Source organism: Bradyrhizobium sp. HKCCYLRH2060, from assembly GCF_051168135.1.
Taxonomy (GTDB): Bacteria; Pseudomonadota; Alphaproteobacteria; order Rhizobiales; family Xanthobacteraceae; genus Bradyrhizobium.
In genome coordinates this window covers 55,711-109,307 of the sequence record NZ_JBNPUK010000003.1, presented here as the reverse complement: position 1 = coordinate 109,307, position 53,597 = coordinate 55,711, and the positions used below count along the sequence as shown (strand labels likewise).

The 53,597-nt window shown below is 64.7% G+C and carries 61 protein-coding genes (2 of these 61 only partly in view); 31 read left to right on the top strand and 30 right to left on the bottom strand.

The features are described from left to right. Positions 1-216 carry the 5' portion of a NifU family protein gene (locus ACQR10_RS08140; RefSeq protein WP_315713137.1) on the bottom strand. 75 nt of this gene lie to the left of the window's left edge, so the window shows 216 of its 291 coding nt (coding positions 1-216); it begins with the start codon at positions 214-216; the stop codon falls past the left edge of the window. A 38-nt stretch (positions 217-254) separates the two neighbouring features. Next, positions 255-575: a HesB/IscA family protein gene (locus ACQR10_RS08135; RefSeq protein ID WP_257170758.1), complete on the bottom strand. Its 321-nt coding sequence runs from the start codon at positions 573-575 to the stop codon at positions 255-257. Positions 576-900: 325 nt separating this feature from the next. Between ACQR10_RS08135 and ACQR10_RS08130 the strand changes: the two genes are divergently transcribed. Beyond that, complete coding sequence (locus ACQR10_RS08130; protein WP_316218894.1) at positions 901-1,509, top strand: hypothetical protein; 609 nt, start codon at positions 901-903, stop codon at positions 1,507-1,509. Between the two features lie 62 nt (positions 1,510-1,571). Here ACQR10_RS08130 and ACQR10_RS08125 read toward each other — a convergent pair whose 3' ends face one another. Continuing rightward, positions 1,572-1,991, bottom strand: a complete 420-nt coding sequence (locus ACQR10_RS08125) for a Rieske (2Fe-2S) protein (protein WP_315803687.1) — start codon at positions 1,989-1,991, stop codon at positions 1,572-1,574. A 198-nt stretch (positions 1,992-2,189) separates the two neighbouring features. On the opposite strand from ACQR10_RS08125, the gene ACQR10_RS08120 reads away from it, so the two are divergent. From ACQR10_RS08120 to ACQR10_RS08110, 3 genes are all read left to right on the top strand, one after another. Further along, complete coding sequence (locus tag ACQR10_RS08120; RefSeq protein ID WP_315803688.1) at positions 2,190-2,648, top strand: hypothetical protein; 459 nt, start codon at positions 2,190-2,192, stop codon at positions 2,646-2,648. Between the two features lie 62 nt (positions 2,649-2,710). Further along, positions 2,711-3,565 carry a sulfurtransferase gene (locus ACQR10_RS08115; RefSeq protein ID WP_316218896.1) on the top strand — a complete coding sequence of 285 codons (855 nt, stop codon included), beginning with the start codon at positions 2,711-2,713 and terminating at the stop codon, positions 3,563-3,565. 31 nt (positions 3,566-3,596) lie between these two features. Beyond that, on the top strand, positions 3,597-3,914 hold the full coding sequence (locus ACQR10_RS08110) for a hypothetical protein (RefSeq protein WP_315713146.1): 318 nt from the start codon (positions 3,597-3,599) through the stop codon (positions 3,912-3,914). Between the two features lie 494 nt (positions 3,915-4,408). On the opposite strand, the gene hspQ is transcribed toward ACQR10_RS08110, so the two are convergent. From hspQ to nifH, 10 genes are all read right to left on the bottom strand, one after another. Next, positions 4,409-4,735, bottom strand: a complete 327-nt coding sequence (hspQ, locus tag ACQR10_RS08105; protein ID WP_315803690.1) for a heat shock protein HspQ — start codon at positions 4,733-4,735, stop codon at positions 4,409-4,411. A gap of 19 nt (positions 4,736-4,754) precedes the next feature. Further along, positions 4,755-5,042, bottom strand: coding sequence for a ferredoxin III, nif-specific (gene fdxB, locus ACQR10_RS08100; protein WP_008960273.1), 288 nt, complete (start codon positions 5,040-5,042; stop codon positions 4,755-4,757). Positions 5,043-5,064: 22 nt separating this feature from the next. Further along, positions 5,065-5,265: a CCE_0567 family metalloprotein gene (locus tag ACQR10_RS08095; protein WP_006609662.1), complete on the bottom strand. Its 201-nt coding sequence runs from the start codon at positions 5,263-5,265 to the stop codon at positions 5,065-5,067. A gap of 16 nt (positions 5,266-5,281) precedes the next feature. Next, positions 5,282-5,752: a NifX-associated nitrogen fixation protein gene (locus tag ACQR10_RS08090; RefSeq protein ID WP_316179939.1), complete on the bottom strand. Its 471-nt coding sequence runs from the start codon at positions 5,750-5,752 to the stop codon at positions 5,282-5,284. A 10-nt stretch (positions 5,753-5,762) separates the two neighbouring features. Next, entirely contained in the window at positions 5,763-6,158 is a 396-nt protein-coding gene (gene nifX / locus ACQR10_RS08085) for a nitrogen fixation protein NifX (RefSeq protein ID WP_315803692.1), read from the bottom strand. 25 nt (positions 6,159-6,183) lie between these two features. Next, positions 6,184-7,581, bottom strand: a complete 1,398-nt coding sequence (nifN, locus tag ACQR10_RS08080; RefSeq protein ID WP_316218897.1) for a nitrogenase iron-molybdenum cofactor biosynthesis protein NifN — start codon at positions 7,579-7,581, stop codon at positions 6,184-6,186. A gap of 8 nt (positions 7,582-7,589) precedes the next feature. After that, a complete protein-coding gene (gene nifE / locus ACQR10_RS08075; protein WP_316218898.1) occupies positions 7,590-9,263 on the bottom strand; it encodes a nitrogenase iron-molybdenum cofactor biosynthesis protein NifE in 1,674 nt (557 codons plus the stop codon). A gap of 134 nt (positions 9,264-9,397) precedes the next feature. Continuing rightward, complete coding sequence (gene nifK, locus ACQR10_RS08070) at positions 9,398-10,957, bottom strand: nitrogenase molybdenum-iron protein subunit beta (RefSeq protein WP_316179933.1); 1,560 nt, start codon at positions 10,955-10,957, stop codon at positions 9,398-9,400. Between the two features lie 83 nt (positions 10,958-11,040). Further along, positions 11,041-12,543, bottom strand: a complete 1,503-nt coding sequence (gene nifD, locus ACQR10_RS08065; protein ID WP_316218899.1) for a nitrogenase molybdenum-iron protein alpha chain — start codon at positions 12,541-12,543, stop codon at positions 11,041-11,043. Positions 12,544-12,616: 73 nt separating this feature from the next. Continuing rightward, entirely contained in the window at positions 12,617-13,504 is an 888-nt protein-coding gene (nifH, locus tag ACQR10_RS08060) for a nitrogenase iron protein (protein ID WP_315803697.1), read from the bottom strand. Positions 13,505-13,952: 448 nt separating this feature from the next. Between nifH and ACQR10_RS08055 the strand changes: the two genes are divergently transcribed. Continuing rightward, positions 13,953-14,378: a response regulator gene (locus tag ACQR10_RS08055; protein WP_316179931.1), complete on the top strand. Its 426-nt coding sequence runs from the start codon at positions 13,953-13,955 to the stop codon at positions 14,376-14,378. 13 nt (positions 14,379-14,391) lie between these two features. Further along, complete coding sequence (locus ACQR10_RS08050) at positions 14,392-14,853, top strand: SufE family protein (RefSeq protein WP_316216997.1); 462 nt, start codon at positions 14,392-14,394, stop codon at positions 14,851-14,853. A gap of 265 nt (positions 14,854-15,118) precedes the next feature. Here ACQR10_RS08050 and ACQR10_RS08045 read toward each other — a convergent pair whose 3' ends face one another. The 7 genes from ACQR10_RS08045 to ACQR10_RS08015 all read right to left on the bottom strand — a co-directional run bounded on the left by ACQR10_RS08045 (position 15,119) and on the right by ACQR10_RS08015 (position 23,831). Further along, a complete protein-coding gene (locus tag ACQR10_RS08045; RefSeq protein WP_316179927.1) occupies positions 15,119-16,360 on the bottom strand; it encodes a cysteine desulfurase in 1,242 nt (413 codons plus the stop codon). 3 nt (positions 16,361-16,363) lie between these two features. Next, a complete protein-coding gene (sufD, locus tag ACQR10_RS08040) occupies positions 16,364-17,689 on the bottom strand; it encodes a Fe-S cluster assembly protein SufD (RefSeq protein WP_316216998.1) in 1,326 nt (441 codons plus the stop codon). A 19-nt stretch (positions 17,690-17,708) separates the two neighbouring features. Then, positions 17,709-18,470, bottom strand: a complete 762-nt coding sequence (sufC, locus tag ACQR10_RS08035) for a Fe-S cluster assembly ATPase SufC (protein WP_315803701.1) — start codon at positions 18,468-18,470, stop codon at positions 17,709-17,711. 37 nt (positions 18,471-18,507) lie between these two features. Next, positions 18,508-20,025, bottom strand: a complete 1,518-nt coding sequence (sufB, locus tag ACQR10_RS08030) for a Fe-S cluster assembly protein SufB (RefSeq protein ID WP_316216999.1) — start codon at positions 20,023-20,025, stop codon at positions 18,508-18,510. A gap of 38 nt (positions 20,026-20,063) precedes the next feature. Next, positions 20,064-20,258 (bottom strand): 4Fe-4S dicluster domain-containing protein, encoded by a 195-nt coding sequence (locus tag ACQR10_RS08025; RefSeq protein WP_316217001.1) that lies wholly within the window; start codon positions 20,256-20,258, stop codon positions 20,064-20,066. 558 nt (positions 20,259-20,816) lie between these two features. Continuing rightward, positions 20,817-22,556 (bottom strand): nif-specific transcriptional activator NifA, encoded by a 1,740-nt coding sequence (gene nifA / locus ACQR10_RS08020; RefSeq protein ID WP_315803703.1) that lies wholly within the window; start codon positions 22,554-22,556, stop codon positions 20,817-20,819. A 426-nt stretch (positions 22,557-22,982) separates the two neighbouring features. Next, a complete protein-coding gene (locus ACQR10_RS08015; RefSeq protein WP_315803704.1) occupies positions 22,983-23,831 on the bottom strand; it encodes an SDR family NAD(P)-dependent oxidoreductase in 849 nt (282 codons plus the stop codon). A gap of 397 nt (positions 23,832-24,228) precedes the next feature. Here ACQR10_RS08015 and ACQR10_RS08010 point away from each other — a divergent pair, with 397 nt between their 5' ends. Next, on the top strand, positions 24,229-25,095 hold the full coding sequence (locus tag ACQR10_RS08010; protein WP_316217002.1) for a xanthine dehydrogenase: 867 nt from the start codon (positions 24,229-24,231) through the stop codon (positions 25,093-25,095). Positions 25,096-25,160: 65 nt separating this feature from the next. Continuing rightward, a complete protein-coding gene (locus tag ACQR10_RS08005; protein WP_316179915.1) occupies positions 25,161-25,403 on the top strand; it encodes a (2Fe-2S)-binding protein in 243 nt (80 codons plus the stop codon). An 81-nt stretch (positions 25,404-25,484) separates the two neighbouring features. Here the strand turns inward: ACQR10_RS08005 and ACQR10_RS08000 are convergent, their stop codons facing one another. Together ACQR10_RS08000 and ACQR10_RS07995 are read right to left on the bottom strand one after the other, a co-directional pair. Beyond that, a complete protein-coding gene (locus tag ACQR10_RS08000; protein WP_315803707.1) occupies positions 25,485-25,640 on the bottom strand; it encodes a hypothetical protein in 156 nt (51 codons plus the stop codon). 200 nt (positions 25,641-25,840) lie between these two features. After that, positions 25,841-27,187: an ATP-binding protein gene (locus tag ACQR10_RS07995; RefSeq protein WP_316217003.1), complete on the bottom strand. Its 1,347-nt coding sequence runs from the start codon at positions 27,185-27,187 to the stop codon at positions 25,841-25,843. A gap of 154 nt (positions 27,188-27,341) precedes the next feature. Between ACQR10_RS07995 and ACQR10_RS07990 the strand changes: the two genes are divergently transcribed. Then, complete coding sequence (locus ACQR10_RS07990) at positions 27,342-27,962, top strand: response regulator transcription factor (protein ID WP_315803709.1); 621 nt, start codon at positions 27,342-27,344, stop codon at positions 27,960-27,962. A gap of 85 nt (positions 27,963-28,047) precedes the next feature. Then, positions 28,048-28,893, top strand: coding sequence for an S-formylglutathione hydrolase (gene fghA / locus ACQR10_RS07985; RefSeq protein ID WP_316217004.1), 846 nt, complete (start codon positions 28,048-28,050; stop codon positions 28,891-28,893). 883 nt (positions 28,894-29,776) lie between these two features. Here the strand turns inward: fghA and ACQR10_RS07980 are convergent. Then, positions 29,777-30,256 carry a DUF3280 domain-containing protein gene (locus tag ACQR10_RS07980; protein WP_315803802.1) on the bottom strand — a complete coding sequence of 160 codons (480 nt, stop codon included), beginning with the start codon at positions 30,254-30,256 and terminating at the stop codon, positions 29,777-29,779. A gap of 169 nt (positions 30,257-30,425) precedes the next feature. Here ACQR10_RS07980 and ACQR10_RS07975 point away from each other — a divergent pair, with 169 nt between their 5' ends. The 5 genes from ACQR10_RS07975 (at position 30,426) to ACQR10_RS07955 (ending at position 35,158) form a co-directional block, all read left to right on the top strand. After that, positions 30,426-31,607, top strand: a complete 1,182-nt coding sequence (locus tag ACQR10_RS07975; protein ID WP_316217075.1) for an ABC transporter substrate-binding protein — start codon at positions 30,426-30,428, stop codon at positions 31,605-31,607. A 317-nt stretch (positions 31,608-31,924) separates the two neighbouring features. Then, on the top strand, positions 31,925-32,890 hold the full coding sequence (locus tag ACQR10_RS07970) for a YVTN family beta-propeller repeat protein (protein ID WP_315803711.1): 966 nt from the start codon (positions 31,925-31,927) through the stop codon (positions 32,888-32,890). Then, entirely contained in the window at positions 32,887-33,699 is an 813-nt protein-coding gene (locus ACQR10_RS07965; protein ID WP_410051425.1) for an ABC transporter ATP-binding protein, read from the top strand. The genes ACQR10_RS07970 and ACQR10_RS07965 overlap by 4 nt, the downstream gene beginning before the upstream one ends. Then, positions 33,696-34,550 (top strand): ABC transporter permease, encoded by an 855-nt coding sequence (locus ACQR10_RS07960; RefSeq protein WP_316179911.1) that lies wholly within the window; start codon positions 33,696-33,698, stop codon positions 34,548-34,550. The genes ACQR10_RS07965 and ACQR10_RS07960 overlap by 4 nt, the downstream gene beginning before the upstream one ends. Continuing rightward, on the top strand, positions 34,547-35,158 hold the full coding sequence (locus ACQR10_RS07955) for a hypothetical protein (RefSeq protein ID WP_315803713.1): 612 nt from the start codon (positions 34,547-34,549) through the stop codon (positions 35,156-35,158). The genes ACQR10_RS07960 and ACQR10_RS07955 overlap by 4 nt, the downstream gene beginning before the upstream one ends. Before the next feature lie 32 nt (positions 35,159-35,190). Here ACQR10_RS07955 and ACQR10_RS07950 read toward each other — a convergent pair whose 3' ends face one another. Both ACQR10_RS07950 and ACQR10_RS07945 read right to left on the bottom strand, forming a co-directional pair. Continuing rightward, positions 35,191-35,751 (bottom strand): PQQ-dependent catabolism-associated CXXCW motif protein, encoded by a 561-nt coding sequence (locus ACQR10_RS07950; RefSeq protein ID WP_316217005.1) that lies wholly within the window; start codon positions 35,749-35,751, stop codon positions 35,191-35,193. Then, complete coding sequence (locus ACQR10_RS07945) at positions 35,748-36,623, bottom strand: substrate-binding domain-containing protein (RefSeq protein WP_316179910.1); 876 nt, start codon at positions 36,621-36,623, stop codon at positions 35,748-35,750. Before ACQR10_RS07945 ends, ACQR10_RS07950 begins: the two co-directional genes overlap by 4 nt. Positions 36,624-36,784: 161 nt before the next feature. Here ACQR10_RS07945 and ACQR10_RS07940 point away from each other — a divergent pair, with 161 nt between their 5' ends. Together ACQR10_RS07940 and ACQR10_RS07935 are read left to right on the top strand one after the other, a co-directional pair. Continuing rightward, complete coding sequence (locus ACQR10_RS07940) at positions 36,785-37,711, top strand: quinoprotein relay system zinc metallohydrolase 2 (RefSeq protein WP_316179909.1); 927 nt, start codon at positions 36,785-36,787, stop codon at positions 37,709-37,711. A 56-nt stretch (positions 37,712-37,767) separates the two neighbouring features. Then, positions 37,768-38,589 (top strand): quinoprotein dehydrogenase-associated SoxYZ-like carrier, encoded by an 822-nt coding sequence (locus ACQR10_RS07935; protein ID WP_315803717.1) that lies wholly within the window; start codon positions 37,768-37,770, stop codon positions 38,587-38,589. A gap of 20 nt (positions 38,590-38,609) precedes the next feature. Here ACQR10_RS07935 and ACQR10_RS07930 read toward each other — a convergent pair whose 3' ends face one another. After that, entirely contained in the window at positions 38,610-38,969 is a 360-nt protein-coding gene (locus tag ACQR10_RS07930; protein WP_316179908.1) for a hypothetical protein, read from the bottom strand. A gap of 86 nt (positions 38,970-39,055) precedes the next feature. Between ACQR10_RS07930 and ACQR10_RS07925 the strand changes: the two genes are divergently transcribed. From ACQR10_RS07925 to ACQR10_RS07910, 4 genes are read left to right on the top strand one after another with little or no spacing between them, the layout of a single operon-like run. After that, positions 39,056-40,036 (top strand): ABC transporter substrate-binding protein, encoded by a 981-nt coding sequence (locus tag ACQR10_RS07925; RefSeq protein ID WP_316179907.1) that lies wholly within the window; start codon positions 39,056-39,058, stop codon positions 40,034-40,036. Continuing rightward, positions 40,036-40,773, top strand: a complete 738-nt coding sequence (locus tag ACQR10_RS07920; protein WP_315803720.1) for an ABC transporter permease — start codon at positions 40,036-40,038, stop codon at positions 40,771-40,773. The genes ACQR10_RS07925 and ACQR10_RS07920 overlap by 1 nt, the downstream gene beginning before the upstream one ends. After that, a complete protein-coding gene (locus tag ACQR10_RS07915; RefSeq protein ID WP_316217006.1) occupies positions 40,763-41,473 on the top strand; it encodes an ABC transporter ATP-binding protein in 711 nt (236 codons plus the stop codon). Before ACQR10_RS07920 ends, ACQR10_RS07915 begins: the two co-directional genes overlap by 11 nt. Positions 41,474-41,509: 36 nt before the next feature. Continuing rightward, positions 41,510-41,857: a hypothetical protein gene (locus ACQR10_RS07910; protein WP_316217007.1), complete on the top strand. Its 348-nt coding sequence runs from the start codon at positions 41,510-41,512 to the stop codon at positions 41,855-41,857. A 30-nt stretch (positions 41,858-41,887) separates the two neighbouring features. Here the strand turns inward: ACQR10_RS07910 and ACQR10_RS07905 are convergent, their stop codons facing one another. Then, entirely contained in the window at positions 41,888-42,100 is a 213-nt protein-coding gene (locus tag ACQR10_RS07905; RefSeq protein ID WP_315713207.1) for a hypothetical protein, read from the bottom strand. 214 nt (positions 42,101-42,314) lie between these two features. On the opposite strand from ACQR10_RS07905, the gene ACQR10_RS07900 reads away from it, so the two are divergent. Further along, positions 42,315-42,623 (top strand): EthD family reductase, encoded by a 309-nt coding sequence (locus tag ACQR10_RS07900; RefSeq protein ID WP_315803723.1) that lies wholly within the window; start codon positions 42,315-42,317, stop codon positions 42,621-42,623. A gap of 168 nt (positions 42,624-42,791) precedes the next feature. On the opposite strand, the gene pqqA is transcribed toward ACQR10_RS07900, so the two are convergent. Then, on the bottom strand, positions 42,792-42,872 hold the full coding sequence (gene pqqA, locus ACQR10_RS07895) for a pyrroloquinoline quinone precursor peptide PqqA (protein WP_009031067.1): 81 nt from the start codon (positions 42,870-42,872) through the stop codon (positions 42,792-42,794). Positions 42,873-43,095: 223 nt separating this feature from the next. Further along, the gene (locus tag ACQR10_RS07890) at positions 43,096-43,488 is read right to left on the bottom strand and encodes a hypothetical protein (protein WP_315803724.1); all 393 of its coding nucleotides are present in this window, start codon (positions 43,486-43,488) and stop codon (positions 43,096-43,098) included. A 260-nt stretch (positions 43,489-43,748) separates the two neighbouring features. Between ACQR10_RS07890 and ACQR10_RS07885 the strand changes: the two genes are divergently transcribed. Genes ACQR10_RS07885 through ACQR10_RS07875 form a run of 3 tightly spaced genes read left to right on the top strand, consistent with a single transcriptional unit; the run spans position 43,749 to position 46,715 of the window. Next, positions 43,749-45,413: a methanol/ethanol family PQQ-dependent dehydrogenase gene (locus ACQR10_RS07885; protein WP_316217008.1), complete on the top strand. Its 1,665-nt coding sequence runs from the start codon at positions 43,749-43,751 to the stop codon at positions 45,411-45,413. Between the two features lie 31 nt (positions 45,414-45,444). Beyond that, positions 45,445-45,780, top strand: a complete 336-nt coding sequence (locus ACQR10_RS07880; protein ID WP_316217010.1) for a c-type cytochrome — start codon at positions 45,445-45,447, stop codon at positions 45,778-45,780. Continuing rightward, positions 45,780-46,715: a substrate-binding periplasmic protein gene (locus ACQR10_RS07875; RefSeq protein ID WP_316217077.1), complete on the top strand. Its 936-nt coding sequence runs from the start codon at positions 45,780-45,782 to the stop codon at positions 46,713-46,715. Before ACQR10_RS07880 ends, ACQR10_RS07875 begins: the two co-directional genes overlap by 1 nt. A 20-nt stretch (positions 46,716-46,735) precedes the next feature. Here ACQR10_RS07875 and ACQR10_RS07870 read toward each other — a convergent pair whose 3' ends face one another. Next, positions 46,736-47,683, bottom strand: a complete 948-nt coding sequence (locus ACQR10_RS07870) for a helix-turn-helix domain-containing protein (RefSeq protein WP_316217011.1) — start codon at positions 47,681-47,683, stop codon at positions 46,736-46,738. 406 nt (positions 47,684-48,089) lie between these two features. On the opposite strand from ACQR10_RS07870, the gene xoxF5 reads away from it, so the two are divergent. From xoxF5 to ACQR10_RS07840, 6 genes are all read left to right on the top strand, one after another. Then, positions 48,090-49,892 carry a lanthanide-dependent methanol dehydrogenase XoxF5 gene (gene xoxF5 / locus ACQR10_RS07865; RefSeq protein ID WP_316217013.1) on the top strand — a complete coding sequence of 601 codons (1,803 nt, stop codon included), beginning with the start codon at positions 48,090-48,092 and terminating at the stop codon, positions 49,890-49,892. A gap of 132 nt (positions 49,893-50,024) precedes the next feature. Next, positions 50,025-50,504: a c-type cytochrome, methanol metabolism-related gene (locus ACQR10_RS07860; RefSeq protein WP_316179903.1), complete on the top strand. Its 480-nt coding sequence runs from the start codon at positions 50,025-50,027 to the stop codon at positions 50,502-50,504. 78 nt (positions 50,505-50,582) lie between these two features. Beyond that, positions 50,583-51,692, top strand: a complete 1,110-nt coding sequence (locus tag ACQR10_RS07855) for an S-(hydroxymethyl)glutathione dehydrogenase/class III alcohol dehydrogenase (protein WP_316217014.1) — start codon at positions 50,583-50,585, stop codon at positions 51,690-51,692. 33 nt (positions 51,693-51,725) lie between these two features. Further along, a complete protein-coding gene (gfa, locus tag ACQR10_RS07850; protein ID WP_315713222.1) occupies positions 51,726-52,289 on the top strand; it encodes an S-(hydroxymethyl)glutathione synthase in 564 nt (187 codons plus the stop codon). A 374-nt stretch (positions 52,290-52,663) separates the two neighbouring features. After that, on the top strand, positions 52,664-53,116 hold the full coding sequence (locus tag ACQR10_RS07845) for a (2Fe-2S)-binding protein (protein WP_316217015.1): 453 nt from the start codon (positions 52,664-52,666) through the stop codon (positions 53,114-53,116). 2 nt (positions 53,117-53,118) lie between these two features. Next, on the top strand, positions 53,119-53,597 hold the 5' end (the start) of the coding sequence (locus tag ACQR10_RS07840) for a xanthine dehydrogenase family protein molybdopterin-binding subunit (RefSeq protein WP_316179900.1). Its footprint extends 1,855 nt past the window's final position; 479 of the gene's 2,334 nt are visible here — the first part of the coding sequence; its start codon is at positions 53,119-53,121; its stop codon lies off the right edge, out of view.

Genomic DNA, 53,597 nt, shown 5'->3' with positions numbered 1-53,597 from the left:
CTGGATGCCTTCGAGCGTCGCGCTGGCGAGCTTGCAAAAAATGCAGGCGCCGGCGAGCTTGACCATGATCTTGTTGCCGTCGATCTCGACGAGTTCGCAATCGCCGCCGTCGCGCTTGAGATTCGGACGGACCTCCTCGATCACGGCCCGGATGATCCGCTCGCGCTCGCTCATCTGCGACGGCGCTTCGACGATGCCCTGGGATTCGACCAGCATGGTTTCACTTCTCGCGTTTTGAATGATCGAGCGAAAGATCAGGCGAACGACTTGCCGCAGCCGCAGCTCGACTTGGCATTCGGATTCTCGAAGGTGAAGCCGGACCCCTCCAGCGCGATGACGAAATCGATCGTCGTGCCCTCGAGATATTCGAGGCTCTTGTGATCGACGAGCACGCGCACGCCCTCGCGCTCGATCACGGTGTCCTCCGGCTCGCTGCCGCTGACGAGACCCATGTTGTACTTGAGCCCGGCGCAGCCGCCGGCTTCGACCATGATCCTGAGGCCGTCGACCGGCTTGTCGGAGGTCGTGATCGCGTTGCGAACCGCATTGATGGCGCTGTCGGTCAGGTTGATCATCATCGTCTCGCCCTTTCCCATTCGGCTGTTGCGAATGGGATTGGCAAGTCCCGTGCCATGCAACAATCGCCTGAAAGACCTCATGTTTTCATGCCGTCGCTGTGGCGTTTCCGACGCGTGTCGGGTTTCCGACACGGATGACCGACGCCGGGCCACGGACCAGCCGAAGGAATGTCGCGGCGGAAACCCGACAATGCCCGGAGGTCGCGGGCGAAAGACCAAGTGAATCAAGGCGCAGCACACATCGGCAGACAATTTGCATTCCAGCCCTTTTCGACCGCGCCGTGCGGCGAACGGCTGACCAGGACATGCGAGAGAATTGCTGATGACGACATTGGAGAAGACGGTTGCAATCGAGACCACCGCGCTCGCGCAGCTCGACAAGGAAGGACGGCTGTTGAACGCCGTACTCAAGGCGCCGACCACCAAGCCGGGGCGGTTCGGCTTCCGCGGCGACATCGCGCTGAAATTCCAGACCCAGGTTGCGGACGAGAAGCGCCCGCCGGACTTCTCGATCGAGCAGGTGCTGACGATCGTCAACGACGGCGAGGCGACGATTCCGGTGCTCGTCGGCTACATCCACTCGCTGGCTTATCTGGAGACCGCGGTCGAGGTGCTCAAGGGCCTGCTGACGCCGGACGGCAGCTACTTCATGTTCTGCAACAACATCGATCTGCTGGCGAAGTACCGCATCAAGATGGGCGACGTCACGTTCTATGTGCTGCCCTGCGACGAATCCACCGTCTGGAAGGAGATGATGGATCTCCTCGGAATCGACAAGAACGACATCAAGAAGCTCGATACCGCCGGCAAGCTCGACTACGTGCTCGATGCCGCCAAGAAGTTCAGCGAGAGCTATGAAGTCATCGCCTATGCAGATGCGCTGGCCAGGATGGAGCCGGTGAAGAACCGTAACGAGAACCGGCCGGTCTGACTCTCGTTCCTTCACGCGCAAGCTGAAGTCCCGGCGCTCGCGCCGGGACTTCGTGTGAGAGCTCAGCCTTCTTCACACTGAAGACCCGTCTCTTCAGCCTCCTCGTCATCCTCGACCAGGGTCACGCCGGTCACGCAGATGTCGCCGTCGAGGACACTCAGCGCGACCGGCGTCAGGCTCTCGCCCTTGCACGGGCCGTCGACGCAGAGTCCGGTGCCGATCTCGAACAGCGAGCCGTGCTTGCCGCACAGGATGCGCAGGCCGTTGCCGTCCAGGAACTGGTTGCGTTCCCAGTCGAGATTGACCTTGTCGTGCGGGCACATGTTCAGATAGCCGAACACCTGCTTGCCCCAGCGGATGACGAAGATCGGCCACGGACGATGGCTGCCGTCCTCGGCCACGATCATGAGCTGAAAGCCCATGGCGCGGCGGCTCGGAATGTCGTTGAAGCTGCAGATGGCGTAGGCGACGTCGGTCGTCATGTCAGGCCTCATCGATGTCTGGCGCATGTCCGACATTGCCGCTCTCGGCCCAGCGAGAGCGGCGGTCGGCTCGCTGAAGGACCACGTTGCAAGATTCGCGCAACTCCGCCTGTTCGCCTCGCCTTCTTCGCCGCTGCGGGAGACTGGCACAGAACTTGAAAATTTCTCCTGCAAACGCGGCTTTGTAAGGAGATCGACATGAACGTGGCACTGGAATTCGTCGAGAGCTCGCTCGACGACATCAAGGCGGCGCTGGCTGGCGGCACGCTGACGGTCTACTCAGTGGCACGCCCGATCACTGCAGACAAGGCCGTCGACCGCAGCGGCGTGCTCGCAACCTTCACGTTCGGCTCGCCCGCCTTCGGCCCCGCGGCGGACGGCCTCGAGCAGCCGAACTTCGTTGCGGCATCGGTACCGGCGGCCACCGTCGGCACGCCTGGCTTCGCGCGGGCGCGCAAGGCGGACGGCACCACTGTCGCCGATTTCTCCGCCGGCCCAGGCGAGCGCGAGATCAAGTTCACCGAAATATCATGCTCGCCCGGCGCGCCGGTCACGGTCGCGACCTTCAAGATCATCGCCGAAGGCGGCTGGCCGGAGCGTCCGGAATACTACGACACGCATCCGCGCCCGGGCTATCCGATGCCGAAGACGCTCTGACGCGCCACGTGCAATCATCGGATCGGCATCTCTGTTGGATCAACGACATCGCGAGCGCATCCATGAACACGGACACCTCTGACGCCCTGGTCAGCTCGGAATGGCTGGCACAACATCTGTCTGACCCTGCCATCAAGATCCTCGACTGCACCTGGCACCATCCGAGCACCAACCTGGACGGTCGTACGCAATATCGCGGCCGGCACCTGCCGGGCTCGGTGCATTTCGACATCGACCAGATCGCCGACAAGTCGAGCCCGCTGCCGCACATGCTGCCGTCATCGGAGGATTTTGCCCACAAGGTCGGGCTGCTCGGCATCAGAAATGCCGACCGGGTCATCGTCTATGACCGTCACTATGGCGGCTCGGCCGCGGGCCGTGTGTGGTGGATGTTCCGCGTCTTCGGCCACGACAACGTCGCCCTGCTCGACGGCGGCTTCGGCAAATGGACCAAGGAGAAGAAGCCGGCGGAGATGACGCCTGTGCGCCCCGTGCCGGCGAGCTTCAGCGCGAGCTTCAGGCCGGAGCTTGTGGCAACCTCGGACGCCGTGCAGAGCTTGCTGCACAGTGGCGGCGCGCAGTTGGTCGACGCCCGTGGGCCGGGCAAGTTCGACGGCACCCAGGCGGACGTGTTCACGTTCAAGCGCCAGGGCCACATTCCCGGCGCCGTCAATCTGCCCTGGGCGGATCTGGTCGACCCCGACACCGGCGAACTGCTGGCCTCCGATGCGCTCGGCGCCCGCTTCGCCGCCGCTGGCGTCGATCTGGCGAAGCCGATCGTCACCACCTGCGCCTCGGGCATCACGTCTTGCATGCTGGCGCTGGCGCTCTATCGCCTCGGTGTTCCGAACGCGGCCGTCCACGACGGCGCCTGGGCGGAATGGAGCCAGCTCGACGACACGCCGGCGGCGGCGTGACAAAGCGGACTTGGATGGCGGGAGCACGAGCATGGCAAAGACCCTGGTCAAGACGACGCAGGACGGCCGCAAGGTCGAGGTGATCGGGCTGGCAATCTGCCTCGAAGGCGAGCTCGAGGCGTTCGAGCTGGTCGAGGTGAAGCTGCATCCGAACCGGCGCAAGATCTGGGAGGCCGCGCCCGACGCCACCCACATGGCCGGCCGGATCACGCTGACGAAGGACGAGGCCGCGATCGTCGAGAGCGCGTTTGCCGCCGCCCAGGCCGAGATTCTCGCCAACCCCGCCGCAATCAACGAACGCTTCCGCATCGCCGCGATGTGGAAGGCCAGGGAACAGGGAATCGAGTAGGCGCCACATTCGGAGTGGTGCGCACCTCCCTCCGCCGTCATTCCGGGGCGCGCGCAGTGCGAGCCCTGAATCCATAGCAACGACCGGCTATGAGGCGCGAGATGTCCGTGGCGCCTGTCTGCGAAAACAAGAAACATTCGTGTCTATGGATTCCGGGCTGATCGCTGCGCGATGCCCCGGAATGACGCATGGATGAACTGTGCCGCCATGGATGCGGCAGGAAAGACTCGTAGGGTGGCAAAGCCGTCGGGCGACGCGAAGCGGCGTCCGATGGTGCGCCCACCATTGTCGTTCCGGATGCGCAGATGGACGGCGGGCTCGGCGCGTGAGACCGAATCCCCTATTGAGAGACCGCCCAGGCGCCTTTGCCCACCCTACGGACCAATGCCCGTCATCGCGAGCGCAGCGACGCGATCCAGGGCGGCGCGAGGACTCTGGATTACTTCGTCGCCTGCGGCGGCTCGCAATGACGCTGTGGCGCGCATCCGTTCCTGCTACTGAAAAATCCGGCCACGGTAGTGATAGCCGCCGCCGTCATCGACGTCGAACAGCTCGCCGATGTCCGGATGCTTGACCGGCTCGCCCGAGACGTCGGCGACCAGGTTCTGTTCGGGCACATAAGCGATGTAGCTGCTGTCGCCGCATTCGGCGAGCAGATAGTAGAACGGCTGCTCCCGATCGAGCCGCGTATCCATCGTGATCGCCCGCCAGCCCTCCTCCTCGGAGAACGACAGATCGACGTCGAACACGACACCGCGCAGGTCGTAGACGCGATGCCGGGTCACCTGGCCGATTGTGAACTTTGCTTCCATCCGCAGCATGACGGCACGCTCGACAGTCTCAGGCCGCCGGCGAATGGGTCTGGCAGTTGGTCGGGCAGACCCGGGCGCAGGCGCCGCAGCCGATGCAGGCGCCGGTGTCGTGCATGACCATGATCTTCTTCTCGACCTCGTCATCCTCGTCGTCGTCGAGCTCGACAAACTCGCCCTCGTCGTTGATGCCCTTCAGGGTCATGACCTCGCGGCCGCAGACCTTGTAGCAGCGCCCGCAGCCGATGCACTTGGCCGCATCGATCGCGACTAGGTAGTCCGGCCGCCAGTCGCGGCCGTCACGGGTTGAATTGGACATGGTGACGGGTCCTTGTACAGGCTCACGCGGCCTCGAGCTTCTTCAGCTCGGCCCGCTTCTTCTCCAGCTCGGCGAACGCCTCGTGGGCCTTCTGCGCCGTCGGCAGGATCTGGTCCCAGTTGATGGGCAGCTCCTCCGACAGATCATGCAGGTTCATCTTGGCATCCATAGCGCGCGCCGACAGCTTCTTGATCTCGGCCTTCAGGGTGTCCAGGTCGCTCATCTCTCATCCTCACAGTTCAGTAATTCGCGACATCCTTGAACTTTTCGATCATCTCGACGCCGGCCTTGACGAACTTGTCGCCCTCGTCGGCCAGCTTGCCGAGATTGTCGAAGCCGAAGCGGTGTACGTCGCGCAGCTGCTTGTTGACCACGATCAGCCGGCCGCCGATCAGCACCATGCGGCCGAAGCCCTCGTGACTCATCTTCAGCATCGGCGAGATCATCACGCCGGTGGCCTTCTCGATCGACAGCGCGACCGCGTTGAAGAACAGCTCGAGCCGCCAGATCGTCTCCGGATCGGGATCGCCGATGATCGGCAAAGCGCGCCGCTTCTCCTTGTCCAGGATGTAGGGCTCGAGCAGATCGACATCCTTCTTGCCCTCCCAAGCCCCATGGGTGTCCTGGGCACGCCAGACCTTGATCAGCTCCTTGACAAAGGGCCGCTGCTCGGCGGGGACGGTTTCGACGGCTACCGCGGTATCGGACATGGTGGTTTCCTCATTCCTCGAAATCGAGCGCGCGTTCCTGGCCCTTCGCCAGCGCCTTGCGCAGCCACGGCGGCGGCGTCCCCTTCAGCACGGTCTGCAGCTTGCCCAGGAGATCGGTGATCTCCTCGGGCTGATTGACCTTCATCGGATGGATGTTGTTGGCGACGACGCGCGCTGCGCCGGAGCCTCCGATCGCGGCGACATAGAGGATGGCGCAATCCTTGATCGCCTCGATCTTCGGCGCCAGCTTGTCCTCGTTGCCGTCCTCCTTGAGATCGCCGTCGAACTCGACGCTCTCGACGAAACGGTAGCCCTCGGGATCGAGATCGTAGATCGCGATGTTCTTGGCCCAGCCGAAATGGGCATCGACGCGTTTCAGATCCTGGGTAGCGAATGCGACTTTCATGTCGTCGGTCCTTTCTCCTGAAGCGTCAATGCAGCGGCGCCACGACGGCGGAGTCCAGCGACACCGGCGGCGTATCCTTCCAGGGATCGAGCCAGGTATCGGGCGTCGGCTGATGGTTGTCCTCGCGATCGGCGATGATGAGATTGGCGAGTGCGAAGATCAGATCACGGGTGCCGCGATAGCCGACCGTCAGCAGATGCCCTGCCCCGAGCCGGTCGAACATCGGGAAGCCGATCCGGTAGAACGGGATCTTGAGCCGCGCGGCGGCTTGGCGACCATGCGAATGCGTGAGCATCAAACCGCAGCCGCGTTCCTTTGCCAGGTTTTCCAGATCCTCGAGATCACCGATCAGCACCTCCTCGCACGGCATCCGCTCGAGCACCGGCGACTGCGTGGTGGTGATGGCGACCGCGATCTCGGCCCCCATGTCGTGCAGCATGCTGGCGACGTCGAACAACAGATCCGGCTCGGCGCCGATCGCGAGCTTGCGGCCGCCGATGTGAAAATGCGCATCCAGCATGGCGTCGGCGAGCTGACCGCGCTGACGGCGATATTTCGCCGGAACCGGACGCCCCGAGATCTCGCTCAGGAAGGTCATGAACTCGTCGTTCGGCAGCAGTCCGCAGAGCCGCTCGAACAGCCGGTACGGCACGCCGGTCCTGGCCTGCATCGCCTCCGCCGCGCGCTTCATCTGGGCCCCGATCGCGATCGTCCAGGACGCGCTGCCCATGACCGCGATCTCCTCCAGCCCGATGCCGCCGATCGTCGTCGGCGTGAACTCGTCGGGGATGTGACCGTCGAGCGAGCCGCCGATATCCGGCAGGAACGACGGCTCCAGCCCGAAATCCTCGATGATGGTGCGCAGCTCCTCGATGTCCCCCGGCGTCAGATGACAGCCCGGCAGCACGTTGACCCGCGCTGGATCGCGCCTTGTCGACGTCGGCTTGTCGACGAGCACCTCGACCATCTTGGCGACGGTCTTGTCCCAGCCATCCTGGAACGCGTCCTTGAAATCCGGCGTGGAGACATAGACCAGCGGATAGTTCGCCAGCTCCTGATGCTTCTCGCGGATCAGCCTGATGTAGCCGTCGACGTCGTCGCCCTTGGTCTCCGTGACCCCGGTGGAACAGATGCCGATGATCTCCGGCTTTTGTCGCTTGTGGATGTTGAGGATCGCCTGCTCGACATTCTCGTAGCCGCCGAGCACGGTGGCGACCTCGCTCATCGCGGTCGTCTGCATCGGCACCGCTTCCTTGAAGTGGCGCACGAACAAGGTCAGGCCGAACGAAGTGCAGCCCTGCGAGCCGTGCAACAGCGGCATCGCGCCGCGCAGGCCGAGGAAGGCGAACGAGCCGCCGATCGGCTGGCTCATCTTCAGCGGATTGACCGCGCAGGCCTTCTTTCCGATGATGACCTTGGCCATGAGCGCTCCTACTCCGCCGCCTGCAGCAGCTCGGCCGGCGCCTTCTGCGCCGCCAGGATGTCCTCGACCCGACCGGCACAGGCGCCGCAGCCGCCAGAGGCGTTGGTGTGCGTGCGCACACCGGCGACGTCGGTGAGGCCATGCGCCTTGATCGCATCCTCGATGGTGCCGAGGTCGACCGTCTTGCAGTGGCAGATCTTCTTGGCACGCCGCGCGGCTTCAGCCGCGACTGGATCGGCCGCGAGCGCGGCAGCTTCGGCATTGGCCTGCGCGATCGCCCTGGCCTGCCAATTGTTGCTGGCCGTCTCCCAGGGCGCCCGCTTGCGCAGTTGCCCCCACATCGGGTTGTAGATCGCCTTGTCGATCTCGGCGACCAGCTTCACCATGCCGATATAGCCCATATAGGCGTGCGAGCGCTCCTGGTTGATGTCGAGCCAGGGCATCGCCGCCTTCAGCGCCACGAATTGCGACTTGCCGCCCGACAGCATGATGTCGGCCTTGGCGTCCTTGAGCATCTTGTACATCTCGCGCGGCGCCATATCGTCGATCATGTGCGCGTCCTGGCCCATCAGCTCCTTGATGCGCTCCTTGTCCTCCTTGGTGGACTTCTTCACGGAGGTGCCGACCAGCTCCATGCCGGCCTCCTGCAGCGCCGCCACCACCGACCACGATTTCACGCCGCCGGTGATCAGGAGCACCTTCTTGCCGGTGAGCCGTTGCTTGAACGGCTCGATCGCCGCCCAGGCCTTGGCCTCCTCGCGGGCGATCACCGCCTCGGTGCGGTCCAAGAGATCGGCCGGCGCGCCGCGCTCGACCAGGAGACGCGCGATCTCGCGCAGCGAGTCCGATGAGTCCTGGATGCCGTAGAAAGAGCCCTCGAAGAACGGGATGCCGTAGCGCTCCTCCATCTTGCGGGCGACGTTGATCATCGCCTTGGAGCACACCATCATCGCTGCGCGAGCGCGGTGTGACGAAGCGACGTCCTTGTAGCGGCCGTCGCCGGAGATGCAGGCGGAGATGCGGATGCCGAGCTCGTCGAACAGCGGCTTCACCTGCCAGAGCTCTCCGGAGAGATTGTATTCGCCGATGATGTTGAGGTCGTAGGGGGTGGTCACCTCCGGCTCGACGGTGCCGATGACGTGGTCGAGCAGCGCCTCGCCGGCGAGCTTGTTGCCGAGGTTCTTCGGGCCCACAAAGCCCGGTGCATTGACGGGAATGCACGGCTTGCCGAACTTGGCGGAGGCTGCCTTGCAGACCGCGTTGATGTCGTCGCCGGTCATGGCGGGCACGCAGGTCTGGTAGACGAAGACCGCCGGCGGATCGTACTTCTCGATGATTTCCTTGATCGCCTTGTACAGGCGCTTCTCGCCGCCGAACACGACGTCGGTCTCGTTGATGTCGGTGGTGAAGCCGGTGCGCCAGATCTGCGCGCCCGACGAGGCCGCACCGCGATTGTCCCAGGAATTCCCCTCGCAGGCGATCGGCCCGTGCACGAGATGCGCGACGTCCGTCAGCGGCTGCAGGGCGACCTTGGCGCCGTCGAAGGCGCAACCACCGGCCGCGCCGCCCGGCTGCAGCTGCTTGGTGCAGCCCTTCTTGCGCTCGGCCTCGGACTTGTTGGCGTTCTTGCCGCAACCCGGCTCGTTGAAGACGTTCTGGATCGTGGCAGACAGCGAGCTCATCGGCTTCTCCTGTTGGCGGACCTTCTGCGCGTCTTGGTGAGACGAGGAGGCTCCGGCCTCTGCGGCCGTCCCCATGAGCCTTGTCGTCCAGATCGAAGCGCGGCGGCCCTTGAGGGACCGCCGCGCGCCGTCACTTAGCGGATGATGTCGAAGCTGTAGTCCGACTTGGCCGGCACGTTGGTGTTGCGGTCGATCTCGTCGAAGATCTTGTCGAGGATCGTGACCAGCACGTTCAGGCCGCCCTGATAGCCCCACACCGGATAGCGGTGCTTGTGGTGGCGATCGAAGATCGGGAAGCCGATGCGGATCAGCGGCGTGCCGGTGTCGCGCTCCAGATACTTGCCGTAGGTGTTGCCGATCAGGAAATCGACCGGCTCGGTGAACAGCAGCGAGCGCATGTGCCAGAGATCCTTGCCGGGATACACGTGGCAGTTCTTGCCGAACGGCGAGCTATCGAACACCGCCTGGACCTTCTCGGCCCAGTCTTTGTTGCCGTTGGTGGCGAGCACGTGGGTCGGCTCGGCGCCGAGCTCGAGCAGGAACGCGGCCAAGCCGAGGCATAGGTCCGGATCGCCGTAGATCGCGAACTTCTTGCCGTGGATGTGCGCGCTGGAGTCGGCGATCGCGTCGACCAGGCGCCCACGCTCGAGAGCGAGAGATTCCGGGATCTCCTTGCCGCTGATGCGCGACAGCGCCATCACGAAGGCGTCGGTGCCGGTCACACCGACCGGATGGTTGAAGGAGACGACCTCCTGGCCGTGGTTCTTGATGAACGGCAGGGTCTTCTCGGTGCAGAAGTGCTGCATCGAGATCGTCGCCTTGGCGTGAACGGCGTTGGCCGCGTCCTCCAGGGTCGTGCCGCCGTCGTACATACGGAACTCGCCGTCGGTCGGCGTGTCGAACACGTTCGAATTGTCGCCGAGGATCGTATACTCGATCCCCATCGCCTCGAAGATGTGCTTCACTTCCTTGATGTTGCCAACGGTGTAGCCATCGAAACCGCCGATGAAATTGATCTTCTCGTTGGGAACGCGCTCCAGCTTCGGCGCGGTGCCGGCCTTGCCGTCCCAGAAGTGCTCGAGAATGCCCTTCATCGCGTTGTCGTAGCCGGTGACATGGCTGCCGACAAAGGCAGGCGTATGGGCGAAAGGCACGTCGAATTCGGCCGGAACCGAACCCTTCTCCTTGGAGGTCTTGATGAAGGCGTTGAGATCGTCGCCGATGACTTCCGCCATGCAGGTGGTGGAGACAGCGATCATCGACGGCTTGTACATGTTGTAGGCGTTGGCGAGACCGTCGATCATGTTGTTCAGCCCGCCGAACACAGCCGCGTCCTCGGTCATCGACGACGACACGCAGGAGCTCGGCTCCTTGAAGTGGCGCGACAGATGGCTGCGATAATAGGCCACGCAGCCCTGCGAGCCGTGCACGAACGGCAGCGTCTTTTCGAAGCCGACGGCAACGAACACCGCGCCGAGCGGCTGGCAGGCCTTGGCCGGATTCACGGTCAGCGCCTCACGGGCGAAATTCTTCTCGCGATATTCGGGCGTCTTGGCCCATTCGCGGATGCGCTCGACCTCGGCGGGGTCGCGCGGATTCTCGAACATCTTCTTCTTGTTGGCCAGCATCTGCTGGTATTCGGGACCACGGAAAAGCTCGAAGTGATCGAGCACATGTTCGGCAGACTGCGTCATGGGAAAACCCTCTTTATGTTCCTGTGTCGATCAGGGAGCGCTGGCTCTCCGCCGAAGGAGAGCCAGGCCGTGGGTGGTGGTGGTTACTCGGCCGCCTGGAGCAACGGCTTGGGCGCCTGCTTCCAGGGTGCCTTGGCCATCTTCCAGACCGGCGAGTTGATGGCCATGTCCATGTCGCGGGCGAAGATCGCGAAGCCATCATAGCCATGGTACGGACCCGAGTAGTCCCAGGAGTGCATCTGGCGGAACGGCACGCCCATTTTCTGGAACACGTACTTTTCCTTGATGCCCGAGCCGACCAGGTCCGGCTGGACCTTCTCGACGAACTTCTCGAACTCGTATCCGGTCACGTCGTCGTAGATCAGCGTGCCGTCCTTGACGTAGTGCTGGGCGGTGCGCTGATAGTCGTCGTTGTGGCCGAACTCATAGCCGGTACCGACGACCTCCATGCCGAGGTCCTCGTAGGCGCCGATCACGTGGCGCGGACGCAGGCCGCCGACGAACAGCATCACGGTCTTGCCTTCGAGGCGCGGCCGGTACTTGGCGATGACGGCGTCCATCAGGGGCCGGTACTTGGCGATGACACGCTCGGCACCCTCCTTGATCTTGTCGTCGAAATAGCTCGCGATCTTGCGCAGCGATTCGGCGATCTTGCTCGGTCCGAAGAAGTTGTATTCGCACCACGGAATACCGTACTTCTCTTCCATGTGGCGCGAGATGTAGTTCATCGAGCGGTAGCAGTGCAGCACGTTGAGCTTCGCCTTCGGCGTCGCCTCGAGCTCCGCCAGCGAGCCGTCGCCCGACCACTGGGCGATCACGCGCAGACCCATCTCCTCGAGCAGGATGCGGGACGACCAGGCGTCGCCGCCGATGTTGTAGTCGCCGATGATCGCGACATCGTAAGCCGACGGCTCGAAGCGCGGCGCGGCATCGGCCGGGAGCTTGTCGAACACCCAGTCCCGGATGGCGTCGTTGGCGATATGGTGACCCAGGGACTGAGACACACCGCGGAAGCCTTCGCAGCGCACGGGGACGATGGTCTTGCCGTCATACTCTTTCGACTTGACCTTGGAGACCGCCTCGATGTCGTCGCCGATCAGGCCGATCGGGCATTCCGACTGCACGGTGATGCCGTTGTTCAGCGGGAACAGCTCCTGGATCTCGTCCATGATCTTGGCGAGCTTCTTGTCGCCGCCGAAGACGATGTCCTTCTCCTGGAAGTCGGAGGTGAACTGCATCGTCACGAAGGTGTCGATGCCGGTCGTGCCGATGTAGTAGTTGCGGCGCGCCGCCCAGGAGTACTGGCCGCAGCCGACCGGACCGTGGCTGATGTGGATCATGTCCTTGATAGGTCCCCACACCACGCCCTTCGAGCCGGCGTAGGCGCAACCGCGGATGGTCATGACGCCGGGGATCGACTTGATGTTCGACTTGACGCCGCAATCCGACTTGCCGTTCTCATGCACGTTGAGATGCTTGGCACGGCGCTTGGCGGTCTTTTCCGGATAAACCTTCAGGACCTCGGCGATCAGTTCCTTGTTGCGCGCCTTGATCTCGGCAACGCTTTGTTTCTCGATGACGCTCATCTGGCTTTCCTCGATGATCGGTTGCGGAGGTGCTCCGGCCCTTGGAGACGAAGGGCCGGAGCACCGGTGGCGGTTACGCCGTTGCGGCGAGCTCGGCGGCGGACTTGCCGATCTGGCTCTCGTCCACGGCCTTCATGATGCCGTGCTCCATCAGCATGTCCTCGAGCTCGTCCATCGTGATCGGCGTCGGGATGATGCCCTTGCCGCCGTTGTTGTGGATCTTCTGAGCCAGCGAGCGGTAGTGGCCGGCCTGGACCGAGTCCGGCGCGTATTCCAGCACGGTCATGCGGCGCAGCTCGGCGTGCTGCACGATGTTGTCGCGCGGCACGAAGTAGATCAGCTGCGTGCCGAGCTTCTTGGCGAGTGCTTCCGCCAGCTCCAGCTCCTTGTCGGTCTGGCGCTCGTTGCAGACCAGGCCGCCCAGGCGCACGCCGCCGGAATTCGCGTATTTCAGAATGCCCTTCGAGATGTTGTTGGCGGCATACATCGCCATCATCTCGCCGGACATCACGATGTAGATCTCCTGCGCCTTGTTCTCGCGGATCGGCATCGCGAAGCCGCCGCAGACCACGTCGCCGAGCACGTCGTAGGACACGTAGTCGATGTCCTCATAGGCGCCGTTCTCCTCCAGGAAGTTGATCGAGGTGATGACGCCGCGGCCGGCGCAGCCGACGCCCGGTTCCGGACCGCCGGACTCGACGCAGCGGATGTCGCGATAGCCGACCTTCATGACCTCCTCGATCTCGAGGTCCTCGACGCTGCCGGCGGCGGCGGCCAGGCTGAGAATGGTGTCCTGCGCCTTGGCGTGCAGGATCAGGCGGGTCGAATCCGCCTTGGGATCGCAGCCGACGATCAGGATCCGATGACCCATCTCGGCGAGCGCCGCGAGCGTGTTCTGCGACGTCGTCGATTTGCCGATGCCGCCTTTGCCGTAGAATGCGATTTGTCGAAGTGATGACATTCTGCTCTCCATCAACCGATTGCCAATGTCCCGCATGCGCCTTGCATGACGAGACCGCGTCCTCTCTCCAGAACCGGCAGACGGGTTATTGGGAAGGAGAGCATCGCTCGTCCGAAGCGTCGGCGTGCACTCAGCCCTCAACCTTTGCCTGAGCCCAGTTTTGCAACTGATGTGCCAGAGCTTTGGAATCGTTAAAAAGGCCATGTTTTGAAAGAGATGCGGCCAAGCTCGGCGCTAGGATGTACTTGTTGCAAATCCGACATCGGGGGTTTTCACCCGACGCTCCCGCGCCGTGCTGTCCGAAACGACACATGCCGCCGCGGCTCCGAGCGACGCTTCCGTAGAGAACACCGCGGAACGCTCGCCGAGGCCGGCCTGGAGCGGCGGTACGGAGTTTGCTTGATGTAGATCAAACCCGCTTTCGAACGGGCCAGCAGGAGTACTTTTGATGGCGAGCAAGGCGCGCGTCTTTGTCATTGAAGCCGATCAGGTGATCCGCTCGGCGCTCGGCTACATTCTCAGCGAGCGTCACGAGACCTTCACCTTCGCGGAGACCGCGGATGCACTGAGCAAGGCCGTGCGGGCCACACCCGATGCCGTCCTGGTCGGGAGCAGCATCCTGGAGGACGACGGCGCCGAGACCGTCGGCATGCTTGCCCGGAAGATGCATCAGGCTGGCATCATCGTGGTCGCGGGATCGACCCGATCGCCGCTCGCGCTGGCCGGCCTGCAGCAGGGCGCGGAAGCCGTCATCGCCAAGCCGATCACCTTCGACGGCGTCACGCACGCGGTCGATTCCGTGCTGGCACGGCGCGGGAGCGAACCGGGCCCGACGGCATCGCCGGCCCGCATATCCACGGAGATCAGCCGGTGACACGGAGAGCCTGATGTTGAAGATGACCCAGACCACGGCGCCGGGGGCGCCGGACATCGAGGACATCGTCGAGAATTTCGCGCTGCTCGACGACTGGGACGACCGCTACCGCTATGTGATCGAGCTCGGCCGCGGCCTCCCGCCGCTGCCCGACGCCGACCGCAATGATGGCAACAAGGTGCAGGGCTGCACCAGCCAGGTCTGGCTCGCCACCACCGTGCGGCACGACGCCGCAGCACCGGCGCTCCACTTCATCGGCGACAGCGACGCCCACATCGTTCGCGGCCTGGTCGCGATCCTCCTGGCCATGGTGTCGGGCCGCACGGCAAGCGAGATCCTGGCCGCCGATCCGATCGCCCTGTTCGAGAAGCTCGGCCTGCGCGAGCATTTGACCCCGCAGCGCTCCAACGGTTTCCGCTCGATGGTGGCCCGCATCAAGGCGGATGCCCAGGCGGCGCTGGCGGCGGCGGCGTAGGTTTGATTGGCTTATTTTCTGGCTTGATTGATCCGTCTTGTGGCGGCGATCTCGGTGCACCCTCTCCCCTTGTGGGAGAGGTGGCGGCCGAAGGTCGCCGGGTGAGGGGTTGTCTCGGCATATTCAGACGGTCGTGGCTCGCGGAGACAACCCCTCACCCGAGTTTGCCTGGGACTCACAGCGGTGCTGCCCTCTCCCACAAGGGGAGAGGGCGCATCAATCGGCACCGTCTCTTTGCGATCATCAAGCGTAGGGCAAGTCGTCTCTACGCGAAAAACTCCTGCGCCTTCCTCAGCGCGCGCACGAGGACATCGACCTCTTCCCGCGTGTTGTACATCGCGAACGAGGCACGGCAGGTCGCCGTCACGCCGAAGCGTTCCAGCAGCGGCATGGCGCAATGGGTGCCGGCGCGGACCGCGACGCCGGAGCGGTCGATGACGGTGGCGAAGTCGTGGGCGTGGGCGCCCTGCATCTCGAACGAGACGATCGCGCCCTTGTCGGCGGCATTGCCGATGATGCGCAGCGAGTTGATCTCGCGCAGCTGCTCGGTGGCATAGGCGACGAGATCATGCTCGTGCGCCGCGATGCGCTGCTTGCCGATCGAGGCGACGTAATCGATCGCCGCGCCGAGCCCAGCCGCTTCAACGATCGGCGGCGTGCCGGCCTCGAAGCGATGCGGCGGGTCGCCATAGGTGACAAAGTCCCGCGAGACCTCGCGGATCATCTCGCCGCCGCCGTTGAACGGCGGCATCGCGGCCAGGAGCTCGCGCTTGCCGTAGAGCGCGCCAATGCCGGTCGGACCATAGATCTTGTGCCCGGTGACGCAGTAGAAGTCGGCGTCGAGATCGCGGACGTCGACCTCCATGTGCACGGCGGCCTGCGAGCCGTCGACCAGCACGGGAATGCCGCGGGCGTGCGCGATGCGGATGACCTCCTTGACCGGAACGACGGTGCCGAGCACGTTCGACATCTGTGTCATCGCCACCATCTTGGTGCGTGGCGTCAGAAGCTTCTCGAACTCGTCAAGCAGGAAGTTGCCATCGTCATCGACCGGAGCCCATTTGATGACAGCACCCTGGCGCTCCCTGAGGAAATGCCAGGGGATGATATTGGCGTGGTGCTCCATGATCGAGAGCACGATCTCGTCGCCCGGCCCGATGCGCTCGCGCCCGAAGGTCTGCGCCACCAGGTTCACCGCCTCGGTGGCGCCGCGGGTGAAGATGATCTGCTCCGGGCTCTCAGCATTGAGGAACGCCGCGACCTTGGCACGGGCGCCCTCATAGGCCTCGGTGGCGGCGTTGGCGAGATGATGCAGGCCGCGATGCACGTTGGCATATTCGGACGTATAGACCTGGTTCATCCGGTCGAGCACCGCCTGCGGCTTCTGCGCCGAGGCGGCGTTGTCGAGATAGACCAGCGGCTTGCCGTGCACCTGCATGCCGAGGATGGGAAAATCCGCCCGGATGCGGCCGACGTCGTAGCCGCTTCCCTGCACCGCTGCATGCATCATCTACTCCCGTCGTCCGAGCCAGCCCAGCATCGCCTCGGTCAGCGCCGCCCGCACGCTCTCATTGGCCGCGCCTTCGATGATCTCGCCGATGAAGGCCTGGATCAGCAGCGCCTTGGCCTCCTTGGGCGGAATGCCGCGCGCCATCAAGTAGAACAACAGCTCATCGTCGATGGCGCCGGTGGTCGTGCCGTGACCACACTGCACGTCGTCGGCGAAGATCTCGAGCTCCGGCTTGCTGTCGGCCTCGGCCTCGTCGGACAACAGCAGCGCCCGCGACATCATCTTGGCGTCGGTCTTCTGCGCGCCGGGGCTGACGGTGATCTTGCCCTGGAACACCGCGCGCGCGGTATCGCCGACGACGGCCTTGAAGGTCTCGCGGCTCTGGCCGTTCTCGGCGGCGTGCTCAATAGCGAGCGTGGCATCGGCATGCTGCGTGCCCGACAGCAGCGCGCCGCCGCGGATATCGGCGACGGTGCCCTCACCCGCAAGGCGGACGAACAGCTGATTGCGCACCAGGCCGCCGCCGGCAACGAAGCCGAGCTGGTTGAAGGTCGCGCGCGCGCCGATATTGGCGAGCAGCGAGCCGATATGCAGCGCGCTGTTGCCCTCGCTGACGACCTTGACGTGATCGATCCGCGCCTCGTCGCCGACGACGAGTTGCATTGCGGCGTTCACCTGATACTCGCTGCCGTCGGGTCCCTGATGCGTCTCGACTATGGTGGCGCTGGCGCCGGCACCGATATTGACCAGCGACCGCGTGAACATCGAGGTCGCGACCCAGTTGGTCGTGACGAAGGCGACATGGATCGGCCGGCTCAGCACGGTGCCCGGTGCGACCAGGATCACGACCCCATTGGCGGCCAGCGCGGTGTTGAGCGCCAGCGCCGGATCGTCGTCCGGCACCATCGGGCCGAGACGCTGCGACAGCAGCGGCTTGTCGGCGGCGAGCGCGTCGGCCATCGGCTGGATGGTGAGGCCAGTCTCGAGATCGGCGAGGTCCGACAGCTCGGGCACGAAGGCGCCGTCGACGACCATCAGCTTGCGAAAGCCGGCGCCGGCGAACAAGTCGCGCGCCTCGCGCGCCTTGGCCTTCGCAGCATCGTCCGGAAGCGAAGCGAGACGCTTCGCCTCCTTCATCTGCGTGCGAAGATCGGTGTAGCGCCAGGCTTCGACGCGCCGATGCGGCAGGCCGACCGCGTTGAAGCGGTCGAATGCGGCGGCGCGCACCGCCGTGATCTCCTCGCCACCCGGCAGATAGCGGCGGGCGCCCTGATACAGATCGGCCAGTCCGAGCTCGGCCTTGGTCTTGCGGATCGCGACGCCCATGCTCGTGCTCCTCGCGCTCTTACGCCGCTTCGCTCTGATACTGGGCGTAACCGGTCGCCTCGAGCTCGCGCGCGAGGTCCGCGGTCCCGGTGCGGACGATGCGCCCTGCCGCGAACACGTGGACGATGTCGGGCACGATGTAGTCGAGCAGCCGCTGATAATGGGTGATCACGATCATGCCGCGCTCAGCGGAGCGCAGCGCGTTGACGCCGTTGGCGACGACCTTCAGCGCATCGATGTCGAGACCGGAATCGGTTTCGTCGAGCACGCAGAGCGAGGGCTGCAGCAGCGCCATCTGCAGGGTCTCGTTGCGCTTCTTCTCGCCGCCGGAGAAGCCGACATTGAGCGGCCGCTTCAGCATGTCGGCGTCGATGTTCAGGGTCTTGGCGATCTCGCGCACGCGCTTGATCAGGTCGGGCGACGACAGCTCCTCCTCGCCGCGCGCCTTGCGCTGGGCATTGAAGGCGGCGCGCAGGAACGTCAGGGTGGCAACGCCGGGGATCTCCAGCGGGTATTGGAACGCGAGGAACACACCCTTGGCGGCGCGCTCGTCGGCCGCCATCGCCAGCAGGTCCTCGCCGTTGAGATAGACCTCACCGGCGGTGACCTCGTAGCCGGGCTTGCCGGCGAGCACGTAGGACAGCGTCGACTTGCCGGCACCGTTCGGCCCCATGATGGCGTGGATCTCGCCCTTGTTCACGGTCAGGTCCAGGCCCTGGATGATCTTCCGTCCGCCGGCGATCTCGGCGTGGAGTCCCTTGATTTCGAGCAGGGCCGTCATCGAACACTCCTTCTGATGTTGTCGCCGCGCGACGCCGTCATCCAACCGAACCTTCGAGCGAGATCGAGATCAGCTTCTGCGCCTCGACGGCGAATTCCATCGGCAATTGCTGCAGCACGTCCTTGACGAAGCCGTTGACGACGAGGCCGACCGCTTCCTCTTGGCTAAGACCGCGCTGGATGCAGTAGAACAGCACGTCCTCGGAGATCTTGGACGTGGTTGCCTCGTGCTCGAACACCGCCGAGGAATTCTTCGCCTCGATGTAGGGCACGGTGTGTGCGCCGCATTTGTCGCCGATCAAGAGCGAGTCGCAGGCGGTGAAGTTGCGCGCCCCCGACGCCTTGCGATGCGCGCTGACGAGGCCGCGATAGGTGTTCTGCGACTTTCCGGCGGCGATGCCCTTGGAGATGATCCGGCTCGACGTGTTCTTGCCGAGATGGATCATCTTGGTGCCGCTGTCGACCTGCTGGAAGCCGTTGGAGATCGCGATCGAGTAGAACTCGCCGCTGGAATTGTCGCCACGCAGGATGCAGCTCGGATATTTCCAGGTGATCGCCGATCCCGTCTCGACCTGGGTCCAGGAGATCTTGGAATTGGTGCCGCGGCAGTCGCCACGCTTGGTGACGAAATTGTAGATGCCGCCGACCCCTTCCGAATTGCCGGGGTACCAGTTCTGCACCGTCGAATATTTGATCTCGGCATCATCGAGCGCGACCAGCTCGACCACGGCGGCATGGAGCTGGTTCTCGGCGCGCTGCGGCGCGGTGCAGCCTTCGAGATAGGAGACGTAGGCGCCCTTGTCGGCGATGATCAGGGTGCGCTCGAACTGGCCGGTGTTGCGCTCGTTGATGCGGAAATAGGTCGACAGCTCCATCGGACAGCGCACGCCCGGCGGGATGTAGACGAACGAACCGTCGGAGAAGACCGCCGAATTGAGCGTGGCGAAATAATTGTCGGTGGTCGGCACCACCGTGCCGAGATATTTCTGCACGAGGTCCGGGTGCTCGCGCAGCGCCTCGGAGATCGGCATGAAGATCACGCCGGCCTTTTTCAGCTCCTCCTTGAAGGTCGTCGCCACCGACACCGAGTCGAACACGGCATCGACCGCGATCCTGCTGCGCGGCGCCGCCGCCTCGCCGTCGACATTGGTTTCCGCCGCCGCAGGCCGCTCGACGCCCTCGAGAATTTCGACCTCGCGCAGGGGAATGCCGAGCTTTTCGTAGGTCTTCAGGATCTCCGGATCGATCTCGTCGAGCGAGGCCACCTTCTTCTTCGGCTTCGGCGCGGCGTAATAATAGAGATCCTGATAGTCGATCCTGGGATAGCCGACCCGCGCCCAGGTCGGCTCGGTCATGGTCAGCCAGCGGCGATAGGCCTCCAGCCGCCATTCCAGCATCCAGGCCGGCTCGTTCTTCTTGGCCGAGATGAAGCGGATGGTGTCTTCCGACAGCCCCTTCGGAGCCTTCTCGGATTCGATGACGGTCTCGAACCCGTAGCGATATTGATCGACGTCAATGCCCTTGACCCGATCAATGGTCTCCTGAACTGCTGCCATCGCTCACTCCGCTTGCAATGTTTCCGCCGCGGCCCGCGTCAGGCAGGGACGCAGGTGTCCGGCACCGGACAGACAGCAGCGCATTGCGGCGCGTCGAAATGGCCTTCGCACTCCGTGCACTTCTTCGGATCGATGAGGTACATGTCGTTCTTGAGCCGAATGGCTGCGTTCGGGCACTCGAACTCGCATGCCCCGCAGACCGTGCATTGTGAGGCGATGATCTTGTAGGTCATGTGCAGCTCCCGCGATTCCTGCGACATCGAGCGATGTCATTCGCGCGTTATCTTTCAAGCGCCGTGCCAGAGAGCATTTGGTTGATTTCTAAGGAGGATTCTAAAGTTCACCGGTCACGGCGAGCTGTCGCTCTCCCGACAGCATGTCGCAAGTGCGACAGGACGCGAGGTAAGCGGTAGTCTCCGAAATCGGACTGCCAACCGCGACGACGGTGCGCTCCCCTCCCCCTTGCGGGGAGGGGTCGGGGGTGTGGGTCCACGCGCACGCGGCATGTGATGCGCGCTGATGTCGAGGACACCGGCCATCGTTGATACATCGAACCGCTGAGCAACCGAGCGTAAGCCGCGGCAAGACCTGCATAACGATCGAATGCACTCACAACGATTTGCGTTCGGAGACCCCCACCCCCAACCCCTCCCCGCAAGGGGGAGGGGAGCCGACCGCCACCGTGGTTGAAAGCTCGACTCTCACGATGACTGCAGCGGTCGACCGCAGCGTGCGCCCAAACAAAAGGGCGCGCCAGCCGCGCGCCCTTCAAAGAGCCGAAGCCAGGCCGCTCAGAACCGCTTGACCTCGATGTTGTGCTTCTTCAGCGCGTAGCCGATCTGGCGCGGCGTGAGGCCGAGCAGGCGCGCGGCCTTGGCCTGGACCCAGCCGGACCGCTCCATCGCCTGCACGATGCGGTCGCGCTCCGGCACAGCGCCGCCCTCCATGCTATCGGAATACTCGCCGTCATCGGCATCGATCGCCGGCAGCTCGACGGGAGCCTCGACCGGCGCCGACGTCCGCGGCAGGATCGGCAGCGGCACCATCGGCTGGCCGCGCGGCGGCGGAGGCGTCACCGTATTGCCCTTCCACAGGATCGCCGACATGCACTCGTTGCGACTGCAGGCGAAGTCGTCCATGCCGATCGCCGAGCCCGTCGCCATGGTCGCGGTCCGCTGCACGCAGTTCTCCAGCTCGCGCACATTGCCAGGAAAGCCGCAATGCATCAGCACCTCGATGGCGCTGACGTCGAAGGTGAGATCGCGCTCGTTCTCGCAATTGAAGCGGCGCAGGAACTCGCGCGCCAACTGCGGGATGTCGCTGCGCCGCTCGCGCAGCGGCGGCAATTTGATCGGCACCACGCTGATGCGGTAGTAGAGGTCGGCGCGGAACTCGTTGCGCGACACCGCCTCCTCGAGATTGCGGTTGGTGGCGGTGACGATGCGGACATCGACCTTGATGGTCTGGTTGCCGCCGACGCGCTCGAACTCCTGCTCCTGCAGCACGCGCAGCAGCTTGGCCTGGAACGCCGGGGAGATCTCGCCGATCTCGTCGAGGAACAATGTGCCCTTGTCGGCCAGTTCGAAGCGGCCCTTGCGAGCGTTGATCGCGCCCGTGAAGGCGCCCTTCTCGTGGCCGAACAGCTCCGACTCCAGCACCGTCTCCGGCAATGCGGCGCAGTTGATCTTGATGAACGGCCGCTTCGCGCGATTGGACAGTTCATGGATCGCCTTCGCCACCAGCTCCTTGCCGGTGCCGGATTCCCCGCGCAGCAGCACCGGCGCATTCGACTTGGCGACGACGTTGATCTTCTCCAGCAGCGCGCGCAGCGCCGGGCTGTCGCCGACGATGCCGTCGACCAGCACCCTCTTGCGATCCTTCGGCACCGGCTTCAGTTCCGAGAGCTCCTTCTGCAGCCGGTGGCTTTCCGCCATCAACCGCTCGCGGTCGCGCGCCACGACGCGATGCAGCTTGATGGTCTGGCCGATCAGATTGGCGACCATGGTCAGGAAGCGCACATCGGAATCCAGCCGGAAGACGGCGCGGCCGTCCCAGACCCGGTCGATCGTCAGGGTGCCGACGACGCGCTGGTCGATGCGGATGGGAACACCGAGGAAGGACACACGGGTGTCGGCGCCGGCGCCGAGCGTGGCCGCATCCGCGTCGCTGAAGGCGGGATGATCGGCGACGTTCTCGGCGATCAGCGGCACGGCGGTGGCGACGATCTGGTCAATGGCCTTCTGCGGCAGGCGCTCGCGATAACGCTGGTCGCTGCCTTCGCTCCACCCGGCCCCGACTGCGAGATCGGGAATGCCGTCATCGGCGAGCAGCGACACCACGCCGTGGCGCATCTGCATGAAGGACTGCAACAGGTTGACGACATTGGCGAGGGTGATCTCCAGCCGCGTCGGCGCGGCGAGAATTTTCGAGATTTCGAAAATTCCGGTCAGCGCGATCTCGCTGAGCGGGATCGGCGCGGCGTTGGACCTGACGTCCTGAGCTTCGACCTGACGTGTTTCCGTTTGGACCATCGTCGCTTCTCTGATCGTCACGAACGCCTTGGTGAAGCCGCCCGTGATTTGTAGGTGTTCTAACATCCTCCCTTAACCGCAGATGATTGTCGTGCCTAACTTTGCTGCATTGCCGCAGAAGTAGTGTGCAACGGACAGATCAGAAAAGCTGCAGGCTTTCATGATGTTAACAAATTAGTTTGCACCCGTGACGATGCGTGCATTGCACGTCCGCCCGGGCGGCAAAGACGATGCGCCTGACGATTTCGCGTTGTCTTCTCGACATCTAGTATTCGCGTATCCGCCGGCATGTTTGCGACCGGATCGCAACGGACAACACCTGAACACCAACTTTCCACGTCCGGCCCGCCGCTCGACTCCTTCGGCTGCCAGCCGCGGCATGACGTGTTCACATCCGCGTGTCGGCCGCGCGCGGCTTTGATCAACCTAGAGGTGCTGCCCCCCGTTGATCTGAATCTCCTCGCCGGTCACGTAGCTCGCCGCATCCGAGCACAAAAAGAACAGCACCTTGGCGACCTCTTCCGGCGCGCCGATCCGGCGCATCGGAATCAGCGGCGAGAACCGCGCCTCGGTCTCCGGCGACACCATCTCGGTCTTGATCTCGCCCGGCGCGATGGCGTTGACGCGGATGCCATGCGGCGCGAAGTCGTGCGCCATCTCGCGAGTCAGGCAGGCGAGCGCCGCCTTCGAGGTCGCATAGGCTGTGCCCGCAAACGGATGGACGCGGGTGCCGACGATCGAGGTCACGTTGACGACCGCGCCCTGCCCGCGCTTCAGCTCCTCGAACAGCCCGCGCGCCAGCAGGATCGGTCCGAGAAAATTGACGTGAAAGACGGTCATCCAGGTTTCGACCGAGGTCGACAGCGAATCCAGCCGACCGCCGTCGCCGGCCTTCGGAGAGATCGCGGCATTGTTGATCAAGGCATGCAGCGGCGCGCCGTCGAGACGGTGCTTGATGTCGGCAATCGCACGCGGGATCGCCTTGCGATCGCTGAGATCGACCTGGACGTGATTGTCGGGACCGGCGTCCCACGGACAGCGGCCGCCATCGAAAGGCTGGCGCGAGCAGGTGATGATGCGCCAGCCGGCGTCGGAGAACAGCTTTGCGGTCGCATGACCGATGCCGCGCGAGCCGCCGGTCAGCACGAGCGTTTTCTGCTCGGTGCGCGCGGGCCGCTCGGCGGCGGCCATGTCTCGATGGAACGGGCAGGCCGTGATGGTCCCGGCCGCCTCGATGACGGGTTCGCGGACGTCCTGGTCGAGATCGAGGCTCACCTCATCCGTCCTGATCCTGCGCCGCAACGCCACCAGGACGCCGGCTACCGAGCTTCGGCTGCTGCCTTTGCCTCAGACGTGGTCTGGGCGCAGGCTCCGCGACGATCGGAAATACCAGTGGTATCGCCATGCTCCGGTTGTGCAGATTCCGGGCCAGCGAAAACAGCGGGCAAAGCAGCCTTTTCCTGTCGGGTTCGCGACAGATTGGCGGGTTCTGGACACATCCCGCGTCGGCTTTGGACCGCGTCCTTCGCAAGACCGTCAAAGCGCGATCGTTTTCAGAACGATGGCCGATGGTCCAACTCTTGCTCGACGGAACCGATCATTCGAACTGGAAGACCGCTTGTCAGTCGAACGACGGACAGCCACGAGACGCCAACAGCGTATGGACCAGGACATGGGGACGAATGCAGTGCGCTTCGCCGTGGTCCTCGGGACCAACGACGTCGCGTCGGCGATCGGCGTGCATCTGCATCGTGCCGGCTTCTGCGTGGTGCTGTCGCATGATCCCAATCCGCCGGTCATGCGCCGCAAGATGGCGTTTCACGACGCCCTGTTCGGCGACACGGTCCGCGTCGAGAACGTGACCGGCGAGCGCATCGAGAGCACGATGGAGGTGTTCAAGGCGCTCGGCAATCCCCGGCACGTCCTCGTCACCCCACTCGGATTGCTCGATCTCCTGCCGGTCCGTCCCATCGACGTCCTGATCGACGCGCGGATGCAGAGGCGCGAAGTGACCCCGGACCTGCGCGGCATGACGCGGCTCTCGATCGGCATCGGTCCGGGTTTCTCGCCGTCGGCCAATTGCGATATCGCGATCGAGACCCGGCCGGACCGGGTCGGCCAGATCGTACGCCAGGGCTGGACGCTGGCAACGGATGATGTCGGCGCGCTCGTCGGCGTCGAGTGCCTGGTGCATTCGCCGCATGAGGGCCGATGGCATACTCCGATCGAGATCGGCACGCGCATCTACAAGGGCTTCGTGATCGGCCATCTCTCCGGCGCGCCGGTCACGGCCCCCCATGACGGCATCCTGCGCGGCATCGTCCGCGACGGCAGCGACCTGCCGGCCGGCATCGCGCTCGCCGAGATCGATCCACGCGGCCGTCATGCGCAGTGGACCGGGATCGATGCGCAGGGACAGGCACTCGCCCAGGCGACGCTGGCCGCCATGCGGCTGCATGTCGCGCACTGCATCAGGACGAGCGCGAGCCTGCCCGCGGACCTGCCCGCGGATCAGATCGTTTCGAACGATTCTGATTAGCCCGCGCCCTGCGCGCCGGCCTTGGCATCCCGGTTGCTTATCGTTTGCAGGAGCGAGCAACAGCCATGATCATCTGTTCCTGCAACGTCATCAGCGACACGGCCATTCGCGACGTCGTCACGGCGGCCGACATCACCTTCGGCTCGCCGGCGCAAGTGTATGATTGTCTCGGCTGCACGGTCCAATGCGGCCTCTGCTCGCGCTCGGTGAAACGGATTCTCGACGAGCGGCAGGCTGACACGGCCGTCGCGGCGGTGTGGCCGGTGCAGCCCGAGCCGGCGCCGTGCGCGATGATGTCCGCCGCGTAGCTCCGACACGGATTTGTCGGATGTCGGACAAAGGCGACAACGCCGAGCTGCACACGTCTATCCGCATCGCAGTCCGTCACCTCAATGCGTGTTGCTCTCGCTCCACGTCTCCAAGTCCTTGGCCGCCTCCGAGCGCTGCTCCTTCTCCGGCTTCTCGGCCCAGGGCTTGTCGGTCTGCTTCATCGAGCCCCAGTCGCTTTTCTGGCGCGGATCGTCCTTCGGCGTTTCCTTGCTCATCAGCTCGCTCCTTGTCCGCTCGCGCTCACCCGGCGGGATCCTCGGTGGCACGCCTCGACGGTGTGACCTGCGTGGCAATCATCGGGACGAGACGAAGTTCCAAGGCATGCTCGCCATAGGCGATCTGCCGCGGAGCTGCCGCCGCGTGCTCCGCGCTGCAAATTGCGAATAGCCGGTCGGATGGTTCGTTGCGGCCGGACTCACGCCGCGTCGGCCGGCACCATCGCCTCGATCGTGACACCCGTGCCGGTGGAGGCCACCGTCAGGGTGCCCCCCAGCGCCAGCAGCCGCTCGCGCATGCCGGTGAGGCCGAAGCCGAGCTTGTGCTCCGGGCTGAACCCGCGGCCGTCGTCGCGGACGCGCACCCGCGTATAGCTGCGGCGATGGCCGGCCGTCGTCTGCTGCAGCGGCTCGATGGTGACGTCGACCGCGGTGGCCTCGGCGTGGCGGAACACGTTGGTCAGCGCCTCCTGCACCACCCGGTAGATCGTCAGCTCCGCCGTCTCGTTGCTGCGCACGACCGTGTCGGTGAAGCTGGTCTCGATCGCGACCTCCGGGCGCGACTCCCGCCACAGCCGCACCAAAGCGCCGAGCGCCTCGCGTAAGCCAAGCTCGGCGAGGCCGACGGGCCGCAGCCGCTCCAGGATGCGGCGGTTGAACTGCTGCACGGCGTTGACCTGGTCGAGGATCGCCTGGCCGTGCCGACGCATCGCGGCGACGTCGAGCGTCGCAGCCTCCGGCAATCGCATCAGCGCGCTGGCATGGGCGCGCAGCGCGAACAAATGCGGCCCGAACTCGTCATGCAGCTCGCGCGCGATTTCCTTGCGCTCGTGGTCCTGCAGCGACACCGTGCGCTCGGCGAGGCGGCGCTTCTCCTCCACCGCCTCGCCGAGCGCGCCGGCGAGATGGTTGAGCTTGGCGCAGAGCGCCGCGAGCTCGGGCGCGCCGCCCGGCTTGACGCGGGTATCGTAGGCGCCGGCCTCGATCCGGCTCATCGCGTCCGACAGATCCGAAAGCGGCGCCAGCGCGCGGCCGACCACGAGCATGGTGATCGCGAACAACGCCAGCCCGACCAGCGAGCCGACGACGAGCTGGGTGACGATGCCGTCCCAGATCTCCGCGATCTCGTCGTCGGGATGCGAGGTGATCACCAGCGAGTCACTTTGGCCGGCGACGATGACCGGCATGCTGACCGAGGTCTTGTCGGGATGCACCAGTGCGATGAACCACGCCGGTGCCGCGCGGCCGACGCCGGGAGAGGGCGGAGTCTGCGCCGGCATTCCCTGCCGTCTCACGCTGACGTGACGAAGCTGTCGGAGATCGCCGACGATCCGGTCCAGCCGCGCGTTCGGATCCGGCGCGTCGTTGACCTCGTCCATGATGGTCTCGACGAAGGCCCGCGTCAGGCGGATGACGCTCTGGTCCTCCGCCAGCACGCGCGGCGCCGCCTCCAGCACGAGACGGCCGATGTTGATGGCGAGGCCCAGCGTCAGCAGCAGCGCCAGCAGCACGTTGATGCGGGTCCGCAACGACCAATTCTGCCACATTCTCTCCGCCTCACCGCCACCGGGTTTCATGCGCACTCACATTGACAGACAAATCCGCCGGCGATCTAATTGCAACATCATGCAATACCGCGCAGCATGCATTAATGATGCATCGCAACAATGACGCGAGTTGGAAGTCCGGGACCCCAAGGCCATGCGCGTACTGATCGTCGATGACCATCCCATTGTGGCATCAGGCTGCCGGGCCCTGCTCTCGACCGATCCGGAGCTCGAGCTGATCGAAGCCGCGGACGCCGAGAGCGGCGAAGCCGGCTTCATCGCGCGCCGGCCGGACGTCTGCGTCGTCGACATCAACCTGCCGACCGTCTCCGGCTTCGAGCTGGCGCGGCGCATCCTCGCCCACGACGGCAATGCCCGGCTGATCATGTTCAGCATGAACGACGATCCGGTGTTCGCGGCGCGCGCCATCGACATCGGCGCCAAGGGCTACGTCTCCAAGAGCGGCGATCCGAACGATCTCGCCGAGGCGATCCGCGAGGTCGCCCGCGGCGGCAGCTATCTGCCGCCGGCGATCGCGCGCAGCATCGCGTTCGCGGGCGCCGCCGTCGCGCAGAGCCCGCTGGCGAAACTGACCTCGCGCGAGCTCGAGATCCTGCGCCTGCTCAGCGCCGGCAAGAGCCTGTCGGAGATTGCCTGGCTGATCCACTCGTCCTACAAGACCGTCGCCAACACCTCCTCGATCATCCGCCAGAAGCTCGGCGTGCGAACATCCGGCGAGCTGGTGCGTTTGGCGATCGAGAACGGCGTTGCTTGACTCGTCCCGACTGAACGACGCTGCCTGACACGCGTTGGCGACAGCCACGCCAACAGCCCGACATCATTGCCGAACAGGTGATCCCATGACGCTCACGACCGTCTCCCAGAACAAATCCCATGGCGGCGTCCAGGGTGTCTACCGCCACGCCAGCCAGGAGACCAGGACCGAGATGACGTTCTCGGTGTTCGTGCCGCCGCATGCCGACGGCGCGAAGCTGCCGGTCGTCTGGTATCTCTCCGGCCTGACCTGCACCCACGCCAACGTCACCGAGAAGGGCGAGTTTCGCGCCGCCTGCGCCGAGCTCGGCCTCGTCTTTGTGGCGCCCGACACTTCGCCGCGCGGCGACGGCGTGCCCGGCGATCCCAACAACGCCTATGATTTCGGCCTCGGCGCCGGCTTCTATGTCGACGCGACCGAGGCACCGTTCGCGAAGAACTACCGGATGTGGAGCTACGTCACCGAGGAGCTGCCGAGCGTGGTCGCGGCAAACTTCCCGGTCGATCCGCGCCGGCAGTCGGTGATGGGCCACTCGATGGGCGGCCATGGCGCGCTCACGGTGGCGCTGCGCAACCCCGACCGCTATCGCGCCGCCAGCGCGTTCTCGCCGATCGTGGCGCCGTCGCAGGTGCCGTGGGGCGAGAAGGCCCTGGGCGGCTATCTCGGCTCCGACAAGGCGGCGTGGCGCAAGCACGATGCGGTCGCGCTGATCGAGGACGGCGCGCGCGTCTCCGACCTGCTGGTCGATGTCGGCACTGCCGATCAGTTCCTGACCCAGCAGTTGCGCCCGGAGTTGCTCAAGGCCGCTTGCGACAAGGCCCACATCCCGCTGCTGCTGCGCAAGCAGGAGGGCTACGACCACAGCTACTACTTCATCTCGACCTACATGGCCGATCATCTGCGCTGGCACGCCGCGCGGCTCGCGCGCTGATATCAGCCGCGGCCTTGATTTGCCCGACGGGCGCGATCGCGCGCCGTCGAGGCAATGTCATGATCTTCACCGTCCGATCATCTCCTGCGCGCGCAGGCCGATTTCCGCAGGCCGCGCAAGGCGATCACCGTGTCCAGTGCGTCGGGGAAAAAGATTCTGATTTCGCTTTTCCAGAAAACATGATTGTATCGCCCCATCCCGCCTCGTCGAGAGGGCGTATCGCGGTCGTCACGAACGTGGAGGCGGGATGCGGTGGACGCCGGCGGCGCGCAGCATGCTCGCGAGAGCATGCGGACGAACGCGCCGCGGCGTACGGCCAAGTCGCGTGGTCCTGGCATCCCGATGCCGATGCCCCCGTGGCGGCGCGTGAGAAGCGTGTCGTCGCGCACGGTGACCAGAAAGCCCGGCGCACCGGGGAGAACGCGAAGCAACCGTTAAGACCATCCGCGCAGGGAGGGCCGGGATGTCCCAGCCGAACCTGTGGTACCTGCCGCCTGCATTTTCTTCTGCAGGCGGGCCATGGGGGCGGCAGGCTCCCGGCCTTCCCTGCGCCTCTCTACTTTTCGAGGGGCGATCGACATGCACAGCTCGGGCCTCAGCGGGCCGCGAGGATGCGCCATCATGTCCAACAATGGCCTTGGTTGATCAAATCGACGCGGAATCGGGGCCTCATGGTTCGAGACGCGCCTTCGGATGCATCGATGACGTGGCTGGCTTCAGCGCACGGCGCTCCTCACCATGAGGGGCGCGAGCAGCAGTCTCGGCGAGGAAAGTCTTGGATGTCACCACGCGCTTCGCCCTCATCCTGAGAAGCCCGCCGCAGGCGGGCGTCTCGAAGGATGGCGGCGGACGCGGCAGGCGCCACGCTCAACGCGATCACTGCCTACTGCGCCTGCGGCGCACCGTAGTTCGGCGCCAGCAGGCGGTTGCGGATCAGCCAGGCCATGGTGCGCGTCCAGGATTCGTCGGTGTTGCCGCGCATGTCGGCGGTCATTGCCGCGACCGGCTTCCCGGTATGCGCGTCGCGCAGATAGATGTTCATGTTGAGGATGAGATTGGAGACCTTCTGCACCGTCCCGGTGATGGCGAGATCGGCACCGATGTCGCCCGCGAGCTTGACGTCGCAGCCGCCGCAGGCCTGCAGATTGCTGTGGTGCGCCGCATCGTTGACGGGGGCGATGTCAAGGACGCGAAAACGTCCGGAATCCTGCAGCGCCGATCGCAACTGCTCGGCGGCGTGCGCCAGCCTGGTCTGCTCGTCCTGGCGCGGGCCCTGCACCTCGCCCTGCAGGCTGGTGTCGATCAGCTCGAAGTCGAACACCGCCACCTTGGTCGGCTCGGCATGCACTGATGTCGCAGACATCAGGATCAGGAACGCGAAGAGAACGGCAGGTTTCAAGGTCGTGATCCGAAATGACGCGACAGCGGCCAAAAGTGGGGTTGAAAGCTAGGCCAATTCGTTCATCTTGCAAGACGAAACCTCGCCGGAAAAGGACGAGGGAACAGTGGGAGGACATGTGGTCCTGGGAGTTCTGGCCCGATCTCTGATCGGCGCGATCGGCCTCATCGCCGCCGCAACCGCCGCCAGCGCGGCGGAGCCGGTCGACATCGCGATCGGCTATCTCGGCCGTAGCGGCGTGCCGCAGACGTTGTCGCCGCTCGACCAGCCGGCGGCCGATGATGGCGTGGCCGGCGCGAAGCTCGCGATCGAGGACAACAACACCACCGGCAAGTTCCTCAACCAGCGCTTCACTTTGATCGAGCGCCGCATCAAGGACGACGAGGACGCGGCGCAGGCCGCCAATGAGCTCGCGGGAAAGGCCGGCTTCATTCTCGCCGACCTTCCGGCGGATGCGCTGCTGAAGGTCGCAGACGCCCTGCGCGGACGTGGCACCACCCTGCTCAATGTCGGCGCCACGGACGACCGCCTGCGCGAGCAGGACTGCCGCGCCAACGTCATCCATGTCGCCCCGACACGCTCGATGCTGGCCGATGGGCTTGGGCAGTATCTGGTATGGAAGCAGTGGAAGCGCTGGCTTCTGGTCACCGGCTCGCACGACAACGACAAGCTGTTCGCCGACGCGCTGCGCCGCGCCGCCACCCGTTTCGGCGCTAGAATCGTCGAGGAGCGGACCTTCGAGGACACCGGCGGCGCGCGGCGCACTGACTCTGGCGTGACCCTGATCCAGCGCCAGATGCCGGTGTTCACGCAGAAGGCGCCGGCCTATGACGTGCTGGTCGCCGCCGACGAGAGCGAGGTGTTCGCCAACTACCTGCCCTATCGCACCTGGGATCCGCGCCCCGTCGCGGGCTCCGCCGGCCTGCGTCCGACCAGCTGGGATCCGGCGCAGGACCAGTGGGGCGCGACGCAATTGCAGAACCGCTTCATGAAGCTGGCATCACGCCGCATGGACGCCTTGGACATGCAGGCCTGGATGGCCGTGCGCATGATCGGCGAGGCCGCCTCGCGCACCAACTCCGGCGACGCGAAGACGTTGACCGACTATCTCAAGGGCCCGAACTTCACCATCGCCGCCTTCAAGGGCACGAGGCTCTCGCTGCGCGACTGGAACCTGCAACTGCGCCAGCCGATCCTGCTGGCCGACGGCCGCATGATCGTCTCGGTCTCGCCGCAGGAGGGTTTCCTGCATCAAGTCTCCGAGCTCGACACCCTCGGTGTCGACCGCCCCGAAACCAAGTGCAAGCTGCAATGATGTCGGATTGGAAGATGTTGATGACGATGCGCAGTCCGACAACCAATGTGGCTATCGGTCTGGGGCCTCATGGTTCGAGACGCGCCCAAGACGGCACTCCTCACCATGAGGGTCAAGAGCCGAGGGCGGCACTGCACACCGACCGTGAACACGCCGAGAGGCGTGTTCATGGAGAGGGGCGAGATCACGGGGAGGTTCGGCAGCAAGGTCTCGAGCGCGCATGGCTTGGATCTAACCGCGCACACCGGCCTCGTCCTGAGGAGCCCGCCGGAGGCGGGCGTCTCGAAGGACGGCCACGGCTTCGCAGGTATGTCGGCATGGCAGCCAGCCTGCTCACCGCCGCGCTGTGGCTGGCCCACGCGTCGCCCGCCTCCGCCTACGTCGCCTTCGTCTCCAACGAAAAAGGCAACACCGTCTCCGTCATCGATACCGACACATGGACCGTCACCAAGACCATCAAGGTCGGCCAGCGGCCGCGCGGCATCGCGTTCACGCGCGACGGCAAGTTCGTGATGGTCGCCGTCGGCGATGACGACACCATCCAGGTGATCGACGCCAGGAAGATGGAGGTGGTGGACACCCTGCCCTCCGGCCCGGATCCCGAGCTGTTCGCGCAGGACGCCGCCGGCAAGACGCTCTATGTCGCCAACGAGAATGACAACACCGTCACCGTGCTCGACCTCGAAAAGCGCGTGCGCATCGGCGATGTCCAGGTCGGCGTCGAGCCCGAGGGCATGATGCTCAGCCCGGACGGCAAGATCCTGATCTGCACCTCCGAGACCACCAACATGGCGCATTTCATCGACACGTCGACGCGCCAGATCGTCGCCAACGTGCTGGTCGATGCGCGGCCACGCTATGCCGAGTTCAAGAGCGACGGCTCGGAACTGTGGGTGTCGGCGGAGATCGGCGGCACGGTGTCGATCATCGATCCCGCCAAGCGCGAGGTCACCGGCAAGATCAAGTTCGCCGTGCCCGGCCTGCGCAGCGAGGCCATCCAGCCGGTCGGCATCGCCCTGACCAAGGATGGCAAGACCGGCTTCGTCGCACTCGGCCCCGCCAACCGCGTCGCGGTCGTCGACGGCACCACCCACGAGGTGAAGAAATATCTCCTGGTCGGCCAGCGCGTCTGGCACATGGAATTCACGCCGGATGAGAAATATCTTCTGGTCACCAATGGCGTCTCCAACGACGTCTCGGTGATCGACGTCGCGGCGCAGAAGGTGATCAAGACCATCCAGGTCGGCGAGCTGCCCTGGGGCATCACGATCGCACAGCCATGACGACGCAGAACGCACCCGCTCTCGACGCGACAGGCGCCACGCCGCAAACGGCTCCCGACCAGGTGCCGGCACTGTCGGTCGTCGGCGTCAGCCATTCCTACGGCGCACGCAAGGCGCTCAACGACGTCAGCTTCGCCGTGAGGCCTGCGAGCTTCACCGCCCTGCTCGGCCTCAACGGCGCCGGCAAGAGCACCTTGTTCTCGCTGATCACGCGGCTGTTCGCGGTGCAGACCGGCCGGATCGGCATTTTCGGCCATGACATCGGCCGTACGCCCGGCGAGGCGCTGCGGCTGCTCGGCGTCGTGTTCCAGCCGCGCACGCTCGATCTCGATCTGTCGCTGACTCAGAACCTGCTCTATCACGCCGCCCTGCACGGCATCTCGCGCCGCGAGGCCCGCGCCCGCAGCGAGGAGCTGCTGACCCGGATCGGTCTCGCCGACCGCGCCGGCAACAAGGTGCGCGACCTCTCCGGCGGCCAGATGCGCCGCCTGGAAATCGCCCGCGCCCTGCTGCACCGGCCGCGCCTCCTGCTGCTCGACGAAGCCACCGTCGGGCTCGACGTCAAGGCGCGCGCCGACATCGTCGGTCATGTCCGCCAGCTCGTCGCCGAGCAGGGCATCGGCGTGCTCTGGGCCACGCATCTGTTCGACGAGATCGCGCCGACCGACGATCTCGTGGTGCTGCATCAAGGCCGCGTGCTGGCGCGCGGGCCGGTGCCGCAGGTGATCACCGAGGCCGGCGCGTCCGACGTCAACGCCGCGTTCGCGCGGCTGACGACGCAGGCCAGCCCGGCGCGGAGCGAGCCATGACCGTCACGACAGTTCACGCTCCTGCCACACCACGCAGCGGCTTCTCGGCCGGCGAATACATCACTTGCCTCACCGGCATCGTCTGGCGCGAGGGGCTGCGCTTCCTGCATCAGCGCGAGCGCTTCATCTCGGCGCTGGTGCGGCCGCTGGTCTGGCTGTTCATCTTCGCTGCCGGCTTCCGCCAGGTGCTCGGCATCTCGATCATCCCGCCCTACGAGACCTACATCCCCTACGAGGTCTATATCGCGCCCGGCCTGATGGCGATGATCCAGCTGTTCAACGGCATGCAGTCGTCGCTATCGATGGTCTACGACCGCGAGATGGGCAACATGCGCACCTTGCTGGTGAGCCCGCTGCCGCGCGGCTATCTCCTGTTCTGCAAGCTGCTCGCCGGCACCGCCGTCTCGGTGCTGCAGGTCTACGCATTTCTCGCCATCGCCTGGTTCTGGGACATCACCCCGCCGCCGATGGGCTATCTCACCGTGCTGCCGGCGCTGGTCCTGTCCGGGCTGATGCTCGGCGCGCTGGGCATGCTGATCTCCTCCGGCATCAAGCAGCTCGAGAACTTTGCCGGCGTCATGAACTTCGTGATCTTCCCGATGTTCTTCGCCTCGTCGGCGCTCTACCCGCTGTGGCGCGTCGAGGAAGGCAGCCCATGGCTCGCTTATCTCTGCGAGGCCAACCCCTTCACCCACGCGGTCGAGCTCATCCGCTTCGCGCTCTATGGCAAGCTGAACTGGGTTTCGCTCGCGGTGGTCGGCGGCTGTACCGCCGTGTTCATGATCGGCGCGATCCTGGCCTACGATCCGTCGCGGGGTCTTGTCAGGCGTGGTCCCGGAGGCGAGGCATGAGGTTGAGAACGATCCTGGCGGCCGTCGCCATCGCAGCGTCAGCAGGCGCTGCGATGGCCGCCGATCCGCGCTATCCGGATTGGCCCTGCCCGCAGGCCAAGGTGCCGGAAATCTCCATCGCGGCCGTGTGGTCCGGCCCTGCGATCGACGATGTCGGCGCGAGCTGGAAGGACGACGCCAAGATCGCGGAGCTGGTCGCCAGGCTGGCGGCGCGCCGCATCCCGCTGGAGCAGGCGCAGAAGGACGTCGCCGATTTCCTGACCGGTACGCCTGAGGAGAAGACCCGCAAGGGCAAGCTGCTGTTTGCCGGCCTGTTCGATACGCTGAACGCCCAGCGGACGTCGGTCATGAACGGCCTCGAGCGCGTCATGCGCAAGCAGCGCGAAGCGGTCGAGAAGGTGCGCGGCGACACCATCGCGTTGCAGGAGATGCACAGCGGGCCCAACCCGGATCAGGCCAAGGTCGAGGAGATGACCAACCAGTTGAACTGGGAGACGCGCATCTTCGAGGACCGGCGTCGCGTGATGAAGTTCGTCTGCGAGGTCCCGACCGCGATCGACCAGCGCCTGTTCGCCCTGGCCCGCGAGATCCAGCAGGACATGGAGTAGCTGATTTGATGCGCTCTCGCCGCCCTCTCCGCTCACTCCTCAGGCCGCGGCTCGGGCTGCGTCTGCTGCAGCGGCAGGTCGGCGCGGCTCCAGCCGTCGGTCCCGTCGGGGTACCAGGCGATGTTGCGATAGCCGTAAGTCAGCGCGCGCCGCGCGGCATTCCACGACATCCAGCAATCTTCGAGGCAATAGAACACGAGCAGACGACCGAAATCGCCACCCGATGCATGGGCGAGGCCACGCTTGAGATAATCTTCGGTGGCGGCGGCAAGGATGCCGTAGCCGGTGTCGGGCAGCCAGATGCTGCCGGGAATGTCGAGCCGCGGCTGCTCGCGCCATACCGTCCCGGCCGGCAGGTTCTTCGGCTTGGGCGGCCGCGGCAGCACATCGACGAAGGCGGCCGATTTTGCGCGCCAGATCGCCTCGGTCTCCCGCGTCGACAGCACGCGTGCACCAGCGAGCGTCGTCGGCACCGGCGCGCGGTAGTTCTCGGTGCGATAGCTGTCCGGCTCCGGCACGAGATCATCGGCCCGCACCGCCACGGCGATCAGCAGCACGCCTGCCAATGCCGCAGCGGTGAGCCGACCGATCATGGCTTCGCTGCAGCCTCGGCGGTGATCAGATGATTGCTCTCGTCCAGCAGCGGCACCCCGAAGTCCAGCAGGATCTTGTTGATCTCACCCTGGTTCTCCTGGATCAGCTTGTTGAGCTGGCGACGCCAGTTCTGGTCTGCACCGCGGACGCCCATGGCGATGCGGTAGATCAGCTTCGGCCCGCTGGTCTCTTTCACCAGCGGCGTGACGTGCAGTTGCGGGCTCGCCTGCTTGGCATAGTAGCCGGCCATCGGCCCCCACAGCACGCCGGCATCGATCTCGCCGGACTTCAGATCGTTGATCATCGCCTCCGCCGAGGAATCGACGCGGGTGTCAATCATCAGCGGATAGGGCTTTGCGGTCGGCATCAACCCGGCCAGCGCCATGTTGGTCGCCGGCGGCGTGCCCGCCACGATGCCGATGTGCTTGCCCTTCAGCTTGGCGTCCTCCAGCGTCGTCACATCGGCGAGATCGGAGCCCGGCTTGGTCACGATCGCGTAGGCCGTCCGGTAATAGGGACTGGTGCTCTGCACCAAGTCGTCCCCTTGCGGAAAGCCCATGATCACGTCGCAACGGTGCGAGCCGAGCGTCATGCGCACGAATCCGGTGGCCTGCGGGAAGAACGTGTAGTCCACCTTCTTCTGCAGCTTGGCGGCAAAGAGCTCGGCCAGCTTGTTCTCGAAGCCGTCGCCCTTCTCGTTCGAGAACGGCAGGTTGCGCGGATCGGCGCAGACCCTGAGCACCTTGGGATCGACCAGCTCGATCGACAGGTCCAGGCCGTCGTTGCTCTGCGCGAAAGCGGCGGCCGGTCCGAGCAGAGTGAGCCCCGCGGCAACAGCCAGCGAGCAAGCAAGTTTGTGACGCTTCGTCATCCGTATTTCCATCCCTATCGAACGCATCGCGGTATTTTTGAAAATGCTAGGCCGCCGGCCGCGCGGGTGCAACAGTCGCCGTCATCGCGAAGAGTTGACCCGGTGCTGCGCCGCAGCGTCCATGGCCTGATGCACAGGTCCCACGCGAGCAAGGCAAGCCGATGGTGAGGCATCCGATCATTGCGATCATCGCCTGGTGTGCGCTGGCGCTCGGCGGCGCCGCTCTTGCCATGCCCCCGGAACTCGAGGTGAGCGAGATCGCGCCCGGCGTGTTCGTTCACATCGGCCAGACCGCGCTGATGAACGCGGCGAACGAAGGCGCCATCGCCAATGTCGGTTTCATCGTCGGCGGTGACGCGGTCGCAGTGATCGACACCGGCGGCAGCGTCCGCGAAGGCCGCGCGCTGCTGGCCGCGATCCGCGCCCGTACCGACAAGCCCGTGCGCTACGTCGTCAACACCCATGCTCATCCCGACCATCTGTTCGGCAATGCCGCCTTCGAGGCGGACGGCACCCGCTTCGTCGGCGCCAAGAACCTGCCCCGGGCGCTCGCCCTGCGCGGGCCGCACTACATCGAGGCGTTCCGGCGCCTGATGGGCGCCGAACTGATCGACGAGGTCCGCCTCGTCGCTCCGTCGATCCTCGTCGATGACGAGATGGCGCTCGACCTGGGCGGCCGCACCCTCACGCTGAAGGCCTGGAGCACCGCGCATAGCGACTGCGACCTGTCCGTCTATGATGACCGGAGCCGGACCTTGTTCGCCGGCGATCTCGTATTCCTGCGTCACATCCCAGTGATGGATGGCAGCCTGCGCGGCTGGATCGCCGACATGGCCGCACTCGCGGCCATTCCGGCCGAGCGCGTCGTCCCGGGCCATGGACCTGTCAGCCCCTGGCCACTGGCGCTCAGTGACGAGCGTCGCTACCTCGACACATTGGCCCACGACGTTCGCGGGCTGATCAAGGCGGGCAGGCCGATCGCCGACGCCGCTGGGGCCGCTGGATCGGAGCGCGGCAAATGGGAGCTGTTCGACGACTACAATGCCCGCAACGCAACTGCAGCATTCTCGGAAATGGAATGGGAATGAGGCGGGTGACGCGCTATGATCGTTAATCCACCAGACTGCCTTGGGAGGACTGCGCCATGATCGGGCTCCGCTTGCCGTCCACATTGCTTCTCGGGGTATGCCTCGCGTTTGCCTTCGCTCCTGCGAAAGCCGCTGATGGTTATGATCCATGGCCGGGACTCGTCCAGGACATCTTCAACAACAAGGCGATGCAGGACGGCACCAATGTGCTGTCGATCGAGATGCCGACGCGCGCCGAGGATGCCTCGGTGGTCCCGGTCACCCTGCGTAGCAAGCTGTCGCCCGCCGACGAGCGCCGCATCAAGACCATCACGCTGGTGATCGACCAGAATCCTGCGCCGATGGCCGCCAAGTTCACGCTCGGCGCGGACGCCAATGTGACTGCGATCTCGACGCGGGTGCGCGTCAACAACTACACGGACGTGCATGCCGTGGCCGAGCTGACGGATGGTCAGCTCTATGTGGTCAAGACCTTCGTCAAGGCGTCCGGAGGCTGCTCGGCGCCGGCGGCGAAGAATCCGGACGAGGCCAAGGCGCGCATCGGCCAGATGCGCTATCGGCAGTTCACGCAAAGCAGCGACGGCGCCACGAGCGGCATCCGCGAAGCGCAGGTCATGATCGGGCATCCCAACAATTCCGGGCTCCAGATGGACCAGGTGACGCAGCTCTACATCCCGGCCTTCTTCATCGACCGGCTGACGCTGTCGCAGGATGGCAGCCTGGTGCTGTCGGTCGAAGGCGGCATCTCGATCTCGGAGGATCCCAATATCCGCTTCACCTACGTGTCGAACGGCGCCAAGCAATTCCATGCGGAAGCGAAGGATACGCAGGGCCACGTGTTCGAGCACGATTGGCCGGCCGACGGTTCAGGAACCTGATGCGGCAGAGCGGCAGCGCTTCAGAAGCATCTCACTTCGGCTTCGGCCTGCGCCCGGCGAAGATCGTTCAGCGCGTTGGCGGCCTGCTCGGACGTGCGGAACTGGGTGCCGAGATTGCTGTGCACCTGGGACATGCTGAGGACGGTCTCGGCCGTGACGTAGCGCTCATAGGGGATGATCGAGGCGATCACGTCGATCGAGCAGGAGCATTGCGCGATCGCCTCACGGGTCTCGCCATTCGCCTTCATGCAGCCGAACACATATTCGGCCCGCGCCGAGGTCGGATAGTCGTTGAGCTCCTCGGCACGAGCCGGCCCGGCGACCGCGATCATGGCAACGAGGGCGGCGACAATCGGTCCTACCGGAACAGCACTACGCATCACAGTCCTCCACGGCATCGCAGCCGAAGCTATGCTAAGGGAATGAGGCTGAAAAGAACACATCTCGAGGAATTGCAGACGGGCTCATGACGCAGATCGGTCGTTTGTTGATGGCGATTGTCGCCTGCGCCCTGCTGCCGGTCACGGCATGCTGCGCCGCCGAGACCGTCAAGGTTGCGGTGCAGAAGACCGGGACCTTCGCCTGGGAGCTGGGGGTGATCCGCGCCCACCAGCTCGACAAGCAGGCGGATATCGCGATCGATGCGGTCGAGCTGGCGAGCCCGGAGGCCGGCAAGATCGCGCTGCGTGCCGGCAACGCCGACATCATGGTATCGGATTGGCTCTGGGTGTCGCGCGAGCGTGCGCTCGGCGCCAAGCTGACCTTCTATCCCTATTCGAGCGCGCTCGGCGCCGTGATGGTGCCGGCGGCCTCGCCGATCAAGACGCTTGCCGATCTGAAGGGACGCAAGCTGGCGGTGGCCGGCGGCCCGCTCGACAAGAGCTGGTTGCTGCTGCAGGCCACGCTCAAGCGCGACGGCGTCGACCTGAAATCGCAGGCGACCATTACCTACGGCGCGCCGCCGCTGCTGGCCGCCAAGCTGGCCGACGGCGAGATGGATGCGGGCTTGAACTACTGGAATTTCTGCGCGGCGCTGGAGGCCAAGGGCTTCCGCCGGCTCGCCGGGGTCGAGGACCTGCTGCCGCCGTTCGGTGCCAAGGGCCGCACCGCGATGATCGGCTACGTCTTCGACGAGGACTGGGCCGCCAAGCACCGCGATCTCGTGGCACGCTTCCTGTCCGTCACGGCCAAGGCCAAGGAGATCCTGGCGACATCCGACGCCGACTGGCAGACGATCGCCCCGCTGACCGGCGCGCAGGACGACGCTACCTTGCGCGCCTATCGCGACCGCTATCGCGAGGGCATTCCGCGCCGGCCGATCGCCGAGGAAGAGGCCGACGCGCGCATCCTCTATGGCGTGCTCGCTTCGATCGGCGGCCGCGATCTGGTCGGCCCGTCTCCGGAGCTCAGTCCCGGCACCTATTACAGGGCGGATGCGAGGGATTAGTGCTGCGCTTGTTGTCCTTTGCGCTCCTGCTGGCCACGTGGTGGATTGCCGCGGCTGTCGCCGGCAGCGCCAAGCTGCCATTGCCATCGGCCGTGCTTGCGGTTGCGGTGGCGGAAGCGCGGTCCGGCGCGCTGTTTCTGCATCTCGGCGCCACGCTCGCCCGCGTCGCCCTCGCTTTCACGCTGTCGATGGCACTCGGCTCGGCGATCGGCTTTTTGATGGGGCGCAGCCAGCTCGCCAACCGCCTGGGCGATCCCTGGCTGATCCTGCTGCTCAATCTGCCCGCGCTGGTGGTGATCGTGCTCGCCTATATCTGGGCCGGTCTCACCGAGGTCGCAGCGATCGCGGCGATCGCGATCAACAAGCTGCCGACCGCCGTCGTCACCTTGCGCGAAGGCGCCCGCGCGCTCGATCCATCGCTCGACGAGATGGCCAAGGTGTTCGCCTTCCCGCGCGGACGCATCCTCCGCCATGTCCTGCTGCCGCAACTTGCGCCTTATATTGCGGCGGCCGCGCGCTCCGGCCTGTCATTGGTCTGGAAGATCGTGCTGGTCGCCGAGCTGCTCGGGAGGCCCAACGGCATCGGCTTCGAGATCGGCGTCGCCTTCCAGCTGTTCGACATTCCGCTGCTGCTCGCCTACTCGCTCAGCTTTGCCGCCGTGGTGTTGGTGATCGAGGCCGTCATCGTCCAGCCGTTCGAGCTGCGCGCATCGAGGTGGCGGCTCCGTGCGGCTTGAGGTCGATATCAGGTCCAAGAGCTACACCAGCGCCAATGGCAAGCGCCAGGAGGTGATTGCGGGCATTGCCTTTGCACTGCAGCGGGGCGAGGTCGGCGTCGTCGTCGGTCCCTCGGGCTGCGGCAAGAGCACGATGCTGCGGATCCTCGCCGGTCTGGACAACGACTATGAGGGCCACGTCGCACAACCCGCCGGCGCCCGGCTGGCGATGGTGTTCCAGGAGCCGCGGCTGCTGCCGTGGCGCTCCGTCGAGGACAATGTCCGGCTGGCAGCGCCCGGTGTCGCCGAGGACAGGCTGGCCGCCATCTTCGGCGTGCTCGAGCTCGAGGGACATCGCAGCCATTTCCCGGGTGAGCTGTCGCTTGGCCTCGCCCGCCGCGTCGCGCTGGCGCGGGCGTTTGCAGTGGAGCCGGACTTCCTGATTCTCGACGAGCCGCTGGCTTCGCTCGACGACGCGCTCGCCGCGCGGCTGCGCGAGGAGATCGCGACGCTCGTGGCCTCGCGCCCGATGATCACGCTGCTGGTCACGCACAGCATGGACGACGCGGCACGGCTCGGCGACCGGATCTTCCTGCTGTCCTCGCGCCCCGCCCGTCTGCTTCATTCAGTCCCGATCGACCTGCCGCGCGCGCAGCGCAACAACGACGCGGTCGCGGCAATCAAGGCCAATGTGGCGCGACTGGATTTTTCCGTGTCATAGTCACGGCAAAGGACATCGGACTCCAGGGAAAACGCCATGAGACGCGCATTCGCCGTGACGGCGATCATTCTGTTCGGCATCCCGCTCGCGACCGCCGCACAAAGCAAGGGCATCCGGCTCTGGAATCTGACCACCGCAACGATGACCGGCTTTCAGCTCTCTCCGGCCGGCCAGAACAACTGGGGACCGAATCAGACGCTGAACGACAAGGACAAGGAGCTCGATCACGACGAACGGCTGAAGCTGACCGGAGTCGAGCCTGGGCGCTACGACGCCAAGGTGAGCTATGCCGGCGAGCGCCAATGCGTCGTTCGCGGCCTCGACATCGCGGCCGACGCCGTGGTCCCGGTGGCGGACAAGGACCTCAAGGAGTGCACGAAATAGGCAGCCAGCGCGCCTGCGGCAAAGCCGGCCTCAGGCCTTGTCGTTGCTGTGCGGATATTCGCAGCGCCACCGCACTGCAGTCCATTTCGGGTGCTCGCCGATCCACTGGGCGATGTAGGGCGGCGCCTTCATCGCGCATTGCTGCAGCGAGGCGCCGCCATCGGCGAAAACGAGATGCTGCTCCTCGCAGGTGGCCGGAGACAGGACTGCGCAGACGGTGATGACGAGATCGATGGAGCTCATGGCTCGTTGTCCTTCGATAAGCCTGAAACAGCTTATCTGAAACTACGACATCCGGCTGCATCAGTTTCTCCGCACGCGACAAATTATGCAGCGGAACCAAGGCTGGAACGACGATCCCTGGGCAAAGCCGCCCCGACTCTTGATCCGAACCGGCAGATCGGCTGCAATGGAATCGGTCGATCGACCTCAAAAAGAGCGAATGCGGAGGAAGCAGATGCCCAAGGTTCTCGTACTCTACAAGACCCCCAAGAGCGCCGAGGCGTTCGACAAACACTATATGAACGTCCATGTGCCGCTGGCGAAGAAGATTCCCGGTCTGAAGAGCTACGATATCAGCCGCGGCCCGGTGAATGGGCCGGGGGGGCCCACCAACCTCCACCTCGTCGCCACCCTGGTATTCGATTCGATGTCGGCACTGCAGGCAGGGATGAGCTCTGCCGAAGGCAAGGCGGCGGCGGGCGATCTGCCCAACTTCGCCGATGGCGGCGTCGATCTGTATATCTTCGACACGCAGGACGTCTGACCCTTGGACGGTCCTCAGGCCGTCACCAACGTTCGGCGGCGTGCCCGTCATATCCGATCGGCCGACAGGCCGGTCGCCGGGACGATCTCGCGGATCGTCCATCGAATGGATCCGCCAAGCCAGTCAGAAGCGAATGGCGCACCTCGTGGCTTGGCAGATCGCTACGCGTTACTTGCGCGCCGCACAGGCGTACATGTTGATTTCCATGCCAACCGGCACTTCGACGATCTTCGGTGTCTTCCAGGCCATTTCAAGCTCCCAAGTTCGACTATCATTGACTGGCGCATTGCTCGCGCCAAGGCCGAAGCTAGGATCGCGTTCGGAAGAACGCAAGGCTCGACCGTCGCCGGCGGATCCCTATGCAGATGTCGCGTAGTTGACCCGACAACGTTCCGCCGCAATCGCCGCCCGCCCGTCTCCGGCTGCTCGACGCAGGCATCATCCGCCGAGGACGAGCGCCCGCAGCATCCGCTCACGCACCGCCCGGCTGCACATAGCAGAACACATACCGATTGCGGCTCAGGAAAATGATGCCGTGCCCCGTCGGATTTCCCTTATCCCACTTCAGCTTGTGATCCGGGACCTCGATTTCCGTGCCGACATCGACATGCGGACGGCCACGCGGCTCATCGGGACGGTCGTCGGTGATGATCGCATAGGTCTTGCCGTCGCGAACATGGATCTCATCGGCAAAGTAGGCGTCGGCCTCGCCGCAGCACGATGCCGTCGGCACGTCAGGCTGCATCAGCGCCTCGTACCATTGGCGCAACGCCGGATCGACCGCTCCCCACTGACCGAGATCACGCGCACTCGCACTCACCCAAAGGCAACAAAGCATGCCGAGCCAAAGGATGGTTCGTCTCATCCGCCTACTCCTCTGTTATCCCGGCATGATGCAGTGAAGCAATGTTCGTGCCGCAATGCAGCATGACGGCGGTGCCATTTTGCCGATCCCGATCGGTGAGCGGCGCAACGGCTTGGCGCTATGCCCGAATCGAGCGAGGACGGCTTCCCGATACGCCGAGGGCGGTTGCCAGCTTTTCGTATTGACGGTTCCCGATTTCGAGCGGAGTGTTGTTCCCGCAGCGTCAGGATAGGCGCGCATAAAAATCTCGGAGGAAATGAATGAAGCGGATCGCGCTGGCCGCAGGCCTCGCCCTTTTTGCATCACATGGTGCAAGCGCGCAGAGCGCCGATCAGTTGGTCAAGGGTGCAACTGATACGGCGAACGTTCTCAACTACGGCATGGGCTACAATCTGCAGCGGTTCAGCCCGCTCAACCAGATCAACAAGGACAACGCCAAGCACCTGGTTCCGGTCTGGAACTACAGTTTCGCCGATGACCGCAGCGAGGAGTCGCAGCCGCTGGTTTACCAGGGCGTGCTCTACGTCACGACCCACAACGCGACGATGGCCGTCGACGCCAAGACCGGCAAGCAGATCTGGAAAAGCAAGATCGACTATCCTGCCGAGACGCCGCGCGTGGTCTGCTGCGGCATCATCAACCGCGGCGCCGCGCTGTACGACGGCAAGCTGTTCCGCACGACGCTCGATGCCAACGTCATTGCGCTCGATGCCAAGACCGGCAAGGAGCTGTGGCGCCAGAAGGCTGCCGACATCAAGGAAGGCTACTCGATGACGGTGGCGCCGCTGGTCGCCGACGGCGTCGTGCTGACCGGCATCTCCGGCGCCGAGTTCGGCACACGCGGCTTCATCGATGGCTGGGACCCGGCGACCGGCAAGCATTTGTGGCGCACGCACACGGTGCCAACCCCGGATGAACCCGGCGGCGACACGTGGAAGGGCGACACCTGGAAGCTCGGCGGCGGCTCGACCTGGATCACAGGATCGTACGATCCCGAGCAGAACACCGTGTTCTGGGGCGTCGGCAATCCCGGACCGTTCAACGCGGCGGTGCGCCCGGGCGACAACCTCTACACCTGCTCGGTGCTCGCGCTCGATCCGAAGACCGGCAAGATGAAGTGGCACTTCCAGTTCTCGCCGAACAATCCGTTCGACTACGACGCGGTCGCGGAGATGGTGCTCGCCGACATGAACGTCGAGGGCAAGCAGACCAAGGTGCTGATGAACGCCAACCGCAATGGCTTCTTCTATGTGCTCGATCGCACCAATGGGAAGCTGCTCGCGGCCAACCCCTATGTGAAGGTGAACTGGGCCTCCAGCATCGACCTGAAGACGGGCAAGCCGGTCGAGACCGATGTCACGCGTGATGCGCGCGAGGGCAAGAAGGTCACGGTCTATCCGTCGATTCTCGGCGGCAAGAACTGGGAGCCGATGTCGTTCAATCCGCAAACCGGATTGGCCTACGCCAACACGCTCGTATTCGGCGGCCACTACAAGACCGAGCCTGCGACCTACAAGGCCGGCGAGTGGTACCTCGGCATGGATCTGACGGATCTGTGGGATTGGCCGGAAGGGCCGCGTGGTCAGCTCAAGGCCATCGATCCGATGACCGGCAAGACCAAGTGGGAGCAGCCGAGCGACATCCCGCGCTTCTCCGGCGTGCTGTCCACGGCAGGCGGCGTGGTGTTCTCGGGCAAGCTGACCGGCGAGTTCGAGGCTTTCGACGCCGATAGTGGCAAACAACTCTGGCAGTTCCAGACCGGCTCCGGCATCGAAGGCCAGCCCGTCACCTGGCAGCAGGATGGCGTGCAGTATGTTGCCGTGACATCCGGCTACGGCGGCGTCTACTCGCTGTTCTCCGGTGACGAGCGCCTCGCCAACGTTCCGGCGGGCGGCTCGTTGTGGGTCTTCGCGGTCAAGAACTGAGTGCGGATCGCTCGTGAGACAGAATACGTTCATGAAAGCGGCGGCGGCCTTCGCCGCCGTCGTGGCGACGTCGGCCGTCCTGTCGACGGCCGCCCTCGCCCAACAACAAGATGACAGCGCGGCACACAGCCAGGTGGACCTCGGCAAGACGACGTTCGCCCAGAAATGCTCGCATTGCCACGGGCCCAACATGGTGAACTCCGGGACTATAACGCCGGACCTGCGCCGGTTTCCCGATGATCAGTCTCGTTTCGTCACCACGGTGAAGCAGGGCAAGAACGGCCGTATGCCGCCCTGGGGCGACATTCTCAGCGATGACGAGATCACCGCACTGTGGGCCTACGTCTCGAGCCGGAGAGCGCAGTGATGCGTCATCTCTGCTGTTGGCTGGCTGCCTTGATGATGTCGGCAATGTCGTCGGCGGCCTTGGCCGCTGACGACGTGCTGCGCATCTGTCTCGACGAAAATCTTCCGCCGCTCTCGGTCCATCATCGCGGCAAGCCCGGCGGCGGCTTCGATGTCCTGCTGGGTCAGGCGATCGCCGACCGCCTTGGCAGGAAGCTCGAGATCCAGTGGTACGAAAGCAAATTGGACGAAGATTCCAGTCCGGCGCTGGAGGCGAATGCGCTGCTATCGGACGGACGCTGCTCGCTGCTCGGCAGCTACGCGTTCACCCAGGACGGACTGGTCGCGCCCGGCGTCAAGACGGCCAAGCTGCCGGACTTCGATGGCGCCACGCGCGACGACCGCCGCCGCCGTGTTGCCCTCGGCACGCTGACGCCGAGCAAGCCCTACATGTTTTCGACCCTGACCGTCGTTCTCGGACCTTCCGCGAAACAGCGCCCGATTACCGACATCGGCGATCTGGCCGGGCTGCGGCTGGCAATCGAGAGCGGCACGTTGGCAGATGCAATCCTGATGACGTTCGACAAGGGGCGGCTGATCGACGACATCACGCATTTGATTCCGGCGCGGGATGATCTGCTCGGGGCGCTCGAACAGGGCAAGTTCGACGCGACCCTGCTCGATGGCAGACGTTTCGATGCGTATCGGGCCGCTCATCCCGACACCAAGCTGAGCGCGTCGGGGTACAGCTATCCGATTGGTGTGAACCGAGGCTATGTGGGGCTGGCCAGCTCTGCCGAGCTCATCGCATCGGTCGACAAGGCCTTGACGGAACTCCAGGCCTCGGGAGCCCTGGCGACTCTCGGCCAATCCGCAGGACTGACCTACCTTCCGCCGCGTCAGCCGGTGATTCTGGGCGACGCGTTCCAGAGGATCATCCGGAGCGGCGCACGCTAGCGGGGCCGCTCCCGGACCGCTCAGCGCGCGGCCGTCTTGTGAACCGACGACGGCACAACGCCGAAATATTTGCGGAAGACGCGGCTGAAGTGCGACGAGCTCGAAAAGCCCCACGAGAACGCGACATCGGTGATGGTCTTGCCGCTCTGCGTCTCCAGCTCCTGCCGGCAATGCTGAAGCCGAGCCCGCCAGATGTAGTCGCTGACCGTCATGCCACGGTCGCTGAAGACCATGTGAAGGTAGCGCTTGGTGCACCCCAGAGCCGCCGAAATCTGATCGATGCAAAGGTCAGGATCGCGCAGATGCTCGCGGATGAAGGCTTGAGCGCGGATATAGACCGCCTCGGGTCCCGCACGGTCCAGCATGCGATCGGCTTCACGCAGCGGCAGGAGCAACAGATCGATCAGCGATTCGGCGACGCCGACGGCCGAGTTGGGCGAAAGCCGGGTCGCCTCGTCGAAAGCGGCGTGGGTGACGTCATGCGCAATCCGGCCTGTCCCGCTCCGCGCAGACAGCTTGTATGCGGGCATTTTCTCCGACCGAAAGCCGCGCTCCTGCAGTAGCTCCTTCGGCACGATCACGACGTCATGGCGGGTCAGCGCGGGGCTGATGATGGTGTGCGGTGACGAGACGTCATAGGCGAGACAGTCGCCCGGGCCGATCTCGATCTGGCGGCCATCCTGCTCGAAATAGGACGTCCCATAGGTCTGGAACAAGATCTTGATGTAGGGATGTGCCGCCTTTTGCGCACGCGCATAGGTATGCGCAATACGGTGCTGACTGGCCTCGATCTGGCAGAGCTTCAGGCGCGACACCGTCGTGAAATTGATGCGCCCCTCGAATGAAGCCCCCTCCAGCGGATCGACATCGAAACGTCCGCACAGGTCGGTCAGTGCATCTGACCAACGCTGGATCTGGCTCTTCGGTGAAAATCCCGAAGTATTAAGCGAGCGGATCGTGTCGGACATGTTTCATCCACCGATTCATGATCGAAACGCAACGGGTCCGCCGCAGGACGGCGAACGAGACTGCAGCAAGATTGCTCCCATTTTAAGGCCGCGGCTTTCGCGGCGCACTTCGTTCCATAACGCGCCCCGCGTGATCCTCCGCCTTCGTCTCTGTAAGGTCAAGGGAAACGTCAACCTTCGGTGGAACCATGGTGTCGCAAATTGATGCTGCGCAGCAAGAATGGCGCTCATGTTGCGGACCAGCAAAGCAAAATCTCCTTCAAAAACTTCTATTCGCTTCACTCTTGAGCAAGCTCTTTTCTCTTTTGGGCAAGTTTCCCGGTTGGGAAGTGGATATTCAATGATGCCGAAAACGAATACTGGGCCGCGTGCTGCGGAACCTCAGTTGAACCCGGGAGGAAAGACGATGCGAAGAGTGCTACTCGCAACATGTCTGACGTCAGTCGCGGCGCTCGCCGCGGGTGGCGCATGGGCCAGCGATGAGCTGGCCAAGATGTCGGCCAACCCGAAGGACTGGGTGATGCCGGCGGGAGACTACGCCAATACGCGTTACTCCAAGCTCAACCAGATCAACGCCCAGAACGTCGGCAAGCTGCAGGTCGCGTGGACCTTCTCCACCGGCGTGCTGCGCGGCCACGAAGGCGGACCGCTCATCATCGGCAACATGATGTATGTGCACACGCCGTTCCCGAACAAGGTCTATGCGCTCGATCTCGCGCAGGACAACAAGATCGTCTGGAAGTACGAGCCCAAGCAGGATCCGAACGTCATTCCGGTGATGTGCTGCGACACCGTCAACCGCGGCGTCGCCTATGGTGACGGCAAGATCTTCCTGCATCAGGCCGACGACAAGCTGGTGGCGATCGACGCCAAGACCGGCCAGCACGTCTGGACCGCCGTCAATGGCGATCCGACCAAGGGACAGACCGGAACCTCGGCTCCGCTCGTAGTGAAGGACAAGGTGCTGGTCGGCACGTCCGGCGGCGAGTTCGGCGTCCAGTGCAGCATGACCGCTTACGACATCAAGAGCGGCAAGCAGGTCTGGAAGGCATACTCCGAAGGTCCGGATGACCAGATCCTGTTCGACGCCAACACCACCGCGCTCGGCAAGCCGGTCGGCAAGGACTCGAGCTTGAAGACCTGGCAAGGCGATCAGTGGAAGACCGGCGGCGGCTGCACCTGGGGCTGGATTTCCTACGACCCGCAGCTCGACATGGTCTATTACGGGTCGGGCAATCCCTCGACCTGGAATCCGAAGCAGCGTCCCGGCGACAACAAGTGGTCGATGACGATCTTCGCCCGCCATGCCGACACCGGCGTCGCGAAGTGGGTCTATCAGATGACGCCCCACGACGAGTGGGACTATGACGGCGTCAACGAGATGATCCTGTCCGACCAGTCCATCAACGGCCAGCCGCGCAAGCTGCTCACGCACTTCGATCGTAACGGCCTCGGCTATACGCTCGACCGTGCCACGGGCGAGCTGCTGGTTGCCGAGAAGTACGACCCGAAGGTGAACTGGACCACCGGCGTCGACATGGACAAGAACTCTGCGACCTACGGCCGTCCGAAGGTTGTCGATCAATACTCGACCGACAAGCAGGGTGAGGACGTCAATACCAAGGGCATCTGCCCGGCGGCGCTGGGCACCAAGGACGAGCAGCCGGCGGCCTACTCGCCGGACACGCAGCTGTTCTACGTGCCCACCAACCATGTCTGCATGGACTACGAGCCCTTCAAGGTGAGCTACACCGCAGGTCAGCCCTATGTCGGCGCGACCCTGTCGATGTACCCGCCGGCGGGTGACACCCATATGGGCAACTTCATCGCCTGGGACGGCAAGACCGGCAAGATCGCCTGGTCGAACAAGGAGCCGTTCTCGGTGTGGTCCGGTGCGCTCGCGACGGCCGGCGGCGTGGTGTTCTACGGAACGCTCGAAGGCTACCTCAAGGCGGTCGATGCCAAGACGGGCAAGGAGCTCTACAAGTTCAAGACCCCGTCCGGCATCATCGGCAACGTCACGACCTACGAGGCCAACGGCAAGCAGTACGTCGCCGTTCTCTCGGGTGTCGGTGGCTGGGCCGGCATCGGTCTCGCGGCGGGTCTGACCGATCCGACCGCCGGCCTCGGTGCCGTCGGCGGCTACGCCGCGCTGAGCAACTACACCGCTCTCGGTGGTGCGCTCACCGTGTTCTCGCTGCCGCAGTAAGCCAGGTACCTGCCTCCGGCGCATGGATCTCATCCATGCGCCGGTTCGCCTGTTCCAAAAAATTATGGGAAAACGCCCTTGCGTAGAATCTGGTTTGCGGTCGCCACGGCTCTGAGCCTGGCAACCGGCGGGATGACTGTCGCCGAGAATGCCTGGGCCGAAGGTCCCGGCGATGCCAAGGCGGTCAAATCCGAGGACGGGAAATACTTCGATAAGGATGGCATTCCGACCTACAAGGTGGCCGCCGACGGAACGGTCGACTGGTACACCTACTCCGGATACCGCCGCTATCATTCCGAATGCCATGTCTGCCATGGCCCCGACGGCATGGGATCGACCTACGCCCCGGCGCTCAAGGACTCGGTCAAGAACATGAGCTACGGCGACTTCATCGGGACCATCGCCAGCGGCCGCAAGAATGTCAGCACGTCGCAGGAGAACGTCATGCCGGCCTTCGGCGACAATCCGAACGTGGCCTGCTACATGGACGATCTCTACGTCTACCTGCGCGCCCGCGGCGATGATGCGGTGGGCCGCGTTCGCCCCGCCAAGCATGAGGACAAGCCGCCAGCCTATACGGAAGCGGAGAACTCCTGCATGGGCAAGAAATGACTGACGACGAGGACCGCGCCTGGACAGTTTCCCTGGACAGGGTCGCGGGCCTGACAGACTGAAACAGGAGTTTGAGACATGAAGACGCGCGCCGCGGTCGCTTTCGAAGCCAAGAAGCCGCTGGAGATCGTCGAGGTTGACCTCGAAGGGCCGAAGGCCGGCGAGGTGCTGGTCGAGATCAAGGCCACCGGCATCTGCCACACCGATGCCTATACGCTCGACGGTTTCGACAGTGAGGGCATCTTCCCCTCGATCCTCGGCCATGAGGGCGCCGGCATCGTGCGCGAAGTCGGCCCTGGCGTGACCTCGGTCAAGCCCGGCGACCACGTCATTCCGCTCTACACACCGGAATGCCGCCAGTGCAAGAGCTGCCTCAGCCGCAAGACCAATCTCTGCACCGCAATCCGCGCCACGCAGGGCAAGGGCCTGATGCCCGACGGCACGTCGCGCTTCAGCTACAAGGGCCAGGCCATCTATCACTACATGGGCTGCTCGACCTTCTCCAACTTCACCGTGCTGCCGGAGATCGCGGTCGCGAAGATTCGCGAGGACGCGCCCTTCGACAAGAGCTGCTATATCGGCTGCGGCGTCACCACCGGCGTCGGCGCGGTCGTCAACACGGCGAAGGTCACGCCCGGCGCGAACGTCGTGGTGTTCGGCCTCGGCGGCATCGGCCTCAACGTAATTCAGGGCGCCAGGATGGCGGGGGCCGACAAGATCATCGGCGTCGACCTCAATGACGGCAAGGAGGAATGGGGCCGCCGCTTCGGCATGACCCATTTCGTCAACCCCAAGAAGGTGACCGGCGACATCGTCCAGCACCTGGTCGCGCTCACCGACGGCGGTGCCGACTACACCTTCGACTGCACCGGCAATACCACGGTGATGCGCCAGGCGCTGGAAGCCTGCCATCGCGGCTGGGGCGAATCGATCATCATCGGTGTCGCCGAGGCCGGCAAGGAGATCGCGACCCGCCCGTTCCAGCTCGTCACCGGACGCGTCTGGAAGGGCACGGCGTTCGGCGGCGCGCGCGGGCGCACCGACGTTCCCAAGATCGTCGACTGGTACATGAACGGGAAGATCGAAATCGACCCGATGATCACCCACACGCTGAAGCTCGAAGACATCAACAAAGGCTTCGACCTGATGCATGAGGGCAAATCGATCCGTTCCGTCGTCGTGTTCTGACCCCAAGCACGCAAAACTGAGGAGGATTGCGCCATGACTGTCCACATCCATCCGTCCGTCGATAACGGCGTCAAACAGGGAAGCGGCCATTTCGCCGGCGGCACGCTGGTCTGCAAATGCCACGACCGGCCGGTCAAGGTCGGCATCAAGGGCGATGTCGCGCATAACCACGCGTGCGGCTGCACCAAATGCTGGAAGCCCTCCGGCGCGACCTTCTCGGTCGTTGCAGTGGTGCCGCGGCAGAACGTCACGGTGCTGGAGAACGGCGACAAGCTCAAGATCGTCGATCCCTCCGCCGTCATCCAGCGCTACGCCTGCACCGGCTGCGGCACGCACATGTATGGCCGCATCGAGAACACGGGTCACCCGTTCTACGGCCTCGACTTCATTCACCCCGAGCTGTTCCAAGAGCAGGGTTCGGCCGCGCCGGGCTTTGCGGCCTTCGTCTCCTCGGTGATCGAGTCGGGCGTGAAGCCGGAACAGATGGGCGAGATTCGGGCGCGATTAAAGGAGCTGGGGCTCGAGCCCTATGACTGCCTGTCGCCAGCCCTGATGGATGCGATTGCCACCCACGTGGCGAAAGCAAAGGCGGCCTGACGGCCGCAACGTAACCAAGCGTACAACTGAAGCGTTCCTTCCTGAAGACTTGGTGCCTCGCCTGCCCCACGCTGGCGAGGCATTCTTTTTTGCCGTCGTTTCTTTTTTTCCCGTCGTTTTGATCTGGCGGCCGCCATTGTCGCCGGCGCATCGTCCTTGTTCCGCGTTTGCATTGCAGCGGGCCGCGCACGGCGTGCACCTGCTCTGCCAACACACGCGCCTGTGTAGACCGATGCCTGTCCCGGTCTGCTATCGTGAATCGTTTTCCGACAACTTCCAATTGATCCGGCGCGTGTACTCAGGACATGTGGTCCCGCGCGCGTCCACCAACGATCAGAACCAACGACCATTGGTCCGACAGAACGAGGGCGAGCATGATCAAGGTGAAAATCAACGGACAGGAGCAGAGCTGGGATGGCGATCCGAGCCTGCCGCTGCTGTGGTACCTGCGCGATGAGCTGGGCCTGACCGGCTCGAAATATGGTTGCGGCGCGGCGTTGTGCGGCGCCTGCACCGTGATGGTCGACAAGGAGGCCGCGCGCTCCTGCATCACGGCGATTTCGGATGTCGCGGGCCGCGAGGTCACCACCATCGAGGGCCTGCATCCGATCGGCGATCATCCGGTGCAGAAGGCTTGGCGCCAGGTCAACGTGCCGCAATGCGGCTTCTGCCAGGCCGGACAGATCATGCAGGCGGCGGCGCTGCTCAACCAGAATCCCAAGCCGTCGCATGACCAGATCCGGGACGCCATGTCCGGCAATATCTGCCGCTGCGGTTGCTATCAGCGCATCGAGAATGCGGTCCATCTGGCCTCGACGGGGGTGTGATCATGAGCATCATCGCAAATCCCGACATCGCGAAGTCCTCCTCGCGTCGCGGCTTCGAGCGGCATCTCAAGGTCGAGAACGTCTCGCGCCGCGCCATCCTGCAGACGCTGGGCCTTGCCGGCGGGTTCGTCCTCGCGGCTCCCTTGCTGTCGCGCCCGGCGTTTGCCGCCTATGAGACCGGCGCCGGCAAGATGCCGCACGGCACCGTGGTCGATCCCAAGATCTTCGTTTCGATCGCGCCCGACGGCATCGTCTCCATCGTTGCACATCGCTCCGAGATGGGCACGGGCGTCCGCACCAGCCTGCCGCTGATCGTCGCGGAGGAGATGGAAGCCGACTGGTCGCGCGTGCGCGTCGTGCAGGCCCCCGGCGACGAGGTGAAGTTCGGCAACCAGGATACCGACGGCTCGCGCAGCACGCGGCACTATCTGCTGCCGATGCGCCAGATCGGCGCACTGGCGCGGGCGATGCTCGAAGCCGC

Coding starts and splice junctions, on each gene's coding strand:
- ACQR10_RS08135 (WP_257170758.1), bottom strand. CDS start 575: ATGATCAACCTGACCGACAGCGCCATCAATGCGGTTCGCAACGCGATC.
- ACQR10_RS08130 (WP_316218894.1), top strand. CDS start 901: ATGACGACATTGGAGAAGACGGTTGCAATCGAGACCACCGCGCTCGCG.
- ACQR10_RS08125 (WP_315803687.1), bottom strand. CDS start 1,991: ATGACGACCGACGTCGCCTACGCCATCTGCAGCTTCAACGACATTCCG.
- ACQR10_RS08120 (WP_315803688.1), top strand. CDS start 2,190: ATGAACGTGGCACTGGAATTCGTCGAGAGCTCGCTCGACGACATCAAG.
- ACQR10_RS08115 (WP_316218896.1), top strand. CDS start 2,711: ATGAACACGGACACCTCTGACGCCCTGGTCAGCTCGGAATGGCTGGCA.
- ACQR10_RS08110 (WP_315713146.1), top strand. CDS start 3,597: ATGGCAAAGACCCTGGTCAAGACGACGCAGGACGGCCGCAAGGTCGAG.
- hspQ (WP_315803690.1), bottom strand. CDS start 4,735: ATGCTGCGGATGGAAGCAAAGTTCACAATCGGCCAGGTGACCCGGCAT.
- fdxB (WP_008960273.1), bottom strand. CDS start 5,042: ATGTCCAATTCAACCCGTGACGGCCGCGACTGGCGGCCGGACTACCTA.
- ACQR10_RS08095 (WP_006609662.1), bottom strand. CDS start 5,265: ATGAGCGACCTGGACACCCTGAAGGCCGAGATCAAGAAGCTGTCGGCG.
- ACQR10_RS08090 (WP_316179939.1), bottom strand. CDS start 5,752: ATGTCCGATACCGCGGTAGCCGTCGAAACCGTCCCCGCCGAGCAGCGG.
- nifX (WP_315803692.1), bottom strand. CDS start 6,158: ATGAAAGTCGCATTCGCTACCCAGGATCTGAAACGCGTCGATGCCCAT.
- nifN (WP_316218897.1), bottom strand. CDS start 7,581: ATGGCCAAGGTCATCATCGGAAAGAAGGCCTGCGCGGTCAATCCGCTG.
- nifE (WP_316218898.1), bottom strand. CDS start 9,263: ATGAGCTCGCTGTCTGCCACGATCCAGAACGTCTTCAACGAGCCGGGT.
- nifK (WP_316179933.1), bottom strand. CDS start 10,957: ATGACGCAGTCTGCCGAACATGTGCTCGATCACTTCGAGCTTTTCCGT.
- nifD (WP_316218899.1), bottom strand. CDS start 12,543: ATGAGCGTCATCGAGAAACAAAGCGTTGCCGAGATCAAGGCGCGCAAC.
- nifH (WP_315803697.1), bottom strand. CDS start 13,504: ATGTCATCACTTCGACAAATCGCATTCTACGGCAAAGGCGGCATCGGC.
- ACQR10_RS08055 (WP_316179931.1), top strand. CDS start 13,953: ATGGCGAGCAAGGCGCGCGTCTTTGTCATTGAAGCCGATCAGGTGATC.
- ACQR10_RS08050 (WP_316216997.1), top strand. CDS start 14,392: ATGTTGAAGATGACCCAGACCACGGCGCCGGGGGCGCCGGACATCGAG.
- ACQR10_RS08045 (WP_316179927.1), bottom strand. CDS start 16,360: ATGCATGCAGCGGTGCAGGGAAGCGGCTACGACGTCGGCCGCATCCGG.
- sufD (WP_316216998.1), bottom strand. CDS start 17,689: ATGGGCGTCGCGATCCGCAAGACCAAGGCCGAGCTCGGACTGGCCGAT.
- sufC (WP_315803701.1), bottom strand. CDS start 18,470: ATGACGGCCCTGCTCGAAATCAAGGGACTCCACGCCGAGATCGCCGGC.
- sufB (WP_316216999.1), bottom strand. CDS start 20,025: ATGGCAGCAGTTCAGGAGACCATTGATCGGGTCAAGGGCATTGACGTC.
- ACQR10_RS08025 (WP_316217001.1), bottom strand. CDS start 20,258: ATGACCTACAAGATCATCGCCTCACAATGCACGGTCTGCGGGGCATGC.
- nifA (WP_315803703.1), bottom strand. CDS start 22,556: ATGGTCCAAACGGAAACACGTCAGGTCGAAGCTCAGGACGTCAGGTCC.
- ACQR10_RS08010 (WP_316217002.1), top strand. CDS start 24,229: ATGGGGACGAATGCAGTGCGCTTCGCCGTGGTCCTCGGGACCAACGAC.
- ACQR10_RS08005 (WP_316179915.1), top strand. CDS start 25,161: ATGATCATCTGTTCCTGCAACGTCATCAGCGACACGGCCATTCGCGAC.
- ACQR10_RS08000 (WP_315803707.1), bottom strand. CDS start 25,640: ATGAGCAAGGAAACGCCGAAGGACGATCCGCGCCAGAAAAGCGACTGG.
- ACQR10_RS07995 (WP_316217003.1), bottom strand. CDS start 27,187: ATGTGGCAGAATTGGTCGTTGCGGACCCGCATCAACGTGCTGCTGGCG.
- ACQR10_RS07990 (WP_315803709.1), top strand. CDS start 27,342: ATGCGCGTACTGATCGTCGATGACCATCCCATTGTGGCATCAGGCTGC.
- fghA (WP_316217004.1), top strand. CDS start 28,048: ATGACGCTCACGACCGTCTCCCAGAACAAATCCCATGGCGGCGTCCAG.
- ACQR10_RS07980 (WP_315803802.1), bottom strand. CDS start 30,256: ATGTCTGCGACATCAGTGCATGCCGAGCCGACCAAGGTGGCGGTGTTC.
- ACQR10_RS07970 (WP_315803711.1), top strand. CDS start 31,925: ATGGCAGCCAGCCTGCTCACCGCCGCGCTGTGGCTGGCCCACGCGTCG.
- ACQR10_RS07965 (WP_410051425.1), top strand. CDS start 32,887: ATGACGACGCAGAACGCACCCGCTCTCGACGCGACAGGCGCCACGCCG.
- ACQR10_RS07960 (WP_316179911.1), top strand. CDS start 33,696: ATGACCGTCACGACAGTTCACGCTCCTGCCACACCACGCAGCGGCTTC.
- ACQR10_RS07955 (WP_315803713.1), top strand. CDS start 34,547: ATGAGGTTGAGAACGATCCTGGCGGCCGTCGCCATCGCAGCGTCAGCA.
- ACQR10_RS07950 (WP_316217005.1), bottom strand. CDS start 35,751: ATGATCGGTCGGCTCACCGCTGCGGCATTGGCAGGCGTGCTGCTGATC.
- ACQR10_RS07945 (WP_316179910.1), bottom strand. CDS start 36,623: ATGACGAAGCGTCACAAACTTGCTTGCTCGCTGGCTGTTGCCGCGGGG.
- ACQR10_RS07940 (WP_316179909.1), top strand. CDS start 36,785: ATGGTGAGGCATCCGATCATTGCGATCATCGCCTGGTGTGCGCTGGCG.
- ACQR10_RS07935 (WP_315803717.1), top strand. CDS start 37,768: ATGATCGGGCTCCGCTTGCCGTCCACATTGCTTCTCGGGGTATGCCTC.
- ACQR10_RS07930 (WP_316179908.1), bottom strand. CDS start 38,969: ATGCGTAGTGCTGTTCCGGTAGGACCGATTGTCGCCGCCCTCGTTGCC.
- ACQR10_RS07925 (WP_316179907.1), top strand. CDS start 39,056: ATGACGCAGATCGGTCGTTTGTTGATGGCGATTGTCGCCTGCGCCCTG.
- ACQR10_RS07910 (WP_316217007.1), top strand. CDS start 41,510: ATGAGACGCGCATTCGCCGTGACGGCGATCATTCTGTTCGGCATCCCG.
- ACQR10_RS07905 (WP_315713207.1), bottom strand. CDS start 42,100: ATGAGCTCCATCGATCTCGTCATCACCGTCTGCGCAGTCCTGTCTCCG.
- ACQR10_RS07900 (WP_315803723.1), top strand. CDS start 42,315: ATGCCCAAGGTTCTCGTACTCTACAAGACCCCCAAGAGCGCCGAGGCG.
- pqqA (WP_009031067.1), bottom strand. CDS start 42,872: ATGGCCTGGAAGACACCGAAGATCGTCGAAGTGCCGGTTGGCATGGAA.
- ACQR10_RS07890 (WP_315803724.1), bottom strand. CDS start 43,488: ATGAGACGAACCATCCTTTGGCTCGGCATGCTTTGTTGCCTTTGGGTG.
- ACQR10_RS07885 (WP_316217008.1), top strand. CDS start 43,749: ATGAAGCGGATCGCGCTGGCCGCAGGCCTCGCCCTTTTTGCATCACAT.
- ACQR10_RS07880 (WP_316217010.1), top strand. CDS start 45,445: ATGAAAGCGGCGGCGGCCTTCGCCGCCGTCGTGGCGACGTCGGCCGTC.
- ACQR10_RS07875 (WP_316217077.1), top strand. CDS start 45,780: ATGCGTCATCTCTGCTGTTGGCTGGCTGCCTTGATGATGTCGGCAATG.
- ACQR10_RS07870 (WP_316217011.1), bottom strand. CDS start 47,683: ATGTCCGACACGATCCGCTCGCTTAATACTTCGGGATTTTCACCGAAG.
- xoxF5 (WP_316217013.1), top strand. CDS start 48,090: ATGCGAAGAGTGCTACTCGCAACATGTCTGACGTCAGTCGCGGCGCTC.
- ACQR10_RS07860 (WP_316179903.1), top strand. CDS start 50,025: ATGACTGTCGCCGAGAATGCCTGGGCCGAAGGTCCCGGCGATGCCAAG.
- ACQR10_RS07855 (WP_316217014.1), top strand. CDS start 50,583: ATGAAGACGCGCGCCGCGGTCGCTTTCGAAGCCAAGAAGCCGCTGGAG.
- gfa (WP_315713222.1), top strand. CDS start 51,726: ATGACTGTCCACATCCATCCGTCCGTCGATAACGGCGTCAAACAGGGA.
- ACQR10_RS07845 (WP_316217015.1), top strand. CDS start 52,664: ATGATCAAGGTGAAAATCAACGGACAGGAGCAGAGCTGGGATGGCGAT.